The 57,671-nt window shown below is 47.1% G+C and carries 46 protein-coding genes, 14 tRNA genes and 2 pseudogenes (1 of these 62 running past the window's edge); 11 read left to right on the top strand and 51 right to left on the bottom strand.

Annotated features, from left to right (window positions below; all coding sequences use genetic code 11):
* The 24 genes from PRUB_RS11325 to nhaR form a co-directional block, all read right to left on the bottom strand.
* A protein-coding gene (locus tag PRUB_RS11325) for an efflux RND transporter permease subunit (protein ID WP_010386052.1) crosses the window boundary here: on the bottom strand, positions 1-308 show its 5' portion. It extends 2,023 nt beyond the left edge of the window; the window shows 308 of its 2,331 coding nt (coding positions 1-308); the start codon lies at positions 306-308; the stop codon falls past the left edge of the window.
* Positions 308-1,306, bottom strand: a complete 999-nt coding sequence (locus tag PRUB_RS11320) for a WD40/YVTN/BNR-like repeat-containing protein (protein WP_010386051.1) — start codon at positions 1,304-1,306, stop codon at positions 308-310. The genes PRUB_RS11325 and PRUB_RS11320 overlap by 1 nt, the downstream gene beginning before the upstream one ends.
* A 109-nt stretch (positions 1,307-1,415) precedes the next feature.
* Complete coding sequence (locus tag PRUB_RS11315) at positions 1,416-2,783, bottom strand: DUF1329 domain-containing protein (RefSeq protein ID WP_040644927.1); 1,368 nt, start codon at positions 2,781-2,783, stop codon at positions 1,416-1,418.
* An 11-nt stretch (positions 2,784-2,794) separates the two neighbouring features.
* Positions 2,795-4,912, bottom strand: coding sequence for a DUF1302 domain-containing protein (locus PRUB_RS11310; RefSeq protein ID WP_010386049.1), 2,118 nt, complete (start codon positions 4,910-4,912; stop codon positions 2,795-2,797).
* 236 nt (positions 4,913-5,148) lie between these two features.
* The gene (locus tag PRUB_RS11305; RefSeq protein ID WP_010386048.1) at positions 5,149-5,370 is read right to left on the bottom strand and encodes a DUF2835 domain-containing protein; all 222 of its coding nucleotides are present in this window, start codon (positions 5,368-5,370) and stop codon (positions 5,149-5,151) included.
* A 42-nt stretch (positions 5,371-5,412) separates the two neighbouring features.
* A complete protein-coding gene (pepN, locus tag PRUB_RS11300) occupies positions 5,413-8,004 on the bottom strand; it encodes an aminopeptidase N (RefSeq protein ID WP_010386047.1) in 2,592 nt (863 codons plus the stop codon).
* A 188-nt stretch (positions 8,005-8,192) separates the two neighbouring features.
* Positions 8,193-9,665, bottom strand: a complete 1,473-nt coding sequence (nhaC, locus tag PRUB_RS11295; protein ID WP_010386045.1) for a Na+/H+ antiporter NhaC — start codon at positions 9,663-9,665, stop codon at positions 8,193-8,195.
* A 242-nt stretch (positions 9,666-9,907) separates the two neighbouring features.
* Positions 9,908-11,944 carry a carboxy terminal-processing peptidase gene (gene prc, locus PRUB_RS11290; protein ID WP_010386043.1) on the bottom strand — a complete coding sequence of 679 codons (2,037 nt, stop codon included), beginning with the start codon at positions 11,942-11,944 and terminating at the stop codon, positions 9,908-9,910.
* A 10-nt stretch (positions 11,945-11,954) separates the two neighbouring features.
* On the bottom strand, positions 11,955-12,626 hold the full coding sequence (gene proQ, locus PRUB_RS11285) for an RNA chaperone ProQ (RefSeq protein ID WP_010386041.1): 672 nt from the start codon (positions 12,624-12,626) through the stop codon (positions 11,955-11,957).
* Positions 12,627-12,634: 8 nt separating this feature from the next.
* A complete protein-coding gene (locus tag PRUB_RS11280; RefSeq protein WP_010386040.1) occupies positions 12,635-12,919 on the bottom strand; it encodes a hypothetical protein in 285 nt (94 codons plus the stop codon).
* Positions 12,920-13,378, bottom strand: a complete 459-nt coding sequence (locus PRUB_RS11275) for a GAF domain-containing protein (RefSeq protein WP_040644932.1) — start codon at positions 13,376-13,378, stop codon at positions 12,920-12,922.
* A gap of 122 nt (positions 13,379-13,500) precedes the next feature.
* A complete protein-coding gene (locus PRUB_RS11270; RefSeq protein WP_040644933.1) occupies positions 13,501-13,878 on the bottom strand; it encodes a hypothetical protein in 378 nt (125 codons plus the stop codon).
* Between the two features lie 88 nt (positions 13,879-13,966).
* Positions 13,967-14,980, bottom strand: coding sequence for a proton-conducting transporter transmembrane domain-containing protein (locus tag PRUB_RS11265; RefSeq protein ID WP_198452350.1), 1,014 nt, complete (start codon positions 14,978-14,980; stop codon positions 13,967-13,969).
* A gap of 8 nt (positions 14,981-14,988) precedes the next feature.
* Entirely contained in the window at positions 14,989-15,141 is a 153-nt protein-coding gene (locus tag PRUB_RS11260) for a hypothetical protein (protein WP_198452367.1), read from the bottom strand.
* A gap of 85 nt (positions 15,142-15,226) precedes the next feature.
* Positions 15,227-18,457 carry a complex I subunit 5 family protein gene (locus PRUB_RS11255; protein ID WP_010386037.1) on the bottom strand — a complete coding sequence of 1,077 codons (3,231 nt, stop codon included), beginning with the start codon at positions 18,455-18,457 and terminating at the stop codon, positions 15,227-15,229.
* Entirely contained in the window at positions 18,454-19,968 is a 1,515-nt protein-coding gene (locus PRUB_RS11250; protein WP_010386036.1) for a complex I subunit 5 family protein, read from the bottom strand. Before PRUB_RS11250 ends, PRUB_RS11255 begins: the two co-directional genes overlap by 4 nt.
* Positions 19,968-20,255: a Na+/H+ antiporter subunit C gene (locus PRUB_RS11245; RefSeq protein ID WP_010386035.1), complete on the bottom strand. Its 288-nt coding sequence runs from the start codon at positions 20,253-20,255 to the stop codon at positions 19,968-19,970. The genes PRUB_RS11250 and PRUB_RS11245 overlap by 1 nt, the downstream gene beginning before the upstream one ends.
* A 13-nt stretch (positions 20,256-20,268) precedes the next feature.
* Positions 20,269-21,012, bottom strand: a complete 744-nt coding sequence (mbhE, locus tag PRUB_RS11240) for a hydrogen gas-evolving membrane-bound hydrogenase subunit E (RefSeq protein ID WP_010386034.1) — start codon at positions 21,010-21,012, stop codon at positions 20,269-20,271.
* 29 nt (positions 21,013-21,041) lie between these two features.
* On the bottom strand, positions 21,042-21,284 hold the full coding sequence (locus PRUB_RS11235; protein WP_010386033.1) for a DUF4040 domain-containing protein: 243 nt from the start codon (positions 21,282-21,284) through the stop codon (positions 21,042-21,044).
* Positions 21,281-21,607, bottom strand: coding sequence for a monovalent cation/H(+) antiporter subunit G (locus PRUB_RS11230; RefSeq protein WP_010386032.1), 327 nt, complete (start codon positions 21,605-21,607; stop codon positions 21,281-21,283). Before PRUB_RS11230 ends, PRUB_RS11235 begins: the two co-directional genes overlap by 4 nt.
* Positions 21,604-21,861, bottom strand: a complete 258-nt coding sequence (locus PRUB_RS11225) for an MrpF/PhaF family protein (protein ID WP_010386030.1) — start codon at positions 21,859-21,861, stop codon at positions 21,604-21,606. Before PRUB_RS11225 ends, PRUB_RS11230 begins: the two co-directional genes overlap by 4 nt.
* Entirely contained in the window at positions 21,858-22,430 is a 573-nt protein-coding gene (locus PRUB_RS11220) for a Na+/H+ antiporter subunit E (protein ID WP_010386029.1), read from the bottom strand. Before PRUB_RS11220 ends, PRUB_RS11225 begins: the two co-directional genes overlap by 4 nt.
* Positions 22,427-25,177, bottom strand: a complete 2,751-nt coding sequence (locus tag PRUB_RS11215) for a cation-transporting P-type ATPase (protein WP_010386028.1) — start codon at positions 25,175-25,177, stop codon at positions 22,427-22,429. Before PRUB_RS11215 ends, PRUB_RS11220 begins: the two co-directional genes overlap by 4 nt.
* Positions 25,178-25,323: 146 nt before the next feature.
* Positions 25,324-26,226 (bottom strand): transcriptional activator NhaR, encoded by a 903-nt coding sequence (nhaR, locus tag PRUB_RS11210; RefSeq protein WP_010386027.1) that lies wholly within the window; start codon positions 26,224-26,226, stop codon positions 25,324-25,326.
* A gap of 177 nt (positions 26,227-26,403) precedes the next feature.
* On the opposite strand from nhaR, the gene PRUB_RS11205 reads away from it, so the two are divergent.
* Complete coding sequence (locus PRUB_RS11205) at positions 26,404-26,709, top strand: HPF/RaiA family ribosome-associated protein (protein WP_010386026.1); 306 nt, start codon at positions 26,404-26,406, stop codon at positions 26,707-26,709.
* On the opposite strand, the gene PRUB_RS11200 is transcribed toward PRUB_RS11205, so the two are convergent.
* Positions 26,648-27,475 (bottom strand): LysR family transcriptional regulator, encoded by an 828-nt coding sequence (locus PRUB_RS11200; RefSeq protein WP_198452349.1) that lies wholly within the window; start codon positions 27,473-27,475, stop codon positions 26,648-26,650. The two genes, PRUB_RS11205 and PRUB_RS11200, sit on opposite strands and share 62 nt — an antisense overlap.
* A gap of 177 nt (positions 27,476-27,652) precedes the next feature.
* Between PRUB_RS11200 and PRUB_RS11195 the strand changes: the two genes are divergently transcribed.
* Positions 27,653-27,958 (top strand): HPF/RaiA family ribosome-associated protein, encoded by a 306-nt coding sequence (locus PRUB_RS11195; protein WP_010386026.1) that lies wholly within the window; start codon positions 27,653-27,655, stop codon positions 27,956-27,958.
* Positions 27,959-28,018: 60 nt separating this feature from the next.
* On the opposite strand, the gene PRUB_RS11190 is transcribed toward PRUB_RS11195, so the two are convergent.
* The 14 genes from PRUB_RS11190 to PRUB_RS11125 all read right to left on the bottom strand — a co-directional run bounded on the left by PRUB_RS11190 (position 28,019) and on the right by PRUB_RS11125 (position 30,059).
* Positions 28,019-28,109: transfer RNA gene (locus tag PRUB_RS11190), tRNA-Ser, on the bottom strand.
* Positions 28,110-28,168: 59 nt separating this feature from the next.
* Positions 28,169-28,259, bottom strand: a tRNA-Ser gene (locus PRUB_RS11185).
* 59 nt (positions 28,260-28,318) lie between these two features.
* Positions 28,319-28,409 (bottom strand) — tRNA-Ser (locus tag PRUB_RS11180).
* 59 nt (positions 28,410-28,468) lie between these two features.
* Positions 28,469-28,559: transfer RNA gene (locus tag PRUB_RS11175), tRNA-Ser, on the bottom strand.
* A 59-nt stretch (positions 28,560-28,618) separates the two neighbouring features.
* A tRNA-Ser gene (locus PRUB_RS11170) sits at positions 28,619-28,709 on the bottom strand.
* Between the two features lie 59 nt (positions 28,710-28,768).
* Positions 28,769-28,859, bottom strand: a tRNA-Ser gene (locus PRUB_RS11165).
* 59 nt (positions 28,860-28,918) lie between these two features.
* A tRNA-Ser gene (locus tag PRUB_RS11160) sits at positions 28,919-29,009 on the bottom strand.
* 59 nt (positions 29,010-29,068) lie between these two features.
* Positions 29,069-29,159: transfer RNA gene (locus tag PRUB_RS11155), tRNA-Ser, on the bottom strand.
* A 59-nt stretch (positions 29,160-29,218) separates the two neighbouring features.
* Positions 29,219-29,309: transfer RNA gene (locus PRUB_RS11150), tRNA-Ser, on the bottom strand.
* A gap of 59 nt (positions 29,310-29,368) precedes the next feature.
* A tRNA-Ser gene (locus tag PRUB_RS11145) sits at positions 29,369-29,459 on the bottom strand.
* Between the two features lie 59 nt (positions 29,460-29,518).
* Positions 29,519-29,609 (bottom strand) — tRNA-Ser (locus tag PRUB_RS11140).
* A 59-nt stretch (positions 29,610-29,668) separates the two neighbouring features.
* Positions 29,669-29,759: transfer RNA gene (locus PRUB_RS11135), tRNA-Ser, on the bottom strand.
* A gap of 59 nt (positions 29,760-29,818) precedes the next feature.
* Positions 29,819-29,909, bottom strand: a tRNA-Ser gene (locus tag PRUB_RS11130).
* A 59-nt stretch (positions 29,910-29,968) separates the two neighbouring features.
* A tRNA-Ser gene (locus PRUB_RS11125) sits at positions 29,969-30,059 on the bottom strand.
* Between the two features lie 261 nt (positions 30,060-30,320).
* On the opposite strand from PRUB_RS11125, the gene PRUB_RS11120 reads away from it, so the two are divergent.
* The 5 genes from PRUB_RS11120 to PRUB_RS11100 are packed head-to-tail and all read left to right on the top strand — an operon-like array spanning position 30,321 to position 32,354.
* Positions 30,321-30,986, top strand: coding sequence for a Bax inhibitor-1/YccA family protein (locus PRUB_RS11120; RefSeq protein WP_010386025.1), 666 nt, complete (start codon positions 30,321-30,323; stop codon positions 30,984-30,986).
* A 54-nt stretch (positions 30,987-31,040) separates the two neighbouring features.
* Positions 31,041-31,394 (top strand): DsrE family protein, encoded by a 354-nt coding sequence (locus tag PRUB_RS11115; protein ID WP_010386024.1) that lies wholly within the window; start codon positions 31,041-31,043, stop codon positions 31,392-31,394.
* Positions 31,391-31,750, top strand: coding sequence for a sulfurtransferase complex subunit TusC (tusC, locus tag PRUB_RS11110; protein ID WP_010386023.1), 360 nt, complete (start codon positions 31,391-31,393; stop codon positions 31,748-31,750). Before PRUB_RS11115 ends, tusC begins: the two co-directional genes overlap by 4 nt.
* Positions 31,747-32,022: a hypothetical protein gene (locus PRUB_RS11105; protein ID WP_010386022.1), complete on the top strand. Its 276-nt coding sequence runs from the start codon at positions 31,747-31,749 to the stop codon at positions 32,020-32,022. The genes tusC and PRUB_RS11105 overlap by 4 nt, the downstream gene beginning before the upstream one ends.
* 2 nt (positions 32,023-32,024) lie before the next feature.
* A complete protein-coding gene (locus tag PRUB_RS11100) occupies positions 32,025-32,354 on the top strand; it encodes a TusE/DsrC/DsvC family sulfur relay protein (RefSeq protein WP_010386021.1) in 330 nt (109 codons plus the stop codon).
* A 16-nt stretch (positions 32,355-32,370) separates the two neighbouring features.
* Here PRUB_RS11100 and PRUB_RS11095 read toward each other — a convergent pair whose 3' ends face one another.
* From PRUB_RS11095 to PRUB_RS11065, 7 genes are all read right to left on the bottom strand, one after another.
* The gene (locus tag PRUB_RS11095) at positions 32,371-34,272 is read right to left on the bottom strand and encodes a propionyl-CoA synthetase (protein ID WP_010386020.1); all 1,902 of its coding nucleotides are present in this window, start codon (positions 34,270-34,272) and stop codon (positions 32,371-32,373) included.
* Between the two features lie 211 nt (positions 34,273-34,483).
* A complete protein-coding gene (locus PRUB_RS11090; RefSeq protein ID WP_010386018.1) occupies positions 34,484-36,184 on the bottom strand; it encodes a hypothetical protein in 1,701 nt (566 codons plus the stop codon).
* A gap of 312 nt (positions 36,185-36,496) precedes the next feature.
* The gene (locus tag PRUB_RS11085; RefSeq protein ID WP_040645718.1) at positions 36,497-39,178 is read right to left on the bottom strand and encodes an ATP-binding protein; all 2,682 of its coding nucleotides are present in this window, start codon (positions 39,176-39,178) and stop codon (positions 36,497-36,499) included.
* 39 nt (positions 39,179-39,217) lie between these two features.
* A complete protein-coding gene (locus PRUB_RS11080) occupies positions 39,218-41,449 on the bottom strand; it encodes a TonB-dependent receptor (RefSeq protein ID WP_010386014.1) in 2,232 nt (743 codons plus the stop codon).
* Positions 41,450-41,591: 142 nt separating this feature from the next.
* Positions 41,592-43,829, bottom strand: coding sequence for an NAD(P)-binding protein (locus PRUB_RS11075; RefSeq protein ID WP_021032948.1), 2,238 nt, complete (start codon positions 43,827-43,829; stop codon positions 41,592-41,594).
* 9 nt (positions 43,830-43,838) lie between these two features.
* Entirely contained in the window at positions 43,839-44,801 is a 963-nt protein-coding gene (locus tag PRUB_RS11070; RefSeq protein WP_021032949.1) for an acetoacetate decarboxylase family protein, read from the bottom strand.
* Positions 44,802-44,964: 163 nt separating this feature from the next.
* Positions 44,965-45,579: a hypothetical protein gene (locus tag PRUB_RS11065; protein ID WP_010386012.1), complete on the bottom strand. Its 615-nt coding sequence runs from the start codon at positions 45,577-45,579 to the stop codon at positions 44,965-44,967.
* A gap of 301 nt (positions 45,580-45,880) precedes the next feature.
* Here PRUB_RS11065 and PRUB_RS11060 point away from each other — a divergent pair, with 301 nt between their 5' ends.
* The gene (locus PRUB_RS11060; RefSeq protein ID WP_010386010.1) at positions 45,881-46,765 is read left to right on the top strand and encodes a transporter substrate-binding domain-containing protein; all 885 of its coding nucleotides are present in this window, start codon (positions 45,881-45,883) and stop codon (positions 46,763-46,765) included.
* A gap of 7 nt (positions 46,766-46,772) precedes the next feature.
* Here PRUB_RS11060 and ccoG read toward each other — a convergent pair whose 3' ends face one another.
* From ccoG to PRUB_RS11040, 4 genes are all read right to left on the bottom strand, one after another.
* A complete protein-coding gene (gene ccoG / locus PRUB_RS11055; RefSeq protein WP_010386009.1) occupies positions 46,773-48,158 on the bottom strand; it encodes a cytochrome c oxidase accessory protein CcoG in 1,386 nt (461 codons plus the stop codon).
* A 138-nt stretch (positions 48,159-48,296) separates the two neighbouring features.
* Positions 48,297-49,733: a sigma-54 interaction domain-containing protein gene (locus tag PRUB_RS11050; protein ID WP_010386008.1), complete on the bottom strand. Its 1,437-nt coding sequence runs from the start codon at positions 49,731-49,733 to the stop codon at positions 48,297-48,299.
* A 64-nt stretch (positions 49,734-49,797) separates the two neighbouring features.
* Positions 49,798-51,141 (bottom strand): DUF1501 domain-containing protein, encoded by a 1,344-nt coding sequence (locus PRUB_RS11045; protein ID WP_040645719.1) that lies wholly within the window; start codon positions 51,139-51,141, stop codon positions 49,798-49,800.
* A 12-nt stretch (positions 51,142-51,153) separates the two neighbouring features.
* Positions 51,154-53,208 carry a DUF1800 domain-containing protein gene (locus tag PRUB_RS11040; RefSeq protein WP_010386006.1) on the bottom strand — a complete coding sequence of 685 codons (2,055 nt, stop codon included), beginning with the start codon at positions 53,206-53,208 and terminating at the stop codon, positions 51,154-51,156.
* A 368-nt stretch (positions 53,209-53,576) separates the two neighbouring features.
* On the opposite strand from PRUB_RS11040, the gene PRUB_RS11035 reads away from it, so the two are divergent.
* On the top strand, positions 53,577-54,329 hold the full coding sequence (locus PRUB_RS11035; RefSeq protein ID WP_010386005.1) for a metal-dependent hydrolase: 753 nt from the start codon (positions 53,577-53,579) through the stop codon (positions 54,327-54,329).
* 55 nt (positions 54,330-54,384) lie between these two features.
* On the opposite strand, the gene PRUB_RS11030 is transcribed toward PRUB_RS11035, so the two are convergent.
* On the bottom strand, positions 54,385-55,797 hold the full coding sequence (locus PRUB_RS11030) for a glycosyl hydrolase family 18 protein (protein ID WP_010386003.1): 1,413 nt from the start codon (positions 55,795-55,797) through the stop codon (positions 54,385-54,387).
* 781 nt (positions 55,798-56,578) lie between these two features.
* On the opposite strand from PRUB_RS11030, the pseudogene PRUB_RS11025 reads away from it, so the two are divergent.
* Positions 56,579-56,860 (top strand): annotated as a pseudogene (locus PRUB_RS11025) (integrase core domain-containing protein); the annotation flags it as partial.
* A gap of 364 nt (positions 56,861-57,224) precedes the next feature.
* Positions 57,225-57,506 (top strand): annotated as a pseudogene (locus tag PRUB_RS11020) (integrase core domain-containing protein); the annotation flags it as partial.
* Positions 57,507-57,671 lie beyond the last annotated feature (165 nt).

Genomic DNA, 57,671 nt, shown 5'->3' with positions numbered 1-57,671 from the left:
ACACCAGGGATAAAATAAAGCTGATCATGTACTGCTTTCAACTGAGTAAAGAACTCAGGATTAAAAATATCTCCATCTGCATCACAGACGGATATCAGAATGCTATTTGCACCGCCAAACTGTTTTTCATGTTTCAGGTATACTTTCATATACTCATGATTCAGAGGAATATTCTTATTAAAAGATGCATCAAGCTGGATCTGTGTCGCACGATAGCCTAAGAACAGAGTTGTTATGATGAAGAGTATAATCATCGCAACACGATGTCTGAAAACAACGTAAACAAGTTGGTTTAACAATGACTGCATTAGCGTTTAACCTCTACTATCTGGATCCCGTTTTCCGTTGCCAGCACCAATTGCCCCTCGAACATAACACCGGCCATAATGGATTTACCATTTTTCAACTGCTCGCTAGACAGACCCGCTTCACTACGTGTGTGAATAACGCCACTGTTCGCAAACAAGTATTGTTGTTCGTTCACCGTTAGTACCTGATTAATGGTGGCTGTTTTGTCGAATGCCAGACGCTGAAACTCAGACAACCCAGGGTCAGAAACAAATGCGTTTCCACGTAACCCGGCAGTAACTACCCGTCCATCTGCGGTTTTGCTAACAGTGAACAAAGAACCCGCATAGAACTCAGGTAACTTACGCCAGTTCTTCCCGGCATCATCGCTGACAGCGAACAGGCCCATTTCGCCGGCTAATAAATACTGTGAGCCATCAATCAGTAAGGTGTTGAAATGCGGCAAAATAAACGCTGTTTCATCTTCATACGCAGCCGGGTCATCTGCTTTAAGCTCAGCAAGGTAAGTGACATCATCAGGATGAACAAAGGCATCAATAAAACGCTTAGTCCAGTTCTGTCCGCCATCGGTCGTTTCATACATCATGCCATAGGCACCAACGGCATAGCCAATTTGCTCATTGACGAAGGTAATATCCAGACACGGCTTTTCGATATCTGGCAAATGTTGCTGAATTTTCCAACTTTGCCCGCCGTCGTCTGTGTTTAAAATTGTTGCGTCATGGCCACAGGCCCAGCCTTTTTTTTCGCTGGCAAATGTCACTGAAGTCAGCAAACTTTGTACCGGCACGTGTGCCTGCTGCCAACTTTTACCATCTTTGCTGGTTACTATGGTGCCATGCTTACCAACAGCGACCAGCTGCGCACCGGTATAACTGATATCTGTTAATAGTGTACGCTGCGGATGTGCCACCATTAGTGCATCAGAAGCTGCGGCTACTGCATCACTTTGCATTGCCATCACTGCAATCGTGGTTGCGACTAACTTCTTAATCATGATGAGTACTCGATAATTAGTGTGAGAGAGAATAGGAAGTGCAATTTCAGGAGCTACCAATGCAGCCCCTGAGAAGTAGTGCTGTGCCGGTATTAACCGGCAGCTATGCTTATCGTCTACCCTCGCGACGTAAAGCGCTTTGTGTGAACTCATTGTCCTGGAAAGACTGGCTGAAGTCGTACATTTTCTCTTCATTATCCAGGCCAATAGCCAGGTAACGGCGAGAGTTCAGGTCATGATAGACATCCAGCGTACTCCAGTGAGTAGGCACATCATAGTAGTTCAGACCGTGAGCCATCGCTACGCGGTACATTTGATCGCGGTTGTCATACAAGTCAGCAACGTGGATCTGCCAGCTATCCTCATCAATGTAGAAAACACGTTTCTTGTAGATGTGGCGCGTGCCCTCTTTGAGGTTTGCTTCAACAACCCAAACACGGTGCTTCTCATAGCGAACGTGTTCCGGGTTTACGTGACCGGCCATCAGAATATCATCATACTTGAGCTTATCACTGTGCAGTTTGTAGCTGTTGTATGGAATGTAAAGCTCTTGCTTGCCTTTCAGGGTCCAGTTATAGCGGTTCGGTGAGCCGTTGAACATATCAAAGTCGTCAGTCGTACGCAGGCTATCCGATGCTGTTCCCGGTGCGTCATAAGCAACGTTTGGCGCACGGCGTACACGACGCTGGCCGGTGTTATAGGTCCACGCCTGACGCGGTGTCAGGATTTGGTCCATTGTTTCATGTACCAGCAGAGCTGTTCCTGCCAAACGCGCAGGCTCGGTTACTTTTTGCTTAAACTTAAACAGGACATTCGACTCTTTCAGCTCAGCAGGTGTTGCATCAGGGTCTGAGTATTTTACTAACAGTTGCTCGTCGAATCCGATGATGTTGTAAGAGCCTGATGCCGTTGGCATTGCCTGGCCGCCATAACGAGCAATAGACAAACCACGATAGCGTAACAAGTGGTTCCAGATGGCTTCTAATCCGTCTTTAGGGATCGGGAAAGGAATACCAATTGCAGTGTCTTTGATGCCGTTGCCGTCTTCAATCAGCTGTGCTGTTGCAGCGTATTTTTTAGTTGCATCATAAACAAACTGAGGATACGCAGCACTACGACGAGTTGGGTAAACGTGCATTTTGAACGTGTCAGGATAGGTATTAAATAAAGCAACCTGCCCCGGGCTCAGCTTGTCCTTATGCTTGTCCAGATTGGTTTTATCAATAGTGAACAAGATTTTGTCATCTGCAAATGGATCCGGGTGGTGCATGCCCACTTTATAACCCGCAGGTGGTTTAGTGATCCCACCTGTCCAGGCAGGAATACTGCCATCGGCATTACCTGCTTTTTCTGCTCCAATTGGAGTCAGATCCGCGCCTAAACGCGCAATTTCTTCTGGGGACATTTTCGCAAATGCACCTGGTGCTGCCATCATTGTTATAATTGTTGCAGCAAGCATAGTAGGTTTTCTAAACATATTGAAAGCCCTTAGATTGAATACTTGATATTAAATGAAACGAAATCACGATCTGAGAATGTGTTGGTCTTGCCACCACCCCAGAATGCGTTATAGCCAAAGTCAAATGACCAGGCATTTTGGTAGTTAAAGTTTAGCGTCAAACCAACCGACTTACGATCTTCTACAAACAGGAACATTGGATCCGGTGTGATACCATTTACGTCGTGAGAAAACACGATACGAGGCGACATGTTAACGCCAGCAAACAAGTTGTTGTATTCGCCTTTCGCAATTAAACGATAACCCCATGCAGATGCAGTTGGGAATGGGTTGACTTCAGGACCATTTGAGATGGCCATATGCAACAGGTCATAGCTTTGACCGTTAATACCTTCGATAGTCCCGCTTCGGCCGGTACCCGCAACGTTTAAACGCAGCTCATCGTAACTCGGCATATCTTTAATCGTGACGCCACCGACTTCACCGACCAACGCCCAGCTATCTGCACCCAGTGACGGGCCGAATAAATGCGTTGCTGTGAATTGCAGCTGCATCGTGTCTTTCAACACATAACCCTGTGCAATTGCACCTGGCTCTACATAAGCGACATCGTCACCCTTACTCAACTGAGACAAACCAGCGACGTCTGTGCGAATGCCAGCCAGAGCCAGCTGTTCCAACATACCCGCATAAAGCAACTCTACATCGTCAATCTGTAAAGGCTCGTCTTCACGATAAGCAAACTCACCAGAGAACGCCGTTTCACCAATTGCGGTATTGAAACTCAAACCGTACAACTTAATGTCTTCTGGGTATTCGATCAGGCCTTGCGTAAATGCATTCAGGTTAGTGAAATTCTCATCATTGAGCGTGTTGTTCTGAATGTAATTCAGATCCGCCGCAATAGCATCGCTGGTAAAGTTAGACGCCTTACCAGAGATCAGAGGGCGACGGGCATGGTAGTTGATGTAATATAGCGCGAATTCAGTGTCATTAAGCTCTGGCGCAAACATGCCCAGACGAATACCAAACTGACCACCATCCTGTGGCTCTCTCTTACCATTCAGGCCTTTGCCTTTCAGTGCCACTTTGGTCGGGTACGCCAGATACATTGAAGTCAGCTGTGAAACAGCAGCTTCGCTTTGCAGCACATTTGGATCTGTCACATCCAGACCTTGCGCAGCCAATGCGCCCATCCAGTTTGTATGAAGGTTATTCAGCGCTTCGGTCAGGTGCGCCAAATCGATATCCGGGTTAGCTGTGAAGCCAAGCTGGATATTCTGGTTGTAACCATTTTCTGACGCAAAGTCGTTGGTAGAGAAATAACTACCTGTCGCAGGAAGACGTGTTTCATGCCATTCGTACTGATAAAAAGCTTCCAGCGTCAGGTTGTCGGTCAGACCCAAAGACGCCCAAAACATACCGACCGGGATGAAAGCTTCTTTTAGCTCTGCACCCGGCGCTTTAAGACGATCAATATCAACCGGGTTTACGTTGATACCGTGGCTGATCAGGGTACTTTCACCCCAGTTTACTACCTGACGACCCAATCTGACTGATAATGGGTTTTTTCCGTTATTAATATCGAAGTCCGCCCACACGAATGCATCTAGTAAGCGAACATCGGAACAAACCTGCTCTTTGGTGTCGTCATCTGCACAGGGATCGACTTTCTGTCCAGATACCGGGTTACTGTAAGCAAAATCGCCATCTTCCATCGCAAAATCGTAAAAGTACATGAAACGAGAGAAGAAACCGTAGTTATCTTTACTGATACCTAGTTCATGGGTGCCTTTAAGTAATTGAGAAAACGTGTCGCCCGAATCGAAATTCAAGTTACCAGCGTCACCGTTATTGGAGTATGCACCCTGCTGTGACCAGATCTGAGAAGATGAATAAATGGTGTTGCCCAATGAGGCATTATAACCGGTCCAGTTGTAACGAGGGTGATTACTCTTACCAATGTGATCAAAGTCACGGTCTTCTACACGAATACTCTGACCGTAAGAAAACGTGGAATCAAAGGTCACATCAAAATCACCAACTTGGAACGTGGCGGCTTGCGCAGCAGTGCCAGCGACACCAAGACATGCTGCACTCAGGCCCAGCATTATCTTGTTCTTCACAAAGCGCGATGTTTTTATCATTATTTCTCCCCCCTTTGGCGGGTAATTCTTATCAAGTTATTGTTTTTTGTTGTCGTAACGATAGAAGCGATAGCTTTAAATTACAAATAATACGCGTCTGATCGGTGCATTTTTATCTCATTGGAGCGTATTTCACTCATGGTAAGACGTCCTACCAGAGTAGTTATAACACGTAATTTAAGTTTAAAACAAACCGATTTAACAAAAATACTTTATGTCTCGTCGCATAATTGTCATCAAACTACTTTTTCCAGCGCTACGAAGCGATTATTTTCATCAAGCAACAAACGAAAGCGTCCGCGAACGCCTAATGTTGATACATGCCGCCTGATATGATGAGCGGGAAAGCGGATCCGCTTTCCCCCATCCTCTACGACTTGTATAAACTCGACATGCCCGTGGTAATACGCCATACATTGTTCGTGGCTTAAGTCCATGTAAAAGTAATACTCATGCATAATGTGGATACAAACCTTTACACATTTCGAATAAAAGCACTTCTAGTTCAGTGCTTTGTCAATTTTCTCATACAGATCATCACTCAGTTCAGGTAACCGTGCCAGTTTCTCTAACTGAGCTTTCATTAACCCTTGTCTGGTGTCATCAAAACGCTTGAAAGACAGCAAAGGCGTAATAATTCTGGACGCATTTTGCGGATTGACCTGGTTTAGCTCTGCAATTAAATCACCAAGTAACGCATATCCACGGCCATCTTTGCGATGGAAGTGCCTTGGGTTACCCCGGGTGAAAGCGCCAATCAAAGCACGCACGCGATTTGGGTTGGCTTTATCGAAACACGGGTGGTTGTACAGAGATAAAATGTTGTTGATGCAATTGTCGTCACTGCGGCTCGCTTGCAACGCAAACCATTTGTCCATTACCAGCAGATCTGACTGCCACTGTTTGTCAAAGTCATCCAGTAATAACTGAGTCAGCACATGATCAGCGTTGACAGCCGCTCTAAGCGCCCCCAATTTCAACGTCATGTTATAACTCTCACTTTGTGCCTGGATCCAGCCCTGGATTTGAGGATCTGACACCTGTGCGAGATAAAACAAGCATTTATTCTTCATGGTGCGGATAGCGACTGCTTTCGCCTCAAGACTTCCGTCATCCTGTAGCTGTGCATAAACATCACGCCAAACTGATTTCAACTGAGTCGCTATCTGGCACTCAATGGTCGAAATAGCTTGCGCCAGCTGTTCTACCGGAACAGGCGAGTAGTCAGCACTCAGGGCATCAAAGCCAGGCACGGTGAATAATTCCGCAAGGATTGATAAGTCGCCGCTAAGATCATCAAGCAGCATGCGTAACGCCTGAGTTAAGCTTTCTGGTAGCTGATATTCATCGAACAGCTGAGTGTTCACCAGTGACTTAATCTCAGCTTTATACAGCTGCTGAATGGCTTCCCAGCGTGCGTAATCACTGCTGGCATACTTGGCAATGTGAAGCAACTGATGTTGCTGATAGTCATAATTCAAAACACAAGGCGCTGAGAACCCTTCAAGTAGCACAACAACTGGCTCACTCTCTAACCCCGAAAAGACATAGCTCTGCTGTTTTTCGGTAAGCTCAATTACTTTACCCTGTTTAGCAATCGACTCTGGGATTGCTATCACCTCTCCATGTTTATTCAACAACTCAACAGCAACCGGAATATGCAAAGGCGCCTCTACCGGGTCATGCTCTGCATGGCTTTGGGCCAAATGCAGCGTAAACTCGCCCTGTTGCGCATCAAAGCTTGTACGCGCGCTAATTTTGGGCGTACCAACCTGGTTATACCAAAGTTTAAACTGAGTCAGATCTTTACCATTGGCATCACTCATCGCTGCGACAAAGTCGTCACAGGTTACCGCCTGGCCATCATGACGCTCAAAATAGAGCTTCATCCCCTTCTGGAAGCCAGCTTCACCCAGGATGGTGTGCATCATGCGGATCACTTCTGCGCCTTTGTTGTATACGGTCACCGTGTAGAAGTTATTCATTTCGATAACTTGCTGTGGGCGGATTGGGTGGGCCATAGGCCCCGCGTCTTCTGCAAACTGATGAGTGCGAACCGTATTCACTGCATCTATCCGGTTTAAAGCACGCGAACCCAGATCACTACTGAATTCCTGATCGCGAAATACGGTCAGGCCTTCTTTAAGGCTCAACTGGAACCAGTCACGACAAGTTACCCGGTTCCCTGTCCAGTTATGGAAGTATTCGTGTCCGACGATGGACTCAATTACATGAAAATCTCTGTCGGTAGCCGTTTCCTGATTGGCTAATACACAAGCACTGTTGAACACATTAAGGCCTTTGTTCTCCATAGCCCCCATGTTGAAAAAGTCCACCGCAACGATCATGTAAATATCCAGATCGTATTCCAGATCAAACCTTTCTTCATCCCACGCCATGGCCTTTTTCAATGATGCCATTGCATGCGGTGCTTTACTCAGATTGCCCTTATCTACAAATAGCTGAAGGTCAACCTGGCGACCTGAGCGTGTTTCAAATTGATCTGTCAGCACATCGAAGTCACCTGCAACTAGTGCAAACAAATAAGACGGCTTCTTAAACGGGTCTTCCCAGCTAACATAGTGACGACCATCTGCCAGCTCGCCACTGTCGACCTTATTGCCATTAGACAGTAAATGTGGCATTTCCTTAGGCCCGATGATCTTGACCTGGTAGGTCGTTAGCACATCGGGTCTATCAAGGAAGTAAGTAATTTTTCGAAACCCTTCAGCCTCACACTGCGTGCAATAGGCTCCATCTGAGAGATATAAACCTTCAAGAGAGGTGTTCGTAGCCGGCGAAATGGTATTAACGATTTCGATTTCAGCGCGCTCACCCAGCCCAAATAGTTCCAGGCCAGTCTCATGTAGTTTGTAATCTGAGTGGCTTTGCCCATCCACTGTCACAGACTGAAGGGTCAGCTCGATACCGTCCAGCATCACAGACGTTGCGCCACCCAGTGATAACAGCGTAAAGCGAGCTGTCACTTTGGTATTTTGTGGATCTAATTCGAAGCTTAAGGCGAGATTCTCAACTGCATGTGAGGGAGGCTGATAATCATGCAGGTATTTGGCCTGAGGTTTTGAGGTCATGACAATTCCTATTATCAAATTACAGGTGCCAGCGTCACTGACATAACTGAGCACAATGAAAAAATGAGTACAAATCAATATCTTTATTGTAGAACGGCCCACGCTAAGGGCAAAGGGATTTATGAATGTGAGACGTGCAAAAGCGCCTCAAATTCAATGAGGCGCTTTTGTTTCTTTTCAGCTCTGGACTACGCGTCTGGCGCTGTTGCGCCCTGCTGCATCGCTTTGGGTTTGATTTTCAAAATCTTAATACCCAGGTAAGCGTATACGATTGCCAGGAATGGATTGATGAGGTTAAAGAAGGCGTAAACCGCATAATCAAGTGGATTTATTAACAACACACTTTGCATATATGCCCCACAAGTGTTCCAGGGTATCAAAGGACTTGTTATGGTCCCCCCGTCTTCCAGCGTTCTGGATAGGTTCACACTTCTCAGGCCCCGTTTCGTATATTCTTCTTTGAACATACGACCAGGCACCACAATGGCAATATATTGATCCGCCGCGACCAGGTTAGTCCCAAAACAAGTTGCAACCGTAGAGGCAATGAGTGAACCCGTGCTCTTTGCCACTTTGAGAATGCTCTTAACAAACAGTTCAAGCAATCCGGTTTTTTCCATGATGGCACCAAACATCAGTGCCGTCATAACCAACCAGGTCGTCGTCAGCATACTCGACATACCACCACCGCTGAGCAAGTCATCCATCTTGGCGTTGCCTGTTTCAAGACTAAACCCATCGAAGAAAGTGGCCCAAACCAGTTTGAAATGACTGACTAACGCGCCTTCATCCGGATTTACCTGACTCGCTATCAGGTCTCCCTGGAACAACAACGCCCAAATTGCACCAACAACGGCACCAATAGAGATAGCAGGAAAAGCTGGCATCTTTTTAATGGCAAGGCCGAGAAGAATAACCAGAGGTACGAGGTTAACTATGCTGATATTGAAGTTACTTTGCAGGATCGTAGCAATCTCATCAATTTTACTCGATTCACTCGACACGTCAGCATTGAAGCCCATAAAAATAAATATAATTAAGGCGATAACAAAGCTTGGCACTGTGGTCCATAACATGTGCTGAATGTGCTCGAACAAATCACTACCCGCTACCGCTGGCGCTAAGTTCGTTGTTTCTGACAGCGGAGACAGTTTGTCACCGAAGTATGCACCCGAGATAACCGCTCCGGCAGTCACCACAGGATCCAGTCCCAAGCCATTAGCAACCCCCAGCAGGGCAACACCTATGGTTGCGGCTGTTGTCCAGGAACTGCCAATACTCATGGCCACGATACCACAAATCAAACACCCAGCCGCATAAAACCACGAAGGGTGGATAATCTGTAAACCATAGTAGATTAAGGTGGGCACTGTGCCGGAAAGCAACCAGGTTCCAATCAAAGCACCTACCATCAGCAGGATCAGGATTGCCCCCAAAGAGATGGTGATCCCTTTGATCATCGCTTCTTCGAGTGTCTTCCAGGTAAAGCCATTTTTAAGCCCGATCAACGCAGCTGTAAAGGTAGCAAACAGCAGGGCTATCTGGTTTGGCCCTGAAGAAGAATTATCACCGTACAGGTATACAGCGGCACCTAATAGGCTCACCAATACCACAATAGGAATAAAGGCATCCAGATAGGATGCTTGTTTTTGTTGTCTCAAACCAGAATACTCCTTCGCACTTAATGGAGTGCTTTATTATTATCTCTGCCGGGTCAGTTCACTGTAAAGCACAACACCTGAATCTGCGCCCAAGACAGCGCCAGGCAAGTTCCTGCCCGACTATTTTTAATATTGCAGCTGACAATAATAACAAATTTCCCACTCACTGGTAACGAAAAAAGGCGCTCAATGCGCCTTTTCATAGTTTAGCCTTCTGTACGTCTTGTTTTGTAAAACCGTATTCAGTCAGCCATATTGTTCTTTGCCAGACGACCGTAATTGATCAGGTCTTGCGTGATCAGAGCAGCCTCTTCCAGGTATGGGTCCAGCTCAGCAATGATCTCTGGTACGTCATCCAGGTCTTTTACCGGTTTCTGTCCCAGACGCTTCAGGCGTTCATTGGTACGCTTCAGGGCGCGCTCATCGCGTTCTTCACGCTCTTTTGTACGCTCAGCTTCAACCAGCGAAATCGCAATGTCGTCCTTTTGTGCTTTGTATCGCGCGATATCGTCGTAAACATAAGCAAACTCAGGCTCTTTCGCAATACGGATCCCATGGCGCTCATTTAAATACTTGATGGTTGGGCTCAAATCATCCAACTGTCGATATTTGGCTCTAACAATGCTGTCCCATGGCAATGCATTATCTTCCTGGCTTTCGCCCCACTCGGCAGGCTCAACCGCTGAAGGCAGTAAAATGTCCGGGATAACCCCTTTATTTTGCGTGCTGCCACCATCAATACGGTAGAACTTAGCTATGGTATAGGTAATGCTGCCAAGCGCATTGTCGAACAGATCATAGGTCTTTCGCAAACCGCGGTGCTGCTGTACTGTGCCTTTACCAAAAGTTTGCTCACCAATCACGACAGCACGACCATAATCCTGCATCGCTGCTGCAAAAATTTCGGATGCCGACGCACTGTAACGATCAACCAAAACAGTCAATGGGCCATCATAATAAGTCACACCGTCACTGTCTTTCTGAGCTTCAACACGGTTATATGCCGTATGAATTTGAACGATCGGACCTTTGTCGATGAATAAACCTGAAAGCTGTGTAGCTTCATATAATGAGCCACCGCCATTTTGTCTCAGGTCAACGATAATACCATCCACGTTTTGCTCTTTGAGCTTGTCGAGCTCTCTTTTAACGTCTTTTGAGAGGTTATTGTAGAAGCTTGGGATTTCAATCACGCCCACTTTGCTGGTCAGGTCCGAGTAATTCGCTTCGAATACTTCAGACTTAGCTGCCCTGTCTTCGAGACGGATTTTATCCCGTACGATTTCCACAACTTTAGGCGTACCATGCGTATCGCTGCCTTTAAGGTATTGCAGTCTTACTTTGGTACCTTTAGGCCCTTTGATTAGATCAACAACGTCGTCCAGGCGCCAACCAATCACGTCGACAAACTCTTCGCCATCCTGAGCCACACCAACGATGCGATCGTCCGGCTTAATTTTTTCAGTTTTGTCTGCGGGGCCACCCGGCACTAAACTACGTATAATCGTGTAGTCTTCATCATAACCCAGCACGGCACCAATACCTTCCAGCTCAAGCTCCATATCCATCTTGAACTGCTCTGCACGGCGCGGCGACAAATAAGAAGTGTGTGCCTCAATGCTGCGCGCAAACGCATTCATCACAATTTGAAAGGCATCTTCGTTATTAGTCTGTACCAAACGTTTAATGGTATTTTTATAACGCTTGGTAAGGATCTCTTTAATACCAGCCCAGTCTTTACCCGTTAGTTTTAGCCGCAAAGCATCAGACTTGACACGTTGACGCCAATATTCATCTAACTCGGCCTGGGTGCTGGCAAACTGCATGTCTTCTCTGTCAAAAACAAACTCGTCTGGCTTGTCAAACTTCATTTCTGTCTCTAACAGAGAAATCGCATAGGTAAAGCGCTCATAGCGACGCTGCATACTGGCATTGAACATCTCGAAGGCAAAATCGAGTTTGCCTTTTTTGAGTGCATCATCAAATTGCTTTCTGTAGCCCGCAAACTTGTCGATGTCTGACTGAAGAAACAGAGATTTGTTGTAATCTAAGTTTTCGATATAGCGATCAAAGATCTGCTCAGACAGCGCATCGTCAAGTTTAAAGCGCTTATAGTGTTCACGAGTAAATTTACTGGTTACCCTTTTGGTTGCCGTCGCATGCTGGATTTCAGGCTCCAGTACGGGAATGTCTTTTTCCGTTACGGTCTGTGTTGCAGCTGAACACACGCCAGACACAAACAGTGCGATTGCACCAATTAAAGGTAACTTATTACTCATACACAACTCCTTAAAGAATAAACAGGCTTTCTGCTTTTGTTTTAACTTGCATCCCTGTCACTAATTCAACATGAACTTCGTCTTTGTTGACTTCAGTGATGGTTGCATTAACTAAGGCCTGTCCCAACTTTACTTTAACCTTGTTATTTACCTTGACCTCATTTGCCGGAAGAGGTTCAACTTTGCCTGAGCTACGACGTTGCTGTTGCTCTGGTTTAGCATTAACTTTAGCGTTTTTATTGCCGTGACGGTGCTTGTTCTCACCGCGAGATTTGTAAGATTTTGTGTCACCATCGCGACGGCGCTCACCACGACCATCTTGTCTTGGACGTTGCGGCTTCTTACGTTTAGCCATTTTAGCACGTGACTCTTCAAGTGCTTTTTGAGCATGCTCTACATGTTCCTGCTCAACTTTTTCGGCATCATTACCGTCCAGATCAACACGAAATTCGTTGTTAATCACGGCTTCTAAATAGCGCCACGAAGAAGTGTACTTGCGCAGCGCCTGACGAACCTGAGTCTTACTGACTTTTTCAGATCCTTCAATTCTGGCGGCGATATCTTTGAAGATACCGACTTTAAGCGGTTTTATACCGTCTTTTTGTTTAAAACACTGAGGAAACTCGGCATATAAAAAGTCGAGAACCTCTTTGATATCTTTTAGCTTGTTTGTGGTTTCCATGTCTAAACCTATAGTTCAATATTATCATCAAGAGATGACTGAATGTAATGTGTAACCCAGTCAATGAGTTCATCATACTCGGCTTCGACTAGTGCCAAGTCGCCGCGCAGATGCTCCCATATTCCATTTATAATTAAATCAATTCTCTCGCAGGAAAGATCGTCAGGTAGTTGCTCCCAGGCTACGTGGATAAGCTCATTTAACGTCTCTGCGACACGCTCTTCTTCTCCTTCCCAGTCTCCGACATCGAAGGTGGAAAACAGATAATCCTGAACGTTTAGTAGTTCTTTCATTTATAAGGTACCTTCAAAGCATTTTACCAGTGCTTCCAGGCCCATTTTATCTTCATCGTCAAATCTTGCCAGACTCGGGCTATCAATATCTAAAACTGCAAATAGCTCGCCATTTCTCATCACGGGGATCACAATTTCAGAGTTTGAAGCAGCGTCACAGGCAATGTGACCATCAAAGCTGTGTACATCCTCAACTAACTGAGTTGTTAACTCAGCTGCCGCTGTACCGCATACGCCTTTGCCTAATGGGATACGAATGCAGGCGGGGTTCCCCTGAAAAGGACCCAGCACAAGTTCGTCAGTACCATCTAAGAGGTAAAAGCCTGCCCAATTAATGTCTTCCATTGAGGTAAATAATAAGGCGCTGAGGTTTGCCATATTGGCGATGTAGTTGTGCTCATCACCAATCAGGGCCTGAGCTTGTAGGCTGAGGGTATCGTAGAACTTTTTCTTCTGCATTGCGGTCATTCAACAAATTTACATAAGAAGTAAAGGTACTCTTTCGGGCAGCTAAATGAAACCTTTTAGACAGAAAAACTATTAAATTAGTGTAAAACACCGCCGAGCTGTACAAAAAGCCATCAGGCACTTCGCGCGTTGCGGCGTAAACTGAACAAAAACAATCCGCCGCCCAGTGCAGCCATCACTGCATTGATGATGAAAACCATGCCTGAACTTGCAACAAACAAGAAGCTGAACAGGGCGCCACCCAGCATACCAGCAGTTAATACTGCTGAATAAGTTACCTTGTTATAGCGTAGCAGAGCCATGTAAGCCGGCAACACAAAACACGCCATAGACAGACCCACAATGTGTGCATTAGCAACCGCTGTCATCAGTATTTGAAACAAGATTTTGCTCTGACCACTTAGCAACGCGTAGTAGCCACCCAGCACAATGCCAACGATAAGTGGTGACAACAACGAGTACCCCACGGCCTTAGCTACCTGCCCTTTTATCATCTCTTTCACCTTTATCAGTCTGCACAGAGATGTTCAGTGTTGACGTGATTCACCAGTATCACAAGTCAACTTTGGTCGTATACATTTACCCGCCTGTTGCAACAGCCCATAGCATCGCACACAGTAACAACGCAAACAGCACACCTGGTGTCATCATAGACCGCAACACCGCCAATATCAGGCTTATCAAACGGATCTTACGCTGGACAACATGCTGAGGAAGCTGCCAGGATGTTTGCTTTAGCTCGTCTTTTAGCAGCGCTAATCCCTGTGCCGTGGTGTCAGCACCAAGACGCACTAGGCTACCCGCTTCCTGGTATGCCACATTAATATCACCAGCAGGTAAGGCTCCCATACTGTTTATAAACGCACGCGTTGCCATATACAAACCAAAGCCAAGTAACACTGGCCACAGGCCTCCCCAAAAAACCGACACAGTTAGCTGGCCAGACCATGCCCCTTCTGACTGGGGTAACAAGTAACTGAGCACAACCACCAGTATCAGCAAGGCACCAAATGCCCCTAACTGGAGTCTGTCGGCTGGTCCAGCTGCTGTTTTTGAAGCCTTCTGTCCAACCAGGGCTAAAAAGCGCATCATCAGCCAGGTCGTGCCGATTGCAGTAAGCGGTAAAACAGTTCCCATCAAGAGATCTCGTTCCACAACATCCTTCAAAGCGACTTTAGCGACTGCACCACTGGTTAGTGGCAACCCGGCCAGCGCGGCAGCGGGTAAGCATACCGCCAGCCAACATATCCAACGATACTTCTGCCATGCCAGACTTGTATTCATACCGGCAAACAAAAACAGTGCGGCTTTCGCAAGACCATGATGTACCGCATATAACACTATCGCAGGCAACAGGAGTGCCCATACATCCGGGTATTTCAGCCCCACACCGACGGCCGCGATCAGTATCCCCATCTGACTCATAGTCGAATAGGCAAGCAAAGCTTTAGGGTTGTCCTGAGTCACCCCAACCAGCACACCAAAAAATGCTGCAAACAACCCCAGTACCACAAGCAATGAACCAAAAGTTGCAAACGCAATCTCTCCGAATGGAATAAACTTCAACCAGCCTAACAAACCAGCCTTGACCATAACCCCACTTAATGTGCATTAGCAACCGCTGTCATCAGTATTTGAAACAAGATTTTGCTCTGACCACTTAGCAACGCGTAGTAGCCACCCAGCACAATGCCAACGATAAGTGGTGACAACAACGAGTACCCCACGGCCTTAGCTACCTGCCCTTTTATCATCTCTTTCACCTTTATCAGTCTGCACAGAGATGTTCAGTGTTGACGTGATTCACCAGTATCACAAGTCAACTTTGGTCGTATACATTTACCCGCCTGTTGCAACAGCCCATAGCATCGCACACAGTAACAACGCAAACAGCACACCTGGTGTCATCATAGACCGCAACACCGCCAATATCAGGCTTATCAAACGGATCTTACGCTGGACAACATGCTGAGGAAGCTGCCAGGATGTTTGCTTTAGCTCGTCTTTTAGCAGCGCTAATCCCTGTGCCGTGGTGTCAGCACCAAGACGCACTAGGCTACCCGCTTCCTGGTATGCCACATTAATATCACCAGCAGGTAAGGCTCCCATACTGTTTATAAACGCACGCGTTGCCATATACAAACCAAAGCCAAGTAACACTGGCCACAGGCCTCCCCAAAAAACCGACACAGTTAGCTGGCCAGACCATGCCCCTTCTGACTGGGGTAACAAGTAACTGAGCACAACCACCAGTATCAGCAAGGCACCAAATGCCCCTAACTGGAGTCTGTCGGCTGGTCCAGCTGCTGTTTTTGAAGCCTTCTGTCCAACCAGGGCTAAAAAGCGCATCATCAGCCAGGTCGTGCCGATTGCAGTAAGCGGTAAAACAGTTCCCATCAAGAGATCTCGTTCCACAACATCCTTCAAAGCGACTTTAGCGACTGCACCACTGGTTAGTGGCAACCCGGCCAGCGCGGCAGCGGGTAAGCATACCGCCAGCCAACATATCCAACGATACTTCTGCCATGCCAGACTTGTATTCATACCGGCAAACAAAAACAGTGCGGCTTTCGCAAGACCATGATGTACCGCATATAACACTATCGCAGGCAACAGGAGTGCCCATACATCCGGGTATTTCAGCCCCACACCGACGGCCGCGATCAGTATCCCCATCTGACTCATAGTCGAATAGGCAAGCAAAGCTTTAGGGTTGTCCTGAGTCACCCCAACCAGCACACCAAAAAATGCTGCAAACAACCCCAGTACCACAAGCAATGAACCAAAAGTTGCAAACGCAATCTCTCCGAATGGAATAAACTTCAACCAGCCTAACAAACCAGCCTTGACCATAACCCCACTTAACAGTGCACTGGCAGCAACCGGAGCAACGGGGTGTGCCATAGGCAGCCAAACGTGCAAGCCAAACAAGCCGGCCTTTACGCCAAATCCCGCCAGTAAAAACCCAACTGCCCAGGCTGGATAAGCCTGCTCGGGATTGCTTGCAGAGGACGGATCAATAGAACCATAAGCTAAGCCCGCCAGTGCAGTAAACAGCAATAACTCTCCGAGCACCGCCCATTGCATGTAAGACTTACCAGCCTGATGCGCCTCTTCGGTGTCAAAGTGTACAACCAGGCCGTACGAGGCCAGACTCATCAGGGTGAAAAAGCTAATAAAGCCAGAGATGTCCTCGGCGAGAATAAGTCCGAAGTTACCGCACATAGCTAACAAAAAGAACAAACAAAAGCGTACCTTGCGCTTGTCAGTTTTAGCAAAATTGACCGCGAAAACCGCCGCCAGCAGCCACAAACAACCAGCCAGCAAGAAAAAGGTTGAGGTCGTCTCATTCAATGTCATGATACTGCCAAAAAACAGCCAGGGGGTAGTATTTGTACCTTGTGCCGACATCATATAGGCAAACAGAGCAATACCAGCTGACAGAGGTAAAAACCAATGTGCAGCCCTGTGCATCGGCTTGCGTACCAATAACAATGCACATAGTGCAGGCGCGCCTATGGCCAACCACATCCAGGGGATTTGTTGTGAACTTACCGTCAGGATCGACACAAATTCACTGCCGTATTCCCGTGCTGCTATCAGTTTAACCCAATTGAGCGGGCTGAACTGGGCGTCCGCAAACAAGCCTGCGCTCAGTGCCAGTATCGCCGTGACAATTGGCGGCAACATGAGCATCCAGTGTGTCTCAAATCGCCCTCGTGGTTGTTCTTTTGGCCACGCTTCCTGTTGCGGTTTAAACCAGGCGGCATACAGGATAGGCAGAAAGTAAATGGCGTTAAGCAGGCTACTGATAATAAGCACCCCAAGCACCCAATAAAAACCGGCTTCCAGTGCACCAGTACCCAAATACCATTTTGAGATAAAGCCCGCTGCAGGAGGGATCCCTATCATACCCAGCACCGCCAGACTAAACGCCAGCATGGTCAGTGGCATGCGCTTGCCAGCACCGTTCATCTGACTGACTTTAGTCACACCAAGCGTTTCGGCGATACTACCGGCACAGAAAAACATAGTGATTTTCATCAACCCCTGGTGAACCAGGTGTGCAATACCGCCTATCGTCGCAATCGGCCCAGCAATCGCGGTGCCCAGGGCGATATAGGAGACCTGACTAACGGTAGAATAAGCCAGCCTGCGTTTCAGGTCATCCTGAAATACAGCCCGGGTAGAACCATATACTATGGTGATCGACGCCATCACAGCGAGTATGATAGTCAACCCCAGCTCCTGAGCAAACTCAACACCGTAAACATCGTATACGACCCGTACTATGCCAAATGCGCCCGCTTTAACAACCGCTACCGCATGTAACAGCGCGCTGACTGGCGCTGGTGCTGCCATCGCCGCAGGTAACCAACCATGTAAAGGCACCAATGCTGCTTTGACACCCAGCCCTATGATGATCAAGGCAAATATAACTTTAAGATGGAGCGGATCGAGATGTGGCATGGAAGCCAGCAGCCCTGTTGCAGTAAAATCCAGTGATCCAGCCAGGGCTTTTAGCCACACTACCCCGGCCAATAAGCTAGCGCCGCCAAGCATAGTGTAAATGAGATATTTACGCCCTGCTGCAAGCGATGCTTTGTTCCCTTTGTGTACCACCAACGGATAGGTTGTCAGCGTGAGTAGTTCGTAGAAAATCAAGAACGTTATCAGATTACCCGCAAGCGCAACGCCAATGGTGGCAAACACACACAAGCTAAAAAATCCAAAAAAGCGACTGCGGTTAGGTGACTGCTCGAGATATCCAATTGCATAAATCGTGGTCAGCAGCCATAAAAACCCGGATAAAGCGACAAACAATAAAGATAACGCATCCGCATGAAGTACCAAGTCCATATCAGGCAATAATGGCAAACGCGTTTCAAACACCTGCCCCTCGTAAACACCCGAGATCATGACAAGTATCAACGCGACGCAACTAAATGCCCCTAAAAAGTTTAACGTTTTTCTTAGCTTTGGTTTGCTGTCACTGACGAAAAATATAGCCACACCCGATGCCAGTGCACTCAATAATATCAGTAAAGGCAGTATGCTTTGCCACATCATTCGCCGCCTCCTATCGAAACCAGATCAATAATTAGATCCGCATTAAACCCCAGTGCCATCGTACATAGTGCTAAAGCCAGACCACTAACTGGCATAGCAACAGGTACTTTTTGCCAATTGTCTGGTGCGCTTTGTTCACATGCATGCTCAGGTTTAATAAATGCCAGGTCCAGTACTCTGAAAATAGCCAGTGCAGCCAACAAGCCTCCGGTCAGAATGATCAAAACCCACCACCATTGCTGAGTATCTATGGCGACATTCAACAATAACCATTTTGCGATAAATCCGGCGCTGGGCGGTAAGCCAATTAAACTGCCTCCTGCTATTGCAAAAGTAAACAAACTCAAAGGCATGTATTTCGCCATGCCCTGTAACCTGGCAATGTCGTCATGACCCAATGAATGTATGATATTGCCCGCGGCGATGAACATTGCAGCTTTTGCGCAGGCATGCGCGACAATGAAATAAGATACTGCTGCTAGTGCGCTTTGATGTTGTGCAGCCAATTGCGATGCCGACGCCCCGTCCGTACTCATCAAAAGCGGAAACAACAAAAATAGATAACCAATCTGTGCGACGGTCGAATAGGCCACCATCAGTTTAAGGCGTTTTGCTCTGAGCGCTTGCACACACCCCCAGATAATTGCCAATCCACCAAACACACCCAGCAGCATCAACGCCTCATTGGTCACGGCAGGCGTAAGGATCTCCATCCAGAATCGTACCAGCAGATAAAAAGACGCTTTAACAACCAATGCAGACAAAATCGCACTAACGGGTGCCGGCGCACTGCCATGCGCATAGGGCAACCAAAAATGTAATGGAACCAAAGCTGTTTTTAACACCAGGCCCACAGTGATCAGCGCAAGAGCAGCCCAGCTTAACGGATTCGGCTCAACCCGCTCTGCAAGCTGCGCAAAGTCCAGTGTCCCGTAAGCATGATATAACAGTGCGACAGCCAGTAAGTAACAGAGTGACCCCAGCAAGCCTACTAACAGGTATCGCAACGCCGCTGTCAGGCCTTCTTTATTACCACTCAGCGCAACCAGCGCAACTGCCGCCAGCCCAATGATCTCAAGCGTTACGTAAACATTGAAAATATCAGCAGATAAGAATAAAGCGTTAATGCCCGCCACCAGCAACCACCACAGAGGCCAAAAATGGACGCGCGCAGGCGAAGCTGAGAAATAAAAAGCTGAATACAAGGTCAACACAGCGACCAGAAAAGTCGTCAACGTGATCAGCAAAGCCGAGAACCCATCGAGGCTCAGCGCAATACCCAGAGGAGCTACCCAGCCCGCAAGCGAATACCTGAGCGTAATTGTGTCCCCAGCCCCATTGAGCGATAACCCACCTAAGATAAGCCCGATCACCAGCAACAAGCTCATTGCTGTCAGCAGCCCAGTTAACACTTGCGCATTTTTGGTGTTTAACAGCACAGAGACGATGGCACCGACCAAAGGAATGGCCACCAACAAAGGGAGTAATGTGGACATATCTGCTAAGGGCATTAAACATCATCCTTCTGCTTTTCAAGGGCATTGATCCGACACACCAAAGACAAAGCTAACGCCGTGCCGGCAACGGCCACCACTATCCCGGTCAAAACCATTGCGTGAGGCACAAAGTCAGGCGATGCGCCGGTTGAGGCATTAGCGATAAACACCATAAAAACCCCCACACCACAAATGTTGATCGCCAGGATTTTTTTAACGACATGTGCAATCGCTAACACGCCAAACAAACCAATGCCGAATAAAATAATACCAAATACACTATAGGCCAGCGCTTGTGTCATGGACGATCCTCCTTTACCGAGCCGTCTTTTGCTTTTGCTGAGGCGCAACATGAAGTGCGCAGAACAGCAAAACCAAAATAGCGGCTATGGTTAACGTCGCCGCCACTTCAATTATCAGAATCAAAGTGCCAGCCCAGGCAACCGGATAGGCTAGTGCCGTGCCAGTCGATACTATTACGGCAGCGCCAACCAACAAAAATACCGCTAAGCCAACCACTAGCAACACGCGAGCGATCATCGCATTAAAGTTAAAGCTGTGATGCCCGGCCAACAGTAATAAAATACCAGCCCCAGCCAGCAGCGCGCCGGCCTGAAACGCGCCGCCGGGCAAAGCCGCACCAGTCCATAGCAAGTACCCCGAGGTAACGACGATTGCAGGCAGTAACCAGCGCAAAAATGCTTCCAACACAGGGCGGCGCTGTACTGGCTTTGATACCGTGACAAACGCCTGATTACTCTGTTCTTGACTCACTGGCATCACCGCCAGAGCCACAATTAGCAACACCGCGACTTCAAGTAAGGTGTCATAACTACGAAAGTTAAGTAACACCGCCGTAACCGGGTTCTGAACACCGCTTTGCTCCAGGTTAGAGGCGACCAAAGCAACAAGCGGCTGCTCTGCCACCGGAGTGTTAATCAGCGCAAAGATAAGAAACAGGCAAACTAAGCCAACCACTAAACCAACAACAAATAAGACGCCGCCAGATAGTCCTGCTTGCTGCTCCGCGTTACGTGCCAGCGTAATGTCGTTAAACATAGCTCCCCCTGTGGTTATTCAAGTCCATGCTATTGATTGAGCTGTCTGCGTGTTGCAATGAGTAAAGCACCAGTCAACCCAGCGCCGATCGCCGCCTCTGCGATTGCGACATCCCACGCGCCCAATCGCACCCAGGCTAAAGTCACCAGCAAGCCCATACTGATAAACAACAAAATGGCCTGGAATAAGTCTTTCGCGGTGAGACACAGTACTGCTGTCATCACGGCGCCACAGCCCAATAGAAGATCAATAATCAGCTCACCACCTATCATTGGTTTCCTCCTGTTTGATGCTCATCCACGTCTGGTTGCTCCAGTTGCTGAGACTGCGTTTGGCTAGCTAGCAGATAGCAAGAAACCGCACCGGCCAACATCACAGCGACCCAGATCACCAGCAACTGAATGGCATCGGCCATCTCTGCAACCTGAGGGATCACGCCAAGTACAACAAACCCCAACCCTAAATTATCGGCCTTGGTCAGAGCGTGCAGCTTTGACAATTCGTCAGGGAAGCGCCACAGACCAACGCACCCGGCAATAAAGAAAAATACACCCAGTGCCACCATTAACGCGCTATACCAGTCAATCAAGGTCATGATTTGGTATCCCCCATTTTTACCAGAATGACAGTCGCAGTCGGCGCCAGCAAAGCCAAAACCAGCGCAACATTAAACAAAGCACTTTGCTGGTAGACAACGGCCAGCAGAGCCAAAATGGCCACTCCCACCGTGCCAAACAGCTGCAAAGAAAGTATCCGAGTCAGCTTAGAAGGCCCCAGCCAGAGCCGCCAAAGCCCACCTAATAGAACCAGGGTTAGAACGGTCACCATCCAGTTTAAATACTCACTCATTGTTGCTCCTTCATAACTGGCACAGCTTGTTTATCTATTTCTAAATCAAACAAGTAGGCGATTTTTTGTTCACAGTCAATCACATCCTTATAATTGCACTCTGTGACCTCTAACATATGAACTAGCAAAGAGTCACCTCTGAGCTGTGCACTCAACGTGCCCGGTAATAAGCTGATAAGATGAATAAACCACAGCTGTGCATGACCCGGAGGTAAACGCAGTGGATACGTTACCGTTCCCGGGTGCATGGAAACACGACGTGAAAATGCCAGACGCGCAGTTTGTATTCCTCCTTTCAGGGAATTAAGCAGGAAATACGGCAACAAACGCAGTAGCCGAACATAATGAAACTCTCCTGTTACACATTTGCCATTGTTACTCGTAATAATGCGTGGAGAATCATTAAAAAGACGCATGCTCATCCAGACAGACACAGGGACAACGACAATACCTATCACCCAGGAGGACCATGCCCCTTTTGTGAGTAATAACCATAATCCGCTGAAGATCAATGCCCGGATAAGCAAGGTCCGTTTGTCTGAATTGTAAGAATGCGTCTTTGAGTTCATACCGATTCACTCACTCTGTTAGTGTTTGGATCCGAGGTCGCCTGTGCATCTTTGTTTTTGCTACGCAAATGCTTCTCAACCCCAACAATCAGAGAGATGAACCAGCCACAGGCGATAACTCGTAGCCAGGCTTCCAGTGAGATAGGCGCACTCTGGAACCAGTCATTCATCAAAGGTTGATAGGTAAACAATAACTGTAGTGCCATCATGAGCGCGATACCAATCCAGATCCAACGGTTTGAAAACAACCCGACCGAAAATACCGAGCGGTCCAGAGAACGACAGTTAAACAAATAGAATGCTTCGCCCACCACAAACATAGCGACTGCGACCGTTCTAGCTTGTGCTTCTGTAGCCCCCCACATCAGCTCTAGCTCATATAAACCAAATGCTGTGATACAGAGCAAAGAAGACACCAACAAAATTCGCCACATTAATATTCTATCGATTATGGGGGCATTCGGATCATAAGGGGGGCGATCCATTATGCCCTTTTCGCGTGGCTCAAAAGCCAACATCAAACCGAGTAAAATGGCTGTTGTCATGTTGACCCATAAGATATGCACTGGTAGTAACGGTAATGAGACACCCAATAGCACAGCCAGCAGAATCACTAACCCTTCACCGCCATTAGTAGGTAACGTCCAGACGATAAACTTCTTAAGGTTATCGAATACACCACGACCTTCCTCAACAGCGGCCCGCACGGTAGCAAAGTTATCATCAGTCAGCATCATATCAGAGGCATCCCGTGCCACTTCCGTGCCGTTTAGTGCCATGGCAACACCGATATCCGCTCGTCTGAGCGCCGGGGCATCATTAACTCCATCGCCCGTCATCGCCACAACATGGCCTTCAGCTTGCAGCGATTTCACCAGCTGTAGCTTGTTTTCGGGGCTAACTCGGGCAAACACATCGTTATTGGAAGCGATGTCACTGAATTCATGTTCAGACAGATCACCTAACTGATAGCCAGTGACGGTTTTACCCGTACTTTGTGGCTGTATAATACCTAATTGTTTGGCGATACTGGTGGCAGTTAATGCATGATCGCCGGTGATCATCTTGACCCGGATCCCTGCCCGGTGACAGGCAGCAACGGCCTCGATTGCCTCCGGACGAGGCGGATCGATCATCGCCTGTAATCCGAGAAAAACCAGTTCCTGGGCAACATCTTCGTGACTCAGCGTGGTTTGCGCATCCATCGATGTTTTACTGGCAAATGCCAGTACACGTAACCCCTTTGCAGCCAGCCGTTCGGCTTCTTGCTCAATGCCGTCCTGATCCAGCCCGATGGTCTCGCCCTGCTCATTCAACATAAACTGACACTTGGGCAAAATGCTCTCGATGGAGCCTTTCATATGGATAATATGCGCACCGTCAACTTTATCCAGGGTAGCCATATACTGATATTCAGACTGAAACGGAATGCAGTCGATGCGTTTTGCATTTAGACTGCCCGGCGCCATACTCGCCTTGTGAGCTGACACCAATAATGCCGCCTCAGTTGGGTCACCGCTGATCCGCCACTGTGAGTTTTCCTGGTCCGGCGCCATTAACTGCGCATCATTACATAACGCACCGGCTCTGAGCGTGGCAGACAAAGCAGGCTGTTTTTGCGGTTCGGTGACAAGCGGTTGCGCATCACGGTCCCCGATGACGCCTTCTGGATCATAGCCATTCCCAGATACACTACACAGTTTGCCGCCACTGTATATACGCTCTACTGTCATTTCATTTTTAGTCAAAGTACCGGTCTTATCTGAGCAAATGATCGTGGTGCTCCCCAGCGTTTCAACCGCTGGCAGATTACGGATCACCGCTTTGCGTTTGGCCATGCGCGAGACGCCAATGGCCAGCATAATAGTCACTGCCGCAGGTAACCCTTCCGGAATTGCGCCCACAGCCAGAGCAACCGCAGCCATAAACGATTCCAGCAGAGGCTGGCCATGTAAATACCCTATCAATAGAGTAATGGCCGCAAGACCAACAATTGCGTATAGCAGTACATGACTGAATTGCTTGATGCGCTTAGTTAGTGGCGTATCCAGTGTTGGCGTGGTCGCAATCAGCTCTGAGATTTTACCGATTTCAGTGTTGTCTCCTGTTTCGGTCACAACACCGACCCCAGTGCCGTACACAACCAAAGTGGAAGAAAACGCCATATTTTGCCTGTCTCCCAGCAAGGCTTCTTTGGCCAGCACCTCAAGGTTCTTTTCAACAGGAACTGATTCGCCAGTCAGCGCCGACTCATCAACCTGCAAGTCTCTGACCTTCACCAGACGCATGTCTGCAGTGACTTTGTCACCCGCTTGCAGCAGGACGATGTCACCGGGCACAAGTTGCTGAGCAGGTATGGTCGTTTTTACCCCATCCCGGATCACAGTCGCGGTAGATTTAATGCTGCCAGACAAGGCGTTAATAGCGTTGATTGCTTTAGATTCCTGAACAAAGCCGATGATGGCGTTGAGCAGTACCACGGCAAAAATGACAATGGCATCAACCCACTCCTGGAGCGCCAGTGTCACCACCACCGCAGAGAGCAGGATATAGACCAAAGGCTGATGGAACTGCATTACAAACCGTTTAATTGGTCCGTCTCCATCGTGCTTAGTAATGGCGTTAGACCCAAATTCCGCCTGTTGCCTGTCGACCTGTTGCAAAGATAGCCCCTGCTCCGGGTCGGCCTCGAACTGCTTGAGTACTTCTTCTGAGTGTTGACTGTGCCAGTCTTTCAGATCTTGCATAAAACACCTCGGGAACTAGTTGTACTAAATCCATACTAGGGTGTCGCAATGCTATGTAAAACTCGAATTATTAACTTTAAAATATCGAAAAAATCGAACTTTTAGTTGAGCAAACAGCTGATCTTCTGGCTCTTTGAAAACGTACACTATGCGAATAAAGACGATTTAGCCGAATTCAAAATTGCAGCGATCGCCGGATGTCGGATCTTGCGTTCCGCTGATATTGCATAGAATTTTTGTTTAACTTGAGTCAGTTCACCCACCGGGCGCACATGAAAGGAGTCACATACATCGTCAGCTATCGTGCTGGGCATAAAAAAGATCCCCAAACCAGACTGACCAAACGACTTCATTAATGCACTGTCATCAAACTGCGCCACAATATTGGGATGAATATTCTGATCACTCAGCCAGAAATCAAATTCTTTGCGAATCTCATGTTGCTGCGTTGGCAACAGCAAAGGCGCATTATTGAGCGAAATCGGAAAGTTTTTCTCATATTGCCTGGCCAGTGCCGGCGCTGCCAGAAAGGTTATGCCACTTTCCCCTAGTAAGTGGTTATAAGCTTTGACACTGAATGCCCCCGTTACAGGCACATCGCTTAACACCAAATCCACTTTATGAACGGCCAGATCGGCCAGCATACTATCTACCGGCCCTTCCAGACTGGTCAATCGAATTTCCTGCTCTATGTGCATAGCCGGTTTGATAATTTTGTGTACTATGGTTTTGGGTAATACGCTCGATGCCCCAACAATAAACTCTGCGGGTCCTATCGCGTTGTTGCCTTTCAGGACGTCACTCAACTCGTTGCCAAGTTCAAATATTTCATCTGCGTAACGTAGTACCACCCTGCCCGTATCGGTTAACCGCAAGCCTCGCCCTTCTTTTTGCAAAAGCTCATTACCAACCCGTTCTTCCAGAAGGGACAACTGACCACTGATGGTTTGTGGGGTTATGTTCAGTTTTGCGCTGGCCTTAGCAATGCTACCTTCATGTGCCACCGCCCAGAAGTACTTTAAGTGTTTGTAGTTAATCACATCCTGCATCGTGCTTTCTCCAACTCGCTGACACTTCGAATAATCCGAACTGTAGTATATAGAACAAACGATTTCATTTAATTCTTTTCGATTGATACGCTTGTTGGTGTAAAACGATCATGTTGAGACAAAATTCGAACATGCCCCGAATCTATTAACGATAATACTAACCAGCGAGAGCAAAATATGTGGGTAGATGTGTTTTCATCCCATAGTGACACAACAGAGGCCGAAGATAATTATGTAGATGCTCAAATCAGGCTGATGCTTGGCCGCTATGCAGGTCAGATAGATAAAGTTGAGGTGTATCTGTTGGCTGATGAAACCCAAACGCAAACCCAACCACAATTTCAATGCACCATACGCGTTGGTTTAAAGGGCTATCAAGCTGTAGAGGCTAATGAAGTGGCAAGCAAAGCATCCGACGCAATCAATGCCTGTGCACATCGCGCAAAGCGCTACGTGAAAAGAGCATTGCGGCTCTCTGGTTAAGACATGCTTTGGTTGATGCCAAGAAAAAAGGCCGCAAGTCATAAACTTGCGGCCTTAATAACGACTTCATTAATGCACTGTCATCAAACTGCGCCACAATATTGGGATGAATATTCTGATCACTCAGCCAGAAATCAAATTCTTTGCGAATCTCATGTTGCTGCGTTGGCAACAGCAAAGGCGCATTATTGAGCGAAATCGGAAAGTTTTTCTCATATTGCCTGGCCAGTGCCGGCGCTGCCAGAAAGGTTATGCCACTTTCCCCTAGTAAGTGGTTATAAGCTTTGACACTGAATGCCCCCGTTACAGGCACATCGCTTAACACCAAATCCACTTTATGAACGGCCAGATCGGCCAGCATACTATCTACCGGCCCTTCCAGACTGGTCAATCGAATTTCCTGCTCTATGTGCATAGCCGGTTTGATAATTTTGTGTACTATGGTTTTGGGTAATACGCTCGATGCCCCAACAATAAACTCTGCGGGTCCTATCGCGTTGTTGCCTTTCAGGACGTCACTCAACTCGTTGCCAAGTTCAAATATTTCATCTGCGTAACGTAGTACCACCCTGCCCGTATCGGTTAACCGCAAGCCTCGCCCTTCTTTTTGCAAAAGCTCATTACCAACCCGTTCTTCCAGAAGGGACAACTGACCACTGATGGTTTGTGGGGTTATGTTCAGTTTTGCGCTGGCCTTAGCAATGCTACCTTCATGTGCCACCGCCCAGAAGTACTTTAAGTGTTTGTAGTTAATCACATCCTGCATCGTGCTTTCTCCAACTCGCTGACACTTCGAATAATCCGAACTGTAGTATATAGAACAAACGATTTCATTTAATTCTTTTCGATTGATACGCTTGTTGGTGTAAAACGATCATGTTGAGACAAAATTCGAACATGCCCCGAATCTATTAACGATAATACTAACCAGCGAGAGCAAAATATGTGGGTAGATGTGTTTTCATCCCATAGTGACACAACAGAGGCCGAAGATAATTATGTAGATGCTCAAATCAGGCTGATGCTTGGCCGCTATGCAGGTCAGATAGATAAAGTTGAGGTGTATCTGTTGGCTGATGAAACCCAAACGCAAACCCAACCACAATTTCAATGCACCATACGCGTTGGTTTAAAGGGCTATCAAGCTGTAGAGGCTAATGAAGTGGCAAGCAAAGCATCCGACGCAATCAATGCCTGTGCACATCGCGCAAAGCGCTACGTGAAAAGAGCATTGCGGCTCTCTGGTTAAGACATGCTTTGGTTGATGCCAAGAAAAAAGGCCGCAAGTCATAAACTTGCGGCCTTAATGTGGCGGAGAGATAGGGATTTGAACCCTAGATACGCTATTAACGTATGCCGGTTTTCAAGACCGGTGCTTTCAACCACTCAGCCATCTCTCCGAATCAGATTGTCGCCGTTCACCTGTGAACTCTCAGAGGCAAACCTGCGTAAAATTAGGTGGCGGAGAGATAGGGATTTGAACCCTAGATACGCTATTAACGTATGCCGGTTTTCAAGACCGGTGCTTTCAACCACTCAGCCATCTCTCCGAATCAGATTGTCGCCGTTCACCTGTGAACTCTCAGAGGCAAACCTGCGTAAAATTAGGTGGCGGAGAGATAGGGATTTGAACCCTAGATACGCTATTAACGTATGCCGGTTTTCAAGACCGGTGCTTTCAACCACTCAGCCATCTCTCCGAATCAGATTGTCGCCGTTCACCTGTGAACTCTCAGAGGCAAACCTGCGTAAAATTAGGTGGCGGAGAGATAGGGATTTGAACCCTAGATACGCTATTAACGTATGCCGGTTTTCAAGACCGGTGCTTTCAACCACTCAGCCATCTCTCCGAATCAGATTGTCGCCGTTCACCTGTGAACTCTCAGAGGCAAACCTGCGTAAAATTAGGTGGCGGAGAGATAGGGATTTGAACCCTAGATACGCTATTAACGTATGCCGGTTTTCAAGACCGGTGCTTTCAACCACTCAGCCATCTCTCCGAATCAGATTGTCGCCGTTCACCTGTGAACTCTCAGAGGCAAACCTGCGTAAAATTAGGTGGCGGAGAGATAGGGATTTGAACCCTAGATACGCTATTAACGTATGCCGGTTTTCAAGACCGGTGCTTTCAACCACTCAGCCATCTCTCCGAATCAGATTGTCGCCGTTCACCTGTGAACTCTCAGAGGCAAACCTGCGTAAAATTAGGTGGCGGAGAGATAGGGATTTGAACCCTAGATACGCTATTAACGTATGCCGGTTTTCAAGACCGGTGCTTTCAACCACTCAGCCATCTCTCCGAATCAGATTGTCGCCGTTCACCTGTGAACTCTCAGAGGCAAACCTGCGTAAAATTAGGTGGCGGAGAGATAGGGATTTGAACCCTAGATACGCTATTAACGTATGCCGGTTTTCAAGACCGGTGCTTTCAACCACTCAGCCATCTCTCCGAATCAGATTGTCGCCGTTCACCTGTGAACTCTCAGAGGCAAACCTGCGTAAAATTAGGTGGCGGAGAGATAGGGATTTGAACCCTAGATACGCTATTAACGTATGCCGGTTTTCAAGACCGGTGCTTTCAACCACTCAGCCATCTCTCCGAATCAGATTGTCGCCGTTCACCTGTGAACTCTCAGAGGCAAACCTGCGTAAAATTAGGTGGCGGAGAGATAGGGATTTGAACCCTAGATACGCTATTAACGTATGCCGGTTTTCAAGACCGGTGCTTTCAACCACTCAGCCATCTCTCCGAATCAGATTGTCGCCGTTCACCTGTGAACTCTCAGAGGCAAACCTGCGTAAAATTAGGTGGCGGAGAGATAGGGATTTGAACCCTAGATACGCTATTAACGTATGCCGGTTTTCAAGACCGGTGCTTTCAACCACTCAGCCATCTCTCCGAATCAGATTGTCGCCGTTCACCTGTGAACTCTCAGAGGCAAACCTGCGTAAAATTAGGTGGCGGAGAGATAGGGATTTGAACCCTAGATACGCTATTAACGTATGCCGGTTTTCAAGACCGGTGCTTTCAACCACTCAGCCATCTCTCCGAATCAGATTGTCGCCGTTCACCTGTGAACTCTCAGAGGCAAACCTGCGTAAAATTAGGTGGCGGAGAGATAGGGATTTGAACCCTAGATACGCTATTAACGTATGCCGGTTTTCAAGACCGGTGCTTTCAACCACTCAGCCATCTCTCCGAATCAGATTGTCGCCGTTCACCTGTGAACTCTCAGAGGCAAACCTGCGTAAAATTAGGTGGCGGAGAGATAGGGATTTGAACCCTAGATACGCTATTAACGTATGCCGGTTTTCAAGACCGGTGCTTTCAACCGCTCAGCCATCTCTCCGCAGCGAGGCGAATATTAGAGAATCCCGGCCTCCTTGTGAAGCTTTTTTTTCGCTTTTTTGTTTAATTGGTCAAAATTCACTTTATTTGTATAAACATCGGACACGTTGGGAGGTTTTATGGTCAAAAATCGGGAGTTAGAGAACTTTTAACCTAGTTTTAGGGTCTACTAAACCAGAAAGGTTTGCCGAGCGTTTTAACTCTTGGTAATCTTGGCCTAGAATAATTTTCGGAACATAATGTTTCTAATAAGGAGCTGAAAATGGCGTTCAATCATTCGTACACTGGCCAAAAAGTGGCTATGTCGACGGTCGAAACTAACAAGGTGCTAAAAAACACCTACTTCCTACTGGCAATGACACTGGCATTTAGTGCGATTACTGCTGCCATCTCTATGACTATGGCACTACCACGCTTTACCGGTCTTGTCTGTTCTTTAATTGCGTTTGGTCTGTTGTTCGTGATCCAGAAAAAAGCGAACTCAAGCTCAGCGATTGGTCTGGTTTTCCTATTCACTGGCCTTATGGGCTTTGGCTTAGGCCCTATGCTTAGCCACTATGCAGCAATGCCAAATGGTAGCCTGTTAATTGCACAGGCACTGGGCTCAACTGCTTTAGTGTTCTTTGGTCTGTCTGCATACGCGTTAACAACTAAGAAAGACTTCTCCTTCATGGGCGGTTTCCTGGTTGTAGGTATGCTGGTCGTGATTGTTTCGAGCCTGGTTAACTTGTTTATCGGCAGTTCAATTGCCTTTATCGCGATTAACGCCGCTGTTGTATTACTGATGTCTGGTTTCATTTTGTACGACACAAGCCGCATCGTAAATGGTGGTGAAACAAACTACATCCTGGCAACAGTAAGCCTGTACCTGAGCATTTATAACCTGTTCACGTCTATCCTTGCGCTGCTTGGCTCAAGTGATGACTAATACGCTCAGTTTGCTAAAATAAGCCCCATCCGGGGCTTTTTTTATGAGTAACTTTTGAGTCAATACGTACTTTCCCTGCACAGCAATGTAAGTGATCATGATGCTTTACAACAGCTGGTGCGGTTCGCCAAAGCTTTACAAGCACAAGATCACCAGATCAAATGTATTTTTCTTTACCAGCAGGCCGTTTTGTTTGCCAGCCAACACTTTAGTCTCGCCAGTGATGAACTGCAGCCGGCTCAACTGTGGCAATCGCTGCATGACGCAGGCATTGCACTCAAGCTGTGTGTCACAGCCGCAGAAAAGTATGGCCTGGACACCTCGCACTGTGGCCCATTTGAAGTCGCCGGATTGGCAGAGTTTGCTATGCTGGCCACCAAAGCAGATAAGTGGGTGCAATTTAAATGAGCGAAAACATTTTGGTGATCAATCACACCGCTCCCTTTGATGGCGCAAATATCCGCGAGGGATTAGATATGGCATTGATTTTTGCCGCGCTGGATCAAAACGTGTCCTGGCTATTCAAAGGTCCAGCGGTACTGGCGTTAAAAGCAGGCAATGATGCGTCTCAACTGGGTATGAAAAATTACTTTAAGCAGCTCAAAACGCTGGAGATTTATGACGTTGAACAAATCTATGTATGTGCCGACGCCATGAGCCAGTTTGCTCTGACTGCGGACGACTTAAACATAGATGCGCAGATCCTGACTCTGGATGCACAACAGACGCTCCTTCAGCAGCAGAACAAGGTAGTGAGTTTATGAGTCTCCCGACATTACACATTTTTTCCAAGCCAATGAGCTACTACAAAGCAGCATTTGATGCTTCCCTGCTCGGTGAGCAGGATGTGCTATTGCTCACCCGGGATGCCTGTTATGATCAAAGTGCATGGCGTGCATTAAGCGCTAACCGCATCTGTATGCTCAGTATTTGTGCACAGGCACGGGGCGTCAACGCACAGGATAACATCGAATTGCTCGACGACCAGCAGTGGATCATGCTGGTCGAGCAATGTCAAAAAACAATTACGTGGTAACTATGCTCGTTTTTCAAGATAAACAGATCGAAACAGACAAAGAAGGCTACCTGCTGAACCATCAGGACTGGCATAAAGAACTGGCACCGCTGCTCGCAGAGCAAGAGAATATTACGCTGACAGATGCTCACTGGGAAGTTGTCAACTTTGTGCGCGACTTCTATGAAGAATATAACACCAGCCCGGCTATACGCATGTTGGTTAAGGCCATTGGTCAGAAGTTAGGGGAAGACAAAGGAAAGAGTATTTATTTGTACAAGCTTTTCCCTAAAGGTCCGGCAAAACAAGCGACTAAAATAGCCGGTTTGCCAAAACCGGCTAAGTGTATCTAGTCGAACAAACAGCAGGTTATTGCTGCGAGGCGTGCCACAAGGTACTGATTTCATCAAGCGTGGCAGGATCGTCAATGGTTGACGGTACTGTCATCGCTTCGCCATCCACCAGCTGGCGTAAGTTTTTGCGTAATATCTTACCAGAGCGTGTTTTAGGTAAGCGCTCTACAACCAAAATTTGTTTCAGACACGCGATTGCGCCAATTTTCCCCCGAATAGACTGCACCAGCTCTTCACGCAATTGCGCTTGAGTGAGCTGGCTTCCATCTTTGAGCACTACCATAGCGACAGGTACCTGCCCCTTTAATTCATCTTTGGCTGCAAAGACAGCGCATTCTGCCACTGCTTCATGCGCCGCCACCACTTCCTCCATCTCTCCAGTTGATAAGCGATGGCCCGCAACATTAATCACATCATCCGTGCGCCCCATAATAAAGACGTACCCCTCTTCATCTAGGTATCCGCCATCTCCTGATAGGTAATAACCGGGGAACTCCGACAGATACCCCTGCTTAAAGCGAGTGCTATTTTGCCAGATACTGCTCAGACAACCGGGTGGTAGCGGTGTTTTAAGTGCAATGAGCCCCTGTTCATTGGCCGCACAAGGTTCACCATTCGCATCCAGGACAGTCAATTGATAACCCGGCGTAGGCACCGATGCACTGCCCGCTTTGGTCGGTAACGGCGACAACCCCATAGGGTTGGCGGCAATGGGCCAGCCAGTTTCAGTTTGCCACCAATGGTCAATAACCGGCAGTCTTGTCACCGACTGCAACCAATCATAGGTAGCCGGGTCCAAACGCTCGCCAGCGAGAAATAAGGTTTGTAATGAACGGGTATTGTACTGAGCGAACAACTTACCTTCTGGATCTTCTTTCTTAATGGCTCTAAAAGCTGTCGGTGCACTGAACAATGCATTGACCTGATACTCCTCGACAACCCGCCAAAATGCCCCCGCGTCCGGGGTTCTGACGGGCTTGCCCTCATACAGCAAAGTGGTGCAGCCAAACAACAGTGGCGCATAAACGATATAAGAATGACCCACAACCCAGCCAATATCAGAAGCGGCCCAGAACACCTGGCCAGGTTTCATACCATACACAGTTTCCATACTGTAATGTAACGCTACGGCGTGTCCCCCCTGCTCACGCACCACCCCTTTAGGTACCCCCGTTGTACCTGATGTGTATAAAATATAGAGCGGATGAGTTGCAGGCAAAGGTACTGCATCTACCTTGGGGGCGGCAGCAACCAGTTCACACCAGTCGATATCTCGGGGGGTCAACATCGATGCGCGATACTGACCACGCTGCCATATAACTGTATGCTCAACTCCATGCGTCGCCAACGCCAGTGCTTCATCCAGCATGGCCTTGTACTCAATCACTCTGCCGACTTCAACGCCACAAGATGCACTTAGCACCAACTTGGGCTTTGCATCGTCAATACGCACAGCAAGTTCTTTAGGTGCGAAACCGCCAAATACGACCGAATGAATGGCCCCAAGTCGCGCACATGCCAACATGGCTATTACCGCTTGCGGGATCATTGGCATATAGATAACGACTCTATCCTGGGCAACAACACCGAGTTTACTCAGCGCGCCTGCAAAATGGCTGACTTCATCCAGCAACTGAGCATAGGTGTAACACTGCTTCTGCTCAGTCACGGGTGAATCATAAATGAGCGCAACTTGTTCCGCTCTACCTTCATTTACCTGCTGATCCAACGCCAGATAGCTGGTGTTGAGTTGGCCGTCTTCAAACCAATGGCTTAATGACTCATGGTCGTAACTTACGCCTGTTTTGGGTGGGGTGTGCCAGTTGAGTCGACCAGCCTGGTGTAGCCAAAATGCCTCAGGGTCTTGCTCAAATAGCTCATATGCCTGTTGATAGGTTTGGTATGCTGTTGTTGTCATAATGATTTCCTGTTGGGCCGGGTAAAGATAGTTTGATATTTTGCCAACTGGCTAACACCCGGTTAACGACGAGTACGCTATTAAACATAGAATTACTGAAATAAAGACAACACTAGACATTGGTCGATGGCAGGAAAGAATTTGATCCACCGCAAGCTCTCAGTGGATAAGGGAGTTGCGGGCCCTCAGCTGAGTGCCCGCTGTCATCAGTTTATTCATCAACGGGCCAGGTATAAGGCACAGCTGGTACGGATAAACCTCGGTCAGTGATGGATTCTGCTACAGTTTTACTCGGATCGGTAGGTGCCCACAGGTCCTGACTGAACGCCAATGACGCATCTTCCAGAGCAGTATCACCCAATACGCCACTGGCATCTATATCGAATACAAAGCTGCCAGCGCCGTCATAACTACAAGACGTAGTAGGTGCATATTCAATATTTGCTTTACTACCGGTTCCATCATAAGTGGCTGTTGCACTGTCGTACTCAAAGAACTGACGCTGCGAGAATGCCTGCATGCTGTGATCATTCCCAGGTCCCGCCCAGTTACAGATGAAACCTTGAATAAGCCCGTCTGTCTCCTCAATTTTTGTTCCATATCCAAAGTGCGCCTCACCATTGTCCAGGCTGGGAGAATTAAACCCAATATTGAAAATTCGGCTGTTGCTGTCGTTCACGCCAGCTTGCCAGACATAGGCATATTGTCCTGCAAGTGATGTAAGAGCAAAATTTGCGCCAAATATCGAAAAGTTCTCACTCCATCCATCCGGATTATCGACACTGTGATACTTGTTATTCACATCAACCTGGTTGTCACTGTTGAACATGCCACTGTTACTGTGACCACATAAAGTGGCAACCCTGGCTTGAAGGGACATATTGTCTCCCGAACGCTCATAAGCCAGAGAACCCGTTCTGGTGCGTTCATTTTGACTACAATTGCCGCCTGGAAATTCTATACCGCTAACGCCCTGTTCGCCTTCCACCTGGTAAGTAAGGTGGCCAGAATAATTCATCAGATCCGCTCCGGGTGTGTGTGCCATAGATAATGAAATGTCGTAATCAGAGCCACTGACTGTGTATGTCAGAGAAACGGTATATTGCCACTCACTCCCCGAACGGGTGATAGCGGCACCGCTGAAAGTCACATCAGCAATACCTTTGGCATTCATTTCGCCGGTCACATCAATGCTGCTGCCATCAGCGGGCAAACTCATCCCTGAGTCCAATGCCGCTGAGACCATACTGGCTAAGGTCATCAGACTCATTCTCGACTGATCTCTGATCCCGCTTAACAGCGCATTTGTTTGTGCAACAGCACACGCATTACCTGTACTGTCACTCTCTGACCACAAGCCTAAGTCACCTCCAGGTAAGGTGCCAGAAGCCGAAGCAGGATCAGTCGCATCTGGGTGACCTGTGTAGGATACCTGCGGTCCAAAGCAGTCCGCATTCGTGCTATTGCGATAAAATGACTGAACTCGAAATACATCCAGTAAAGGAACGGTGCCATTGAGTATCCGGCCAATTCTCTGCGTAGACCACAAATAGGTTGGTACGGACGGGCCGTACTCTACCGCTGGTCGATTGCCAAAGCCACGCTCAACTTCTTCGCTGCTATCACTAAACGGAGAAGAGGCCATGACTTCTGTGGGAAAATAGGTGCCGCGCGATTCATCGGGTTCATTCGAGTCATCACTATCATCCGTGCCGTTATCACCCGGATCGGAATTCTCACTGCCAGAGTCATCACTATCAGAGTTGTTGTCCGTGTCGTCATTGGCTGAATCATCATTAGAAGGAGTCTGCTGTTGCTGCTCCTGAGCATTAGTATTGCTCGGCTCATCGTTATCTGATGAAGAGCACCCGGCTAACAAAGCCAATAGAATATATGGAATAGGTGTTTTCATAGTTGCATACCTTGTTGTCTAACCCGCTTTAAAGGTAAGCCAAAAAGACCACAAGCTCAAAAATCCACCATTCTGAAGTGTGAGAATATGTTGAGCACTTTATCGCTAAGACTTTGATGTTCCTGGTTTTACACAAACCTAGTAACAGCATGCATTCTCATTTAGATTACATAAATAAGACTAGTGTAGTGATTACATTACACTTTATTGCTTTTTCCAAAACAAAAAATAGTGATCGCTAAATAACAAAAGCCGAACAACTTATTACATTTAAAACAGCCTGAAGCGCAATAAAAATGCAGTAGTCGGTTCTCAGATAGCCTGATGGCATTCAGACTGTTGGATTGCGATATGCATCAACTCAAGGAGCTCTGCCATAGGCACGTTGACCTTGTCGTATTCTTTTTCTTTAAGTAGAACATCTATTTTAGATGCCGTTTGATAAATATCATGACAATCAAACATTGCTGACGTACCCTTAAGCGCATGTATGGACCTTGCCAGCCCATCAAAGTCGTGGTACTTGAGCTGATTTTGCAACTGCACTAGTTGCTCATGCAGTCCTGCAATATACTGAGATTTCAGCATCGAAAACTCTTCATCGGGTAAAGCCAGATCTTCTTCAACGGTAATATTCAGGTAATGACTGACTTTTCTGGCAAACTCTGCTCTGTCGATTGGCTTAGCCAGGTGGTCAGTAAAGCCAAGCTTAAGATAACGCTCTACCTCATGACTCATCGTGTTTGCCGTTAACGCAATCACAGGTGCCGTGCTGCCCGTAGCCTGAATAAAGTTAAATGCCTGCTCACCGTCCATCACTGGCATTTGAATATCCATCAGGATCAAGTCAAACTCCCCGTCCAACACAGCTTGCACAGCGAGTTGCCCGTTCTCAACCGCAGTCACACTCAGCCCCATGCGCTCCAGGATACGCGTGATCAGGCGGCAATTATCAACATGATCTTCGGCCAACAGTACTTCGCCTTTTAATGCCTCGGATTCATAACCCTCCGGCTCTGCGCCAGGCTCCTGAGTTTGATGAATTTCCGAGAAAGTGTTGAGCCATTTAGTACGTTGCGTAGTGTATAAGCCCACGGACAGAGTAAAAGCGGTACCCGAACCAACTTCGCTTTCAACTTCAATATCTCCGTCGAGTTTCTGAGCCAGGCTTTTTGAGATGTTAAGCCCGAGGCCGGTTCCCCCGTATTTCCTGGTTGTTGACGAGTCAGCCTGATGAAAAGCGTTAAATAACTCTTTCTGCTCCGCGGTGGTCATCCCAATTCCGGTATCCTGCACTCTGATCGACAAGGTATCCTGCGTGCAACTGACATCAATGGAGATTTTACCAACAGAGGTAAACTTAAGTGCATTCGACGTTAAGTTAAGCAATATTTGTCGCAAACGGGTCGGGTCAATGACGATGTAATCAGGCAGTGGGAAATGGTAATTTAGTTCAAACTCCAATCCTTTGTCTCTGATCTGCTTACCCAGCAAAGACTCAACATGAGTAATAGACTGAAACAGGTTCGCTTCAATGAGTTCAACTTCAAGCCGATTTGCTTCGATTTTAGACATATCCAGAATGTCATTGATTAGGCCGAGAACATGACGAGAATTTTGTAAAATCACCGATATTGCATGATTGCGCTCATGAGGTTTGATATCACCGAGCATAATGCCATCGGCATAGCCAATTATCGACGTCATTGGTGTACGAATTTCATGGCTCATGTTTGCCAGGAAGCGACTTTTGGCCTCACTGGCATCGCGTAATTCAGACGCGAGTTGCTCTAACTCATAGGTCCGCTTAAGTACCTTTGCTTCCAGGTTTTTATTCAGCTCAATATTTTGCTCATTGGTCAGTCGGTATTTATCGGCCACTGCAAATGCCAGTAACAAGGCATCAAGTGCTGTACCTATCAGTCCGATTAAATATAAGTTAACCGCAATGGGAGGCAATAACCCAAGATTAGTGACATTGCCAACCATGTTAGGAATTGCCATGCAGACATAAGCCAGAACGAAATAACGAGCGGGCTTGAAACCCTCCATCAAACGCAACACGCCTACATAAAGCCCCATACACAAAGCAGACCCAGTAGCCAAGGTCGCCCAGAGAAAACCAAACCCCGGAAACAAGATGCAAAAGGGAGTACCGATTGCACCAATTGCACCGACCCAAAGCGACGCAGTAGACAAAGATGGATGGGTCTCTTTTAGCTTGAGGAGTTGATTGTAAAATAGCACATTCGTGATGGGCGTCAGCGCAAAACCCAGCCAGTGCAAATGGGCAGAGTAAAAACCAAAAAGCTGATCGGATATATGAAAGAAATGACTCCAGGCAAACACCCAGGTTGCGGCAAACATGGCATAGTACAAGTGAGTCATATCTTTGGAACCGATATAAATCAGCAAGTTATACAAACCAAGTACAATACCCACACTAAAGCACAGGGACATGAGTAAGTTATCAATGGTTACCTGACGCTCAAACTCTTTGACCGGAATAAGCTCTAGTTTGATTGGTGTGTAAAAGTAGTCGCTCTCAAACAAGGTAACAACAAAGTACCTCTGGTTGGGCAAGAGATGTATTTTATTACCATAGTGAAAGGGATACTCATTGGCATGCATACCACCGGTAAAAAACCGTTCCACGCCAGACTCTGAGTAAATACGTGTTTCGACATTAGACAGCACAGTATTATAAGGATAAAGCACCAGATCCTGGTACTTAGAGTGATTTTCAATTTCTGTTACTAACCAGTACCGGCCAGAAAAAAGCGCACGCTTCGTCTGCTCCGGCTGTGTGCTTGCCCACTGTTCAACCTCTGAGAAGCTATCCGGGAAACGCGCGCCATTTTGAGCCGACAGCACCATTCCTTTGTCATGTAAATTTTGCCCTCGCTGTGTACCGTCAAAGACATACACACTCGCGTTTGCAAAAAAAGTAAACAGGCACAGCAACACTGTGCATAATAGTCTTACACTACCCATTTGAGACCTAAACTGTAGCAGCTCGAGGCCAATGCCTGGCTAAAATCTATACACAACATCCACCCCAAGGCGTCTCCCCTCTCCTTTAAAGTCCTGCAGCATGCCGAGAAAAGTACTTAAATCGAATTTTAAGTGACTGTATTCTTTATCAAACAGGTTCTTGCCCCATATACCAAAGCGCCAGTCACCCCGCTCAAAGCGCACGCTGCCACGCCATAAAGTATACCCTGACTGCATTGCGTAAGCATTTTGGTTTTGGTCGAAGTAGTACTCTGATTGGTAATCAAACCCCACCGTTGAAACCAACTCTCCATGCCAAAATGACACAGAGTGCGTGACATCGCCATTGATGTTCCACTCCGGGGTAAATGGTAAACGATTGTCTGTCAGTACATTGCCCACCGGGTCAATGAACTCGTCGAAGTTTGCCTCAGGCACATAACCGGCTACACCTCTAAACTTGAGGGACTCGCTCAGCTTATATTGTAATGCCAGTTCAGCACCGTATATTGTTGAGCTACCTACGTTTTCTAGTAACTGAAGCGGTGGTGCGCCCGGCGTCGTTGAGGCCTGGTTCATAAACACTTGCTGATCGCTATAATCATAGAAGAACACAGCGCCATTGATAGATAAGTCATCTGCGTTGTTATATTTCGCCCCAATTTCGTGCGCATAGAGCTCCTCAGGGCCATAGTCGGCTAACTTTGCCTGCTCTTCTGTTGCCAGCAATCCGCCGTTGTATCCACCGCTTTTGGTACCATTAGCAAAGCTATAGTAGAACATGAGAGGATCAGAATACTGGTAATTCCAGGCCAGACGACCGGACAAACCATCATCTTTTACTTCACCATCAACGCGATAGTAAGGGATCGTCACCCCGTCTACCTGTGTGATATCTGCAACAATATTGAGCTGGGAAACGGAATCGTACTCTACCGTTTCATCACTATAACGAAGCCCGACAGTAATGCGATGTGCGTCGTTAAACTGCCACTCATACTGCGCAAACGCCGCCACAGACTTTACTATAATTTCATTGTCATAGAAAAACGTGTTGGTCAGGTCAGTGCTTAAAAGTCCTCGATAATCCCGCAAAATATCATTGAAGTTGTCCTGATAGATACGCTCTTCCAGATGGAATAAACCCAGTGTAAGGTGATCTTTGTCACGAGTTTGACTGTATCGCAACTCGTTGGAAAGCATCTCATTTTTCAGACCAAGCTCCCCTTCACACAGTCTCGCGGGGCTGCCATCACAGTTAAATGCGTGTCGTCTGTCCAGGCGATTAAAACCGTTTATGTAGGTCAATTGCTGACTGTCCGAGATTTGCCAATCTCCTTGTACGGTCCAGCCTTTATAGATAGACAAATGTGGAGAGTTATTATTCACGCTGACAGCCCAGTAATCATCACTGCCGTCATTGAAGCCAAACATGTCAAAACACCCGGAGCCACCAGCCTCAGCTGGCGTACAACGCACTCCATTAACAGGATCTTTATAAATGCCGATATTACCAACGGGCTGCACAATCCCATCCCAGTGGCCATATTCAAGTTTGGCATAAAGTGTAAATTCATCCCATTCAGCTAAATAGCTAAGTCTGGCATCTTGCTGTTTAAGGCCCGCTTCCGGAGATGCCTCAAACAGGTTGTAACTTGTGTAGTCGTAATCGGTGTGATTGAAAGAAAATCGTAACGCGCTTAGCTCGTTAACTTTGGCATTATACGCCCCTTGCACCCGACGCCATTCATCGGTGCCAACACCGGCCTTAATAAAGCCATAGTTGCCATCGTCCGGACGCTTAGTCCTGACAAGCACTGCGCCACCAGTACTGTTACGTCCAAACAAAGTACCTTGTGGACCTTTCAGTACTTCAATTTGCTCAACATCAAACAAGTTGGCTATCTGATTGTTTGCAGAGCCAACCGGCCTGCCATCAATATACATCGCGATGGGCGACGTATTAGCGGTGTTATAGTCAATTAACCCTACGCCTCGAATGTTTAACGCAGGCGGTGTGCCCTCGGCGGCATTCTGGCTGATTTTAAAGTTGGCAACATAGCCACCTACTTCGCTGATGTCTTTAATTCCCTGACTGGTCAAGTTATCGCCTTTCAGGGTCGCTATTGAAATGCTCACTTCCTCTAGTGTTTGCTTACGTTTTTGCGCATAAACCTCGATGACTTCGATACTATCATTGTTTGCAAAAACACTTACGGGAGAGAAAAAAACTGTAATTATTGAAATTGATATCGCTGAGAGTTTAAACATATCCGTGCTCTTTTTCTGCTTCACGCTTGTGCTTGTTTGAGTATAGTCGAAATGCAAAGACCTCCAACAAAATCGGAGGTCTTTTGTATATTATCTCTATAGTTAGCTAACCTGGCTCCCTGAATAGTCAGCTATACAGAGATTAGTCCGGTTTAAAGCCATCCTCACCACTGATATTTTCAGGTAATCCACAAATGGCACGAGAGGTTTGCATGCCAGCCATCACCGCAGCTTCAACACACCCGGCATTAACACCTGTGCTGATCCAGTCCCCCGTCAGGTAAAGGTTACTGAAAATACTGCCATCAGTGGGGAGTCGGTATTGGCTGCTGTCTACGACAGACAAGACATATCGCTCACTGGGATCGACATTAACCCGCCAATATTGACTGTCAAATCGTTCCTCACCTTGTGCGATGCTGTCGTCATAAAGGGTATTCCAGTTGTACTGACCCGCTGCGTTATAAGCATTGGGCCATAGCGGTTTCATTTCTGTCGCAAGTTTGTTGATGGCATTTACTTTTACTTTGGCTTTTTGCTCTGACGGAAAGCTATGATGGCTACTGGGTGGATACTCATCACAACCAAAAGCACTGCAAAAATAGGCGATGTTCTTTGGTCCGTTTGCAGGCCAATCTTCATGCGGCAACAAATTAGACATAGCCGCCCAGGTATCAAAAGGTTGCGAGAACCCGCTGAGAATGGGACGTTCTTCACTGGGTGGCGTGTAATTAAACCCGAGCTGTTCGTCAGTTTGATTGAGCCAAACCTGAAATGCTTGCGTTGCAACGGTTTTGACTTCACTGCTTTGTAAACTGAGCTTGCTATCCAACGCTAACAGTTGAGGACACAAATGCTCCAGACCACCGACAGAAATACCAAAGATCACTTTATCGAAGTCCCGGCCACGCTTAAGTGACAATGTAGGCAACGCCGTACCAAACTCAGCTTCGTAAATTGCCGGCCAGTTACTCCAGAAAGATTCCAAATTGATATTATTCTGCTGTAATAACGCAGCCTGTGCATCATCTATCTGGTCATAGTTTGGTCTATCCGGCCAGCATGGTAATCCTTTAACATCGACAAACGGATCGTACTGCCCATTTTTTAGCTTTACTTGCTGAGTCATCTTGATCTCGTCCACCACATGCTCACTGCCCTGCAATGTCGGGATCAACTCGTCAACCTGGTGGAAATATTCAAACTTAACACCACGTTTAGCCAGCAGTTCATAAATGGGTGAAAAAATAATATCGCCCATGCCAGCCTGCATTTTCCACATTACGCCACCGCGATAGCACAGCATCAATCTAAGCATCGCCAGTGAGGCTACGCCCGCTTCGACATTACCATTATCAAAATCACCATCAACATACCCAAACACGAGATCATAAAATCCCCTCACGGGCGCTGATTCGACAACATACTCTTCATCGGCACCATTGCGTTTCAACCAGGCCTTAAAGTCATATTTATTAATTGCCTCAAAGCCATCTGAATGGACATGGTCACGAAGCAGGCCAATCAGCATCGCAATGGCCAGGTCAGCGCAGATGTATAAGCGCCTGATGCCAGGATGATCATCCAACAGATCTCGCGCTTCAGCTCTGAGCCAGCGTTTAAGCTTGCGAACTATGTACCAGGTAACCAGGCGGTCACGGCTGTTTGAAAGGTTTTTATCCGATGCTCGCAGGTTCAATAGTTCATGCAGTTGTGTGATCAATAACCTGGGAGTCGACCAGATCTCTTTGGCCTCATCGTGCGCACTATCAAAGAAGTCAGACACTTTATCTTCCAGACTGTCAAATGCTGATGTGATCTCGCTGGCAAGGTGCTGCAACAAACCTCGGTCACGACGTTTACGCGTTTGCAGTCGGATCTCCCGGTGCGCTGCTTCCACTTCATCTTCTAATCCGTCTATCCATTTGTGTAACCAGGCAATGGTCATCTGGATCAGCTGCCAAAAATGCAGATCCAGCGTACCATCCGCCGGATTGCCTGGCACCAATGGGAAATCGACTGGCCAGGTTTCCCATTCATTATCAATGAACTCCTGCAACACCACAAAGCTGTGTGGTTTTAATGCCTGCTGCCATGTTGCAATAGGCACAGAACTTGGTCTGTCTAGGTTATTGTAAACGGTTTCAATTGCCCGAAACGAGTTTACGTATGCACCAAACCAAACGTGGAGGCCATGTTCCTCAATGCGCTCATGTGCATCAGGGTTGCGCCCACTCGCCCCTTTCCCGCCAAGACGCCAGCCTAACTGATAGACTGTAATCTCATAGTCTTCCTGCCAGTTGTCTTTCTCTGTCAGATAAACTGCGGCGGTCATAGCCGATACACCACCACCTAAAATTGCAATTTTTTCTTTACTCATAATGACACCCTACCCCAACTCCGCTCTGACAATTTCATGGGCCCCGTCTTGATCGAAGTCCATACACAGGTAATAAGGTAGCTTGGCAAACTGCTCACCCACAGCAATCCCAAACATATCTTCCAGGGGAAAAGCATCAATCTGATTAATGGTGACTTTATATTCGTCTTTTAAAAAGCCCAATTTATGAAGCTTTTTCACTTCTGAAGGAGAATGAACAACCGCACTGTACACACTGTTGGTGGCGTAGCCATCCGGAAACTGCTTGAAAAAGATTTGGTCTAACATCGGGTTAGTAAACCCAGTGAGTAGTTGTTTGATAAACTCGCTACTAATATCGATTTCACTGGCGGTTTCATGGAGCAATTCGGCAACCTCCTTGCTTATCTCTACCGCCTCCTCGAACCAGGTGTCATCATCCGCTACCCGATCGATGGATAATAACTCGTACCAGGCCATTTTTTTATTCGGGTCGTAAGGTTGAAAGGTCTCAAGACTCAGAGAAAAATGATCCGCATGCCGCCGGTCACTGGGCATTTCATAACGACATAAGTACTTGTTGTATCCCCAGGTTTCACGGCCATTGATCAGTGCATTGATGTTATTCACGGTGATAAACGCGGGATACCAATAAAGGTGAGTCATTCGGTTGGTGTTTTTGCACACTTCAGCAACTGGCACCCAGATAATGATATCGGTTTCCTGCATGTAGCCATAATTACTAAATGGCGGAACCTTAGAGGCAATATTTTCGATATCAGTAAATGTCAGCAGACAATGCGAAGATATGGCCTTGTAGGTATTAATCTCATTAGGTACGGAGTTCAACGTAGCATCGAAAAACGCCTGTATTTTCTCAATTTTCCCTTTTAAAAAAAATCCGTACATCATTGCATTAAGCATTCTGCAAGGTGGTTTAGCAATGGGATTACCCAAAAAATGGCGATAAGGGATAGTCAGTTTTTCAGACATAGAAAACTCCTTCTATTGCGATAGTAGTATGCGGCGTCAGAAACACAGCGATAACAAGTAAACCTGCTACCACTGCTCCCATGCGCTATCAGCAACCACCACATCACAACCTAAAGCTGTACTTCCATGACCGATAACCGGGGGTGTTAAGTGCCCACAATGATTAAGATGACACTAAGTCTAGTTCATCTTTAATGCGTCGATAGTTAAATTTAATCTTTGCCAGCTGCGCTACTTCTCCCTGACATCTCGCCAGATAGTGCCCATGAGCATCACTGTCATAGTGCGTAGACAGCCTGTTCATGAAACCATGCTCATAACGGGTACGGAAACATTCGACATTAGGCTGTTGCTGCAGTATTTCCATGACTGGCACTATGTCAAAGTGGCTTTCCTGATAAGGGAAAAAGACGTCAACCCGACAGCCTGGGTTGAGGTGCAAATAATTTCGTATCTGTCCCGGATAAAATGCAATCAGCTTAACAGAGCTCTTTAATGCGATTGCAGACAAAGCCCGCCAGGCTGCAACAGCCCCGGCACTGAAAGCAATGATCAGATCCGGTTGGTAGGCCAGGATGTCGTCCAATACTTTTCGCATATACGCATCGTGCCCAACTTCATTGATAAAACTTTGATAAACTTGGCTTTCTGGCAGATGTTCTTTTGCCTGCCGATCACCGTAGGGAGAACTCACTTTGCAATCACCATCCAGGTTTTGTGCAAAGTCTTCGAGATAGTCGCTATGACCGAATATATCACTGACGATAAGCGTAACCATGATTGTCTTCTCTTATTTCCAATTTAATTATTATATTAATCGTTACGCTAACCCCCCATCTTAACTGAAAAGTGCACCAATTGCAGCGTAACTAAGTGTGTCTGTCCATGTTCATCAAGCGGTGCAAACTGAGGTGGAACCCTCTAAAATGTAGCAAACCATTACCATTTGTAAAAATAATTAAAACGCAAATACCCCTCTCAGCCATTTCCTTTAAATATCCGGCTCAAACCGCCTTTTCCTCCGCTTTTTTGGGACCTCTGCTAAACTCTCTAATCAGGTGACACAATCGGAGAAATGCGTGAAGTTCTTTTTGCTGTTGTTAACGTGTATTACTTCAGTTTGTTACGCGCATATCGAGAATCATGCAATATCCTGGATCACCCTAGACTTTCCGCCTTACTACATCTACGCAGACCGGGATGAAGGCGAAGGGCGAGATGAACAAGTAATTTCGTTATTGCATACTCAGTTAAGTACACTGGACTATTATCACCATAGCTTTCCAGCCAGCCGCGCCATCCATGAGCTGAGCCACAGCCCTAACGGCTACTGTATGATTTCGCTTTATAAAACAGCCAGCAGAAAAAAATTCATCACCTATACAAAGCACCATTCAACAGTAGGCCTTTCGCCCGGGCTGGCACTGAGAAAAGAGACCGTACTTAAACTCGGGTTGGACGTCCTTCAGCCTGTCTCTTTGGTTGATCTGATGCTCAAGCATGACCTCACTTTGGGTATCGCACAAAGCCGTTCATATGGAGAAAAGCTCGATAAACTTATCGAGCGGTTACCACGCGATCAGGTTGTGATCCGGCCCGGATGGGATACGCTGCAAAGCCTGACAAACATGTTGGTTAAAAAGCGAGTGGACTTAGTCCTGGGCTATCCGAGTGAACACTACTACCTGAGTAAGCGGCTCGGCGCAGATAACCTGACACAAATCTCCTTGATAGGCGTCCCGCTTATTGCCAAGGGCTATATTGGTTGTACCAATAATGCCCTGGGCAAAAAGGCTGTGGCCCTGTTCGATCAGGCATTAGTTAGCCTGGTCAAAACAGAGGCGTACAAACGCATTATGTTAAAATGGCTGCCAACCCACTTAAAAGGCAAACTCAATAAGCACCTCATTAATGAAACAACTCGACTCAGTAATGAGGTGCACATCGGAGAAGACCGAAACTAACCCGCTATTAGCGGTTTTTATAGAAGTAGCTTTCTTTTTCTATGGTGATGCTCGCATCCTCCTGGGCCGTCACCACAAACTTCAATGGCGTTGCCGTACGGCTTAAATCGTAACCATCTGCTGTCACAGTCACTGGTACCAGAAGCATTTGCCCCGCCTCTATCTTGATCGAATCAGGCGCTGATAAACTGGCATGTTCTATCCCACTGATCCCAACCTGATAATGCAAGGTCTGCTGAGTTTTATTGATGATACTCAAGGTATATGGATTTTCCACCAGCCCCTCATAATTCACACGGTACAACGCGTTTCTGTCGCGGATCACAGAAGCTTCTATAGGCGTACGATTCATTGCCCAGATCACCATAGTGACCACAATCATAGCGAATAAAGCCGCATATCCCACTAGCTTTAGCCTGAACGGATTCGTCTTTTTACCCGATAGTGTATTTTCACTGGTGTACTTGATAAGCCCGGTTTCATAGCCAAACTTATTCATAGTCTCATCACAAGCATCAATACACAGTCCACAGTTAATACACTCGTATTGCAGACCATTTCTGATATCAATGCCCGCCGGACACACTTCAACACATAAATTACAGTCAACACAATCGCCTAATCCCATGGCTTTGTGATCTGCTTTGCGTTTTCTGGGACCACGGTTTTCGCCCCGCGCGTCATCGTATGACACAACCAGGGTGTCTTTATCAAACATCACAGATTGAAAGCGCGAATATGGACAAGCCACGTTGCACATTTTCTCGCGCAAGAAGCCAGCATTCCCGTAAGTACAAAATGCGAATAAAAACACCCAGAAGCTCACAAGACCTGACCATTGCAGTGTAAACATATCGGTATAGAGCGCTTTGGCAGGCACAAAATAGGCCATAAAAGAAGTGGCGGTAAAGACGGAGATCAGCAACCACACTGCATGTTTTGCCAGTTTCTTAGATACTTTTTTGCCATCCCAGTTGCTTTTATCCAACTTAATTCTTTGGTTTCGAGTCCCTTCGATCCGATGTTCAACCCAGGTGAACATCAGCATCCAAATCGTTTGCGGGCAAGTGTAACCACACCACACTCGGCCCAGCCAGTTAGTTACAAAAAACAAGCCAAATGCACCAGCCATAAATACCCAGGCCAGGATCATGAAATCATGCGGTAGTAAAGTAACGCCAAAAATACGAAACTGCTGAGAAGCCACATCCAGTAATACAGCCTGCTGGCCTTTGTATGGGATCCAGGGAATGGCAATGAAAACCAACATCAGGAACCAACCCAGATAGCGACGGATCTGCTGGAAAGGCCCCTTTTGTTCGCGGATATAAATCGGCCCATCCTGCTTATAGGGCTTAATGATCATATCTTCTTCTTTAATATCGAACTTCATAATACTTGCTTATTGTCAGTGAAACACACCTATTCAATTTGCAAGTTTCAGACCAAACTGAAAGTTTTTAACCTGTTGTTTTATAATGATTTTAAAATCATCTAAAAACACCTAGTCGCGACATATCACGAAAACTCGTTATATATCGCGTTCCCTTTGAATATTTAGCTTCTTCATTTTTGATCTTAGAGTGCTTTCTGGCATACCTAGTAATGCTGCTGCGCCCTGCTCGCCTGCCACACGCCACTGACAAAGTTCTAAGACTGAGAGTATGTGTTCCCGCTGAGCATATTCAAGAGATAGATCCTGAGAAACGGCCGCTTCTCCTATATTCGCAGCCAATGCCTGGGTCAGTCGCAGTGTTCTGCCTGTAGCTAATATGGCTTCACGTTCAAGAATATTTTGCAGTTCACGAATATTACCCGGCCAGTCGTAAGCCTGTAGCTTTGCCAGTGAAGATTTGGCGATACCACGCAATTGCTTACCCAAGCGGGCGTTAAGCCGCGAGAGCATGTTAGCGCATAATAAAGGGATGTCTTCCAATCGCTCTCTGAGTGCTGGCACTTTAATGGGAAACACATTGAGGCGATAATATAAATCCATCCTGAACTCTCCCTTTTCAACCATCTGCCAGAGATCTCGATTGGTCGCGGCAATCACCCGGATATCTACTGAAATGGTTTTGCTCCCCCCGACACGTTCAAACTCCTGTTCCTGCAGTACTCTCAGTAGTTTACTCTGTGCTTCGAGTGGCAGTTCGCCAATTTCATCGAGGAATAACGTGCCCTGATGGGCCAGTTCAAAGCGCCCCTTGCGTCTTTCATTCGCCCCTGTAAACGCCCCTTTTTCGTGTCCAAACAGTTCAGACTCCAGCAAGCTGGGGGAAAAAGCAGCACAGTTAACACGTACAAACGGTTGGGTACTTCTTAAACTCAGGCGATGCAGATTACGTGCAACCAATTCTTTTCCGGTGCCATTCTCACCCAAGACCAGTACAGTGCTATCGGTCTGGCTAACCAGCTTTATTTGCTCAAGCATAGTCTGAAAAATATGACTCTGGCCCACCAACCCGGAATCCTGCCAGTCTTCATTAATCTCTGCCAGCAGATAGCTGTTTTCCTCTTTGAGTTGCTCAGAAAGCGTCTGAACTTGCTCGAGCGCGTCTCTCAAAGCACGCTCTGCCTCAACTTGTTTTGATATATCGCGAAATATCGCGACAGCACCGATAACCTGACCATCCTTATATACGGGTGTCGACGTGTACTCCACAGCGAAACAGCTGCCATCTTTGCGCCAAAACACTTCATCTGTGACATGCCGGGTTTTGCCGTCAAACATGGTTCGATAAATTTGGCAGTGATCCGCTGGATAAGGGGTGCCATCTGCGTAACTATGATGGTGGTATTGATGAATTTTCTTGCCCAGTAAATCGTCGGCAGACCAGCCAGTCATTCTTTCTGCAGCCGGGTTAATAAACACGGCATTACCTGATAGATCAAACCCGTATATTCCCTCGCCGACTGCATTAAGCAGCAAACGGGGATCGTTTAAGAATTGTGCGATTACAGAAGACATAGATTACCTCGTGATATTTCACGAAGTAATCTAACATGACTGGCGCAGAAGCAAAACTACACAACTATACTTTGAACAAGGAAAGTGCCTGCGCATCAAAATTACTAAGATTCGGAAATAACTCTGTCATTTCGCTGTCTGCAAGACCAAACCAACGTGCCAGCGGTGCGAAATACTGTTCGTTGCTGAATGCCGGGATCAGGCGTCCGCCTCCAACATCATTTGACCCATCGAGCTGCTGCGGCATCATAGCGCCATGCACATCACCTCCATTGACCGCACCACCAAGTATCAACTGATTACCTGCCCAGCCATGGTCGGTGCCATCTCCGTTAGAGGTTAATGTACGACCAAAATCAGACATGGTAAATGTACTGACCTGCTCTGTCAGCTCAAGCTCAGCCATCGCACTTTGGAATTCTACTAAGCTTTGTGCAAGTGCGCCCAGTAGCGCCGGATGGGCAGACTCCTGCTCATCATGCGTATCGAAACCGCCCATAGAAACAAAGAAGATTTGTCGTTTAGCACCCAGCTGGGACTGGATACTGATGGTTTTCGCAACTGCCGCCAATTGCGCCGACAGGCTCGATTCGCCAAATTCAGTCGCCAGTACAGGTGCCTCTTCCAACAAAGCATTCATATATAAAGTATGTTCGATAGAACCATTTAACCGGCTGCCATACGCCGATGCCAGCGGATGAGACGTCTGGTCAAACAGGGTTTGCATCACGCGTCTTACGTGCTCCACTCTGGGCTCGTAACCGCTCAGGGCGTTAATTTTACTTATACCACTTTTGCTCAATGCAAACGCACTGGTATTCATGCCAGTTTGCCATGGGTTTGCCCCATCTACGGTAATATTACTGCCAAATACCGTCCCCTGATCTAACCGCTCTAGTAACCTGGCTCCCCAGCCGGTATTCAGCGTTTGCTTTTCCTGGCCGTGCATCCAGGTTGCCTGTTGATCATTATGCGAAAACAGATGCTGCGGTAATGGTACGCTCCTGGCCTGATACTGAGCTAAGGATGTCGGTGCGATTAAAGTCCCGACCCCGCCCACAAAGGCCAAAGTCTGCTGGTCAAAATATGGCTGCAATGAAGACATCGCAGGGTGCAGGCCAACGCCACCTGCAAACTCGCTGGCAGTTGTCAGTGACAGTGCATCCTGCACAGCGAGGTTTTGCCGGCTTGCTTCGTACCAGCTACGATGATCGCCCGTCAGCGGAACAAGCATATTCATGGAGTCGTTGCCGCCATACAGGTACACGCATACCAGAGCTTTATAATCTGAAAAGTTACGTTGCTCTACGCTGCCGGACAGCGCCTGAAGCTGCAAACTGGTCAATGCTGCAGCCGACATGCCTCCTTTCAGGCACAGGGATAGAAAGTCTCTTCTGCTCTTGTTCATCTTGCCGGCCTCCTAATACTGCACGTTAAATTCGGGTGATAGCGACACCATAAACAAAAGCTGCCCGACTCTGTCTGCTGCACTTTTATTCTCAAAATACGCGTCGAGCTCTACAAACGCTTCCCGGCTTGCTTGTGACATATTGCCTGCAAAATACAGCACATTATATCTGTCGAGCAACGCATTGAGCCCGCTGGCTTCGAGCAATACGATATCACTGTGGCCATACAAATAAATTGCCGATGGATTTAGCGTATCGTGGCGTTCAGCCATGCGCCAGACCAAGTCGCTGTAGTGCTGGTTTAACGTGCCAATCATTGCTGCATCATTCGCTATCTGTAGTTCAGGCGCGAATAATCCTTGCTCACTCAATTCCGCTGGTTGATGATCTGGCCTGAAAAAGTTAAATACCGAAGGTGATAGCATAGGACCCTGACCAAACCTGTCGTCGAGGTTCCAGGTGAAGTAGTTACCTTCCTCACTGTGTGCATCCAATGTACGCCACATCTGAACCCCTTTCAGTATTGGCTCTTTAATTTTTCCCTGATGCGCCAGAACAGACCCATACCGACGAGCTTCATCATCAAGGTAAATGGCACGGATCACAGCACTGAGGTCTCCCCGCACACCGCTCCCATTGTCATTAAATACTGCCGCAACCCGTTCTACATAGTTTGCGGTGGGATTTGAGGTGATTAAACGCTGAATAAGCTGCTTGCTAATAAAGGGACCAACATTGCTATGATTAAATAAATTATCCAAAGCGAGCTGCATAGAGTCTTCTGGCCCGACACCAGCCGGGATCACTTCTCCATTTAGTAACGTTTTTTCCAGCTCTGAGTGGTAATCGGGAAATGCATGCATCGGTAAACTAAAATTGCGGCTTGGACGATCCCAGCGAGCCGAGAATGCAAAAGTCCAGCCCGTGAAAACACGAGCAAACCCGGTTATCTCCTGCTGAGAATAGGTGGCGATACTTTGTCCGTTATCATCACGCATGATGCTGCCATCCTGATTTAGCATATCCAGCCCGATGGTAAACAACTGCATGACTTCTCGTGCGTAATTTTCGTCGGGTCGAATATTACGCTCTGGATCTGCCTTTTCATTACCAAGGTGACTGAGATAGGTCCCCATTACAGGCGACAGCGTCACGGCTTCAATCAATGACCGGTAGTTGCCAAACGCATGCTCAATGAGCAAATCATAATAGGCGAGCATACCTTCCGGTTCACCTTTTAATGCATTATTTGCATCTGAAACCACCAAAATTTCACTCAATGCAAAAGCCACACGCTGCCTCAGTTGATCATCTGCATTCAGTGTGGCTTTCCACCAGGCATCGATGCGATTTATCTGATATGGCGTATCTCTGTCAGGGTAATTCTCCAATAACGGAGAATGAAAAGTTGCCGGTAATGCCATCTGCGTATCCAGCCACTGCTCTTCACTCATACCAGTGGCAGCATTGACTTCTTCGAGTGTTGGCCCCATGGTCCCCTGATGTAAAAGCACTGCGGCCTGAACATCTGACATCGCATTACTGGCATAAACATCTATCTCAGAGGTTGTCTCTGCGCCCTGTGGATCTGTTACTGTGACTGAGAACTGATAGGTATCACCAGTCGCCTGGTAAGTTTCTGGCAAAGTAATTACCAGCGTTGGGCCCGTGACATCACCCAGTTCAACTTCCGGGCCACTTAACTGCTTCCAGAGATAGCTAAATGAAGAATCTTCAGGGTCTGCCACATTGGCAGACAAGGTCAATGGCGCACCTTTGATCACCTCGGGCTGAGTGACTGCAACAACAACTTCAGGCGGTGTGTTTGGTTGCTCGGGCGCTTCATCAGTTCCTTCAGAAGCATCGTCGTTCCCACCACCTTCCGAGTTATCACCCTGTTCCAGCGTGGTTTGCTCGGTATCGCCAGCTGACTGCGAAGGTGTTTGCGTGTCTGTTGTTGTGTTTGATGACGTATTATTTGAGGTTGGGCTGCTGTCTGACGAGCCACCACCGCAGGCGACCAGGGTTGTCAGGCAAAACGCCGCAAAATAAAGGTGAGTATTCATAATTGCAGTGTCCACAATAGCACTTAATACTTTTATAACAGAGCATTTAGAAAAAACATATACTAAATTACTATCATTCTCTAAAGTTCTACACACTCTTCTAACAGTGTTTGTGGCTCCTGACAACCAAGGTTGCAGGTAATTTGCTGTTGCAGCAACTCAGCACTAAGCGTTATAGACACAGGCACATACCCGACCATCACTTTGATATGAGTACACTCTCCCTGCCCTGGGCAACATCACCTTATTTATCGACTGGTTCACAGTCGTGTGCCTATCGTGGTAAATAAGCCTCTGTTTTATAGCTAGTAAAACAATAATAATGCCATTATGATCAGACTCGATAGAGCAGCCACGGATTCATTTTTATGGCTGGTGTAGTCTTCAGACATTCGGAAATTTACTTAGTGGCCAATTTTGCAACTCACTTCAAAGCAGCTGTGGTAGTCAGTGCCGCCGCATCATCCGTTATACTGGCAACAAGCCTTGCCGATATGAGCAATATACTGCTGTTATTTATATTAGGTACATTGGCAGGTCTTCTGCCAGATCTCGACGCCGACAAATCACGCTCGTTAAATAGTTTGTTTTCGATATTTGCACTGTGTGCAGCCATTGCTCTGCCACTGGCCATCGAGTTTCATTCTTTGCTCAGCATTTGGTTGTCTGGGTTGGGCGTCTATCTACTTATTATGTATGGCCTGAAGCCTATATTTGAAAGCTATACCATTCACCGCGGCGCTAGCCACTCGCTGCTGTCCGTGCTGATGTTCGCCATCATCACAGTTAATATCCCTTTGTATTTAGGTGAAGGGCTGGCTTTTGCGTTGTTGTGCGCAGTGATGGTGGTATTAGGTATGCTGACTCACTTGATCCTCGATGAGTGCTACGCAGTAGACATCAATAACAATGAACTGAAAGCCTCCTTTGGTAGTGCGCTCAAACCTGTCGCGACCGGTGCGCCGCTGGCTTCCCTGCTTCAGTTAGGTGTGGTGTTGCTGGGTAGCTATTTACTGCTCCCTCATTACGAAGACATACCCGAGGTCATTCAGCTTTGGCAGAGCAAGCTGATAAGCCTGCCCTTACTGCCAGATATGGAAACTTTAAAACAGTTTTATTAATCCAAGGTGAGTTCAGCAACTAAGTTAGTTGCTGAACTCTGTGTTTATTTATGTATTACTGGCAGGTGTAGCTGGGTGCTAAACCTTTAGCAACTTCCCACTTCGCGGTTAGCAATGAAGCCGGGCCCTTGCTGTCATGAGACAGTTCCCAGTTCATGATGCCGCCAGCATTAAGTTTTGCGTATTCTGTTTTGGCACGGATAGTTGGAATACCATTATAGTAACTGCTGCCATCCGTATCCCGGCAAGCATTAGCAGGGTTTTCCTGAACCAAAGTCCGATATGCCTTCCAGGTTGGGCGCGCATAAAAAGGCACACCTAATACGGTTTTTTCTTTGCTCAGGCCACGACTCTGCCAGTATGCAATGGAATCTTTGGCATATTGCATAGACGCATGATTGCCATTGTTCGCATCGTAAGCCATCAGGTTCAGAAAATCGATATCCTGGAATACAGACTCCAGAACACCACCGCCCGTATAGCCTAACGCAACAACCGCAGCGGTCAGGAACTTACCACGAGCACGCAACTCTACACTTAGTTCCTTCATCAACAAAGCGTAGTTATTTGCTGAAGTACCAGGATCTGGATATTCCCAATCCATATCTACACCATCCAGGTTGTGTAACTCTACGAAAGCCATTACTTCGCGTACAAAGGTCGCGCGACCTTGTGCTGACGCCGCAAATGTTTCAAATGCGCTGTCATCGCCACCATTCCAGCCACCTATAGCAATACCAACTTTTACATTGTTTGCATGTGCAGAATTTACCAGCGCTGTCATTTTGCTCAAATTTTCAAGCGGCTGAAGTGTGCCATCTGCGTTAGGTAACAAGAATGAGTAATTGATATGCGTCAGTTTATCAAACTGGATATCGCTAACAGCCCCCTGCCAACTTGGGAAGTAACCGACTATTTTAAAATTAGGATCACCCGGCGGGAAATCATCCGCAGCGACTGTAAAGTTTACTGCACTGGACTCCCCTCTGCCGCCTGCGGCATCGACTGCAAATACCTGTAACTGATGACTGCCTAGCCCTTGTGCTTGCCATGGCACAGAATACGGCGCGGTATTATCTGTCGCAATCAGCGTACCATCGATAAAGAATTCAGCCCGTTCAATCGCAACGTTTTGCGGATGAGAAACAGATGCAGACAAATCGATAGGCGTCCCTATAATAATGCTTGCATTATTACTCGGTGAGGTGACGGTTACTTGTGGCACCGGATCAGTTGCATCGCAATTACCATCCTTATTCCATACAGCATAAGTCGTAGAATTATTTGCTGGGTTCTGATTCTGAGTCCACCACTTTGCGGTGTAACTTACAGACTGATAAGTGACTGATTCCCCTTTGGTATACACACTCTGAGCCTGCCAGTCAGTTAAGTTACTACAGTCCACCGCAAGCGCGACTTCCATTGCACCAAGCAATGGCAGCGCCATTAATAAATTTTTATATTTCATTACCTTTTCCATGTTGTATTTGTCGGCATACGCAGGCCGCACCGACATTTAAAGAGTTGATGACCTGCCCTCCCAGAGTAACAGAGCGAACAAAAATCATACAGTCAACATATTCTTCGACCTTAGTCTAATAAGCCGGATCTGAAACCAGCTACTTTATGCTGCTCGGTGAGTAATAAGGTTCGACAGTGCTGAAAAGCCAGCTCGTTACTCGTACACTGACTGCAGCGAGGCACGTCCATGGAAAGTTTAACAATGCCCTGTACGATGGATAGTTAAGAACGTTACAGGAGTCAGGACAGTCGTTAACGGTGACTGGGTAAGAACGCGGGTGAAATATAATTTATCAAGGAGTGAGTTGCAGTTGGTGGTGGATTACAAGACCCCAAATAATGGGAATTTCTGTTTAACTATCTGCAAATCTTTTTTACTATTTTAAAATCGAATTTTCACCGTTTTCGCACAATCGGCGCTAAGTTTTCGCACGCGGCATCACTATTCCAACATCCTATCCAGCTTCATGGATGAATAGACAACACCGCTCTGTCTACAACTTTTTTAAATCGCACATAGCAAAAAACCCGCTGCATTGCTGCAACGGGTTTCTTTTATTAGGCCCTGGCGATGTCCTACTTTCACATGGGTGAATTGCGACCGAAGCACCGCTTCGCAGCTATCGTGTAAAGTCGTGCTTTAGCGCGGCCTTTACGCAAGGTGAAATGAGCTATTTTAGAGAACGCAGACCTATTCACAGCGCAAAAAGGAGCCCTCCACAGGGACGATCAACGACATAGACCATACTACAACCAAAGCGATGTCGCCGCAGACAAACGGTATCTGCGAACGCTTCCACAAAACGATACTTCAAGAGTTTTACCAAGTGACATTTCGCAAAAAATTGTACAGTTCTCTGGAAGAGCTCCAAAAGGACCTGGACGAGTGGATAAATTACTACAATAATGACCGAACTCATCAAGGTAAAAAATGCTGCGGAAGAACGCCGCTTGAAACATTATTAGATGGGAAATCGATCTGGGTTGAAAAGAATTTAGCCCAAATCTAGGCTGACAGTCACCGATTGAAAAACGGGTAACTGTCAGGTCAAGTCTGAGCTAGTACATATAAGTGTATCCAAAGACTGCTAGATACCAGCTTCATGGTTCAATAGACAACACCGCTCTGTCTACAGCTTCATCGACACTTTTTTAAATTTCAAACGCAAAAAAGCCCGACTCTTTCGAATCGGGCTTTCTTTTATTAGGTCCTGGCGATGTCCTACTTTCACATGGGTGAATTGCGACCGAAGCACCGCTTCGCAGCTATCGTGTAAAGTCGTGCTTTAGCGCGGCCTTTACGCAAGGTGAAATGAGCTATTTTAGAGAACGCAGACCTATTCACAGCGCAAAAAGGAGCCCTCCACAGGGACGATCAACGACATAGACCATACTACAACCAAAGCGATGTCGCCGCAGACAAACGGTATCTGCGAACGCTTCCACAAAACGATACTTCAAGAGTTTTACCAAGTGACATTTCGCAAAAAATTGTACAGTTCTCTGGAAGAGCTCCAAAAGGACCTGGACGAGTGGATAAATTACTACAATAATGACCGAACTCATCAAGGTAAAAAATGCTGCGGAAGAACGCCGCTTGAAACATTATTAGATGGGAAATCGATCTGGGTTGAAAAGAATTTAGCCCAAATCTAGGCTGACAGTCACCGATTGAAAAACGGGTAACTGTCAGGTCAAGTCTGAGCTAGTACATATAAGTGTATCCAAAGACTGCTAGATACCAGCTTCATGGTTCAATAGACAACACCGCTCTGTCTACAGCTTCATCGACACTTTTTTAAATTTCAAACGCAAAAAAGC

It is taken from the genome of Pseudoalteromonas rubra (assembly GCF_000238295.3).
GTDB lineage: Bacteria > Pseudomonadota > Gammaproteobacteria > Enterobacterales > Alteromonadaceae > Pseudoalteromonas > Pseudoalteromonas rubra.
The sequence above is the reverse complement of the archived record's forward strand: the minus strand, read 5'-3'. Positions and strand labels throughout refer to the sequence as shown.

Excerpts from the sequence above, each read along its gene's own strand:
- PRUB_RS11320 (WP_010386051.1), bottom strand. The coding sequence starts at position 1,306 with ATGATTAAGAAGTTAGTCGCAACCACGATTGCAGTGATGGCAATGCAA.
- PRUB_RS11315 (WP_040644927.1), bottom strand. The coding sequence starts at position 2,783 with ATGTTTAGAAAACCTACTATGCTTGCTGCAACAATTATAACAATGATG.
- PRUB_RS11310 (WP_010386049.1), bottom strand. The coding sequence starts at position 4,912 with ATGATAAAAACATCGCGCTTTGTGAAGAACAAGATAATGCTGGGCCTG.
- PRUB_RS11305 (WP_010386048.1), bottom strand. The coding sequence starts at position 5,370 with ATGCATGAGTATTACTTTTACATGGACTTAAGCCACGAACAATGTATG.
- pepN (WP_010386047.1), bottom strand. The coding sequence starts at position 8,004 with ATGACCTCAAAACCTCAGGCCAAATACCTGCATGATTATCAGCCTCCC.
- prc (WP_010386043.1), bottom strand. The coding sequence starts at position 11,944 with ATGAGTAATAAGTTACCTTTAATTGGTGCAATCGCACTGTTTGTGTCT.
- proQ (WP_010386041.1), bottom strand. The coding sequence starts at position 12,626 with ATGGAAACCACAAACAAGCTAAAAGATATCAAAGAGGTTCTCGACTTT.
- PRUB_RS11280 (WP_010386040.1), bottom strand. The coding sequence starts at position 12,919 with ATGAAAGAACTACTAAACGTTCAGGATTATCTGTTTTCCACCTTCGAT.
- PRUB_RS11275 (WP_040644932.1), bottom strand. The coding sequence starts at position 13,378 with ATGCAGAAGAAAAAGTTCTACGATACCCTCAGCCTACAAGCTCAGGCC.
- PRUB_RS11265 (WP_198452350.1), bottom strand. The coding sequence starts at position 14,980 with ATGGTCAAGGCTGGTTTGTTAGGCTGGTTGAAGTTTATTCCATTCGGA.
- PRUB_RS11260 (WP_198452367.1), bottom strand. The coding sequence starts at position 15,141 with ATGATAAAAGGGCAGGTAGCTAAGGCCGTGGGGTACTCGTTGTTGTCA.
- PRUB_RS11255 (WP_010386037.1), bottom strand. The coding sequence starts at position 18,457 with ATGATGTGGCAAAGCATACTGCCTTTACTGATATTATTGAGTGCACTG.
- PRUB_RS11250 (WP_010386036.1), bottom strand. The coding sequence starts at position 19,968 with ATGCCCTTAGCAGATATGTCCACATTACTCCCTTTGTTGGTGGCCATT.
- PRUB_RS11245 (WP_010386035.1), bottom strand. The coding sequence starts at position 20,255 with ATGACACAAGCGCTGGCCTATAGTGTATTTGGTATTATTTTATTCGGC.
- mbhE (WP_010386034.1), bottom strand. The coding sequence starts at position 21,012 with ATGTTTAACGACATTACGCTGGCACGTAACGCGGAGCAGCAAGCAGGA.
- PRUB_RS11235 (WP_010386033.1), bottom strand. The coding sequence starts at position 21,284 with ATGATAGGTGGTGAGCTGATTATTGATCTTCTATTGGGCTGTGGCGCC.
- PRUB_RS11230 (WP_010386032.1), bottom strand. The coding sequence starts at position 21,607 with ATGACCTTGATTGACTGGTATAGCGCGTTAATGGTGGCACTGGGTGTA.
- PRUB_RS11225 (WP_010386030.1), bottom strand. The coding sequence starts at position 21,861 with ATGAGTGAGTATTTAAACTGGATGGTGACCGTTCTAACCCTGGTTCTA.
- PRUB_RS11220 (WP_010386029.1), bottom strand. The coding sequence starts at position 22,430 with ATGAACTCAAAGACGCATTCTTACAATTCAGACAAACGGACCTTGCTT.
- PRUB_RS11215 (WP_010386028.1), bottom strand. The coding sequence starts at position 25,177 with ATGCAAGATCTGAAAGACTGGCACAGTCAACACTCAGAAGAAGTACTC.
- nhaR (WP_010386027.1), bottom strand. The coding sequence starts at position 26,226 with ATGCAGGATGTGATTAACTACAAACACTTAAAGTACTTCTGGGCGGTG.
- PRUB_RS11205 (WP_010386026.1), top strand. The coding sequence starts at position 26,404 with ATGTGGGTAGATGTGTTTTCATCCCATAGTGACACAACAGAGGCCGAA.
- PRUB_RS11200 (WP_198452349.1), bottom strand. The coding sequence starts at position 27,475 with ATGCAGGATGTGATTAACTACAAACACTTAAAGTACTTCTGGGCGGTG.
- PRUB_RS11195 (WP_010386026.1), top strand. The coding sequence starts at position 27,653 with ATGTGGGTAGATGTGTTTTCATCCCATAGTGACACAACAGAGGCCGAA.
- PRUB_RS11120 (WP_010386025.1), top strand. The coding sequence starts at position 30,321 with ATGGCGTTCAATCATTCGTACACTGGCCAAAAAGTGGCTATGTCGACG.
- tusC (WP_010386023.1), top strand. The coding sequence starts at position 31,391 with ATGAGCGAAAACATTTTGGTGATCAATCACACCGCTCCCTTTGATGGC.
- PRUB_RS11105 (WP_010386022.1), top strand. The coding sequence starts at position 31,747 with ATGAGTCTCCCGACATTACACATTTTTTCCAAGCCAATGAGCTACTAC.
- PRUB_RS11100 (WP_010386021.1), top strand. The coding sequence starts at position 32,025 with ATGCTCGTTTTTCAAGATAAACAGATCGAAACAGACAAAGAAGGCTAC.
- PRUB_RS11095 (WP_010386020.1), bottom strand. The coding sequence starts at position 34,272 with ATGACAACAACAGCATACCAAACCTATCAACAGGCATATGAGCTATTT.
- PRUB_RS11090 (WP_010386018.1), bottom strand. The coding sequence starts at position 36,184 with ATGAAAACACCTATTCCATATATTCTATTGGCTTTGTTAGCCGGGTGC.
- PRUB_RS11085 (WP_040645718.1), bottom strand. The coding sequence starts at position 39,178 with ATGGGTAGTGTAAGACTATTATGCACAGTGTTGCTGTGCCTGTTTACT.
- PRUB_RS11080 (WP_010386014.1), bottom strand. The coding sequence starts at position 41,449 with ATGTTTAAACTCTCAGCGATATCAATTTCAATAATTACAGTTTTTTTC.
- PRUB_RS11075 (WP_021032948.1), bottom strand. The coding sequence starts at position 43,829 with ATGAGTAAAGAAAAAATTGCAATTTTAGGTGGTGGTGTATCGGCTATG.
- PRUB_RS11070 (WP_021032949.1), bottom strand. The coding sequence starts at position 44,801 with ATGTCTGAAAAACTGACTATCCCTTATCGCCATTTTTTGGGTAATCCC.
- PRUB_RS11065 (WP_010386012.1), bottom strand. The coding sequence starts at position 45,579 with ATGGTTACGCTTATCGTCAGTGATATATTCGGTCATAGCGACTATCTC.
- ccoG (WP_010386009.1), bottom strand. The coding sequence starts at position 48,158 with ATGAAGTTCGATATTAAAGAAGAAGATATGATCATTAAGCCCTATAAG.
- PRUB_RS11050 (WP_010386008.1), bottom strand. The coding sequence starts at position 49,733 with ATGTCTTCTGTAATCGCACAATTCTTAAACGATCCCCGTTTGCTGCTT.
- PRUB_RS11045 (WP_040645719.1), bottom strand. The coding sequence starts at position 51,141 with ATGAACAAGAGCAGAAGAGACTTTCTATCCCTGTGCCTGAAAGGAGGC.
- PRUB_RS11040 (WP_010386006.1), bottom strand. The coding sequence starts at position 53,208 with ATGAATACTCACCTTTATTTTGCGGCGTTTTGCCTGACAACCCTGGTC.
- PRUB_RS11035 (WP_010386005.1), top strand. The coding sequence starts at position 53,577 with ATGGCTGGTGTAGTCTTCAGACATTCGGAAATTTACTTAGTGGCCAAT.
- PRUB_RS11030 (WP_010386003.1), bottom strand. The coding sequence starts at position 55,797 with ATGAAATATAAAAATTTATTAATGGCGCTGCCATTGCTTGGTGCAATG.